Source organism: Enterococcus sp. 1001283B150225_161107_E12, from assembly GCF_015556925.1.
Classification (GTDB): Bacteria; Bacillota; Bacilli; order Lactobacillales; family Enterococcaceae; genus Enterococcus_B; species Enterococcus_B mundtii.
The window spans coordinates 1-57,671 of the sequence record NZ_JADNNI010000008.1 but is presented as its reverse complement, the minus strand read 5'-3'; the positions used below and the strand labels follow the sequence as shown (position 1 = coordinate 57,671).

Here is a 57,671-nt window from a genome sequence, read left to right as displayed (position 1 = left end):
ATTTTTCTATAAAACATGTGAACGTGCGAATGTCCCTGTACTTTCCCCTCATGCTTTGCGGCATAGCCATGCAGTTCATTTACTAGAATCTGGGGCAAACATAAAGTATGTCAGTACTCGACTTGGGCACAGCACTATAAGTGTGACTGCTGACATTTATATGCACATTACAGAAAAAATCGAAGATGATTCTTTAAAACTCTACCAAAACTATATGAACGAAAAAGGAGCACTCAAAGAGCACTCCTAAATTTTTTTATTATTTTTGTGGCAAATTTGTGGCAAATGTCAATCACTCACCCCATGAAAAGCTTGAAATCATTGGTAATTTAACCTTAACCAACGCTGCCTTCCATCTCATAACTTATCAACCGGTTCAACTCTACCGCATATTCCATCGGTAGTTCTTTTGTGAATGGTTCGACGAAGCCCATGACGATCATTTCTGTGGCTTCGGATTCGGTCAAGCCGCGGCTCATGAGGTAGTAGAGTTGTTCTTCTGAGATTTTGGAGACTTTTGCTTCGTGTTCCAACGAGACTTGGCTGTTGTGGATCTCGTTGAATGGGATGGTATCAGATTTGGACCATTCGTCCATGATGATGGTATCACATTCGATATGAGAGATCGAGCCGGCACTGTCTTTTCCAAAGGTGACTTGGCCTCGGTAGTTTACTTCGCCGCCGTCTTTTGAAATTGATTTCGAGACGATCGAGCTTGAAGTGTTTGGTGCATTGTGGATCATTTTTGCGCCTGTGTCTTGGATTTGGTTGGCTCCGGCAAATGCGATGGATAGCATAGTGCCTCGTGCGCCTCGTCCGTCTAAGTAGACACTTGGGTATTTCATGGTTGTTTTGGCTCCTAAGTTGCCGTCGATCCATTCAACGGTTGCGCCTTCGTAGGCTTTTGCTCGTTTGGTTACGAGGTTATAGACGTTGTCGGACCAGTTTTGGATCGTTGTGTAGCGGCAGTAGCCGTCTTTACGGGTAAAGATTTCCACGATGGCTGCGTGTAGGCTGTTGCTTGAATAGGTTGGTGCAGTACAGCCTTCGACATAGTGGATGCTGGCGCCTTCGTCTACGATGATCAACGTACGTTCGAATTGGCCGGTGTTTTCGGCGTTGATTCGGAAGTAGGTTTGTAATGGGACATCGACTTTGACGCCTTTTGGTACATAGATAAACGTACCCCCAGACCAAACGGCTGAGTTTAGTGCGGCTAGTTTATTATCTGTTGGTGGCACGAGTTTTGAAAAGTATTCTTTGAATAGTTCAGGATACTCTTTCAATGCAGAATCTGTGTCGGTAAAGACGATGCCGAGTTTTTCGAATTCATCTTTCATGTTGTGGTATACGACTTCTGATTCGTATTGGGCAGAAGCGCCGGCTAAGTAAGCACGTTCAGCTTCTGGAATACCGATTCGTTCAAAGGTTTCTTTGATTTTTTCTGGTACGTCATCCCAATCGCGAGCAGGTCGGTCACTTGGTTTTTGGTAATATTTGATGGCATTGAAATCAATGTCAGATAAGTCTGGTCCCCAGTCTTGCATGGGCATTTTGTTGAATGCTTCCAGGGATTTCAAACGAAACTCCAACATCCATTCTGGTTCTTCTTTGATCCGTGACATTTCCCGAACGACTTCTTCGGTCAAGCCTTCTCCTGTACTAAAAACGGGTTCCACGTCGTCATGGAAGCCAAATTTATATTCTTCTAATTCTGGTACGCCCATTTGCTCACTCCTTTTCCTTGTGCTCATGATGGACGGTTGCAGTACCGTCTTCTTCCATTGCTTTGCCTAGTGCTTTCCAGGCAAGCGTTGCGCATTTGATGCGAGCGGGGAATTTTGCAACGCCACTTAACATGGCGGCGTCCCCTAGTGGTTCAAGGTCTGCGACTTCTTTTCCTTGGACCAGCAGTAAAAAGTCGTCCGTCAATTGCTCTGCTTCTGCAATTGTTTTGCCGATGACCGCATCGGTCATCATTGAGGCACTGGCTGTACTGATAGAGCAACCACTGCCGTCAAAGGCGATATTATTGATTTTTCCGTCTTTGATTTCGACTTGTAATTCAATGACATCCCCACAGGTGGGATTGTTCATTTCAATCTTATTCGTTGATTCCGTCAACGTGCCACGATGATGTGGATGGGATGAATGGTCCAAGATCACGTGACGGTAAAGATTGTCTAATTTAGATAGTGCCATGTTGGAAAAACTCCTTTGTTGCGAGAATTGCTTGGACGAAACGATCGGCATCTGCTTTTGTGTTATAAATGTAAAAGCTGGCACGAGCTGTCGCAGCAACCCCTAGATACTTCAATAATGGTTGGGCACAATGATGACCGGCACGAACGGCGACGCCTTCCATATCAAGAGCAGTCGCTACATCATGGGGATGTAGGTTCTCTAAGTTGAAGGAAATCACACCTGTACGTTGGGTCGGGTCTTTTGGTCCATAGATCGTCAAGCCTTCGATTGCTTGGAGTTTTGGTAAGACATAACCAACAAGTTCTTCTTCATATTGATGAATGCCTGCTAGACCAATCGATTCAAGATAATCGATGGCAGCGCCGAGGGCGATCACACCGGCAATGTTTGGTGTACCTGCTTCGAATTTCCAGGGAAGTTCTTTCCATGTGCTGTCTTGTAGGCCCACAAAGTCGATCATTTCTCCACCGAATTCAACGGGTTCCATTTGTTCCAACCATTTCCGTTTTCCATATAATACACCTGTTCCGGTCGTTGCGCACATCTTATGTCCGCTAAAGGCAAAGAAATCACAATCTAGTGATTGGACATCGATTTTGATGTGTGGAGCAGATTGTGCACCGTCCACCACTAAAATTCCGCCTTTTTCATGAACGATCGCTGCCAATTCTTGGATCGGATTGATGACACCTAATACATTAGAGGCATGGGCGACCGATACGATCTTGGTTTTTTCTGTAATGATCGAAGTGGCATGTTCTAGATCAAGAAATCCTTCTTCGGTCAATTCGATGTATTTCAAAATGGCGCCAGTTCGTTTTGCCAACTGTTGCCAAGGGATGATGTTCGAATGATGCTCCATATAAGAGATCACGATCTCATCACCGGCTTTGACAAAGGCATCGCCATAGCTTTGCGCTACCCAATTCAAACTTGTGGTCGTTCCACGTGTGAAAATAATCTCAGCGGTCTCTTGGGCATTTAAAAAACGACGAACTTTTTCTCTGGAAGCTTCGTAATCATGGGTTGCTCGTTCGGCTAACGTATGCACGCCTCGATGGACGTTGGCATTGTTTGCGGAATAATAATGCGTCATAGTCGCTAACACTTGTTTGGGTTTTTGCGTAGTCGCTGCATTGTCTAAATACACCAGGGGTTCGTCATTGACTTCCTGAAATAAGATCGGGAAATCTTGACGGATTTTTTCTGGAGAAATCATACATTTAACTTCCCTTCAATAACTGCCACTAGTTCTTTGCGCACCGCTTCTACTGGAATCGCAGTTAAGACAGACCCTAAGAAGCCACGAATGACTAAACGTTCTGCTTCTTCTTTTCGTAAACCTCGACTCATCAAATAATACATTTCTTCCGGATCGACACGTCCAACACTTGCGGCATGTCCTGCTGTAACTTCGTGTTCATCGATCAATAGGATCGGATTGGCATCGCCTCTGGCTTTATCTGAAAGCATCAAGACACGACTTTCTTGTTGGGCATCTGCACCTTTGGCTTTTTTCAAGATGTGCCCAATACCGTTGAATGTCAACGTACCACGTTCGCGGATCACACCATGTTGCAAGATATGTCCGATCGTGTGTGGAGCTTTATTTGTCACCCGGGTATCGATTCCTTGGGTTTGTTTTCCTGAACTGATTGCCACGATCTTGACTTCCGCATGTCCGCCTTCACCGACTAGATCTGAATCAAAATCAGCGACGATATTCCCATCGTTCATCACTCCGATTGCCCAGTCCACAAAAGCATCCCGTAAGATATGTCCACGACGGTTCATATATGCTGTGACATTTTCGCCTAATTGGTCGACTGCTGCATATTTGACTTTGGCACCGGCTTTGGCGATGACTTCCACAATGATATTCCCAGAGACTTTCTGTAATTCTTCTCCCGTTGTTTGGAATCGTTCCAAGTAAGAGAATTCACTGTGTTCATCTGCGACGATCAAGACGTGTTTAAAGAAGTGTTGCGAGAATGCTCCTTCTTGGATAAACAGGGATTCGATCGGTTCTTTGATGACTACGTTTTTTGGTACGTATAAGAACAAGCCACTATTCATGAATGCCGCATGGAGCGCAGTCAATTGGTCTTCGTCCATTTCAACAGCTTTCGTCATGTAATATTCTTGGACTAATTCAGGGTATTCTTGCATTGCAGTAAATAGATCTGTAAAGATCACTCCTTGTTCTGCAAGGTCTGCGGATAATTGCTCAAAGACAGTCAAGGTGCCTTGTTGCACGACTAATGGATTGTCTTTCATCGCATCAAATGCCGCAACATTTCCAGATTCAGGTGTCTGATCAGTCAACTCATTGATTGAAAACAATGGCCAACGGTGGAATTTCACACGTTCGATATGGGGCAATGGTAGTTCATCTGCTTTTTTCAGCGCCTCTTGACGAAGCGTCGTCATCCATTCCGGTTCACCTTTACTGAATGAAAAATCTGTAACAGCGTCAAGACGATCGAGCCATTTAATGTCTTTCATAGATGTGCTCCTCCTTACGCTTCTTCTTCTTTGTAGTCGATTCCTAATTCTTTACTGATGCCTGCATATCCTTCGGCTTCTAGGCGTTTTGCTAGATCTGCACTGCCAGTCATCACGACACGACCTTCCATCATGATGTGGACTACATCAGGTGTGATGTAGTTTAACAAGCGTTGGTAGTGAGTGATGATCAAGGCACCAAAGTTGTCCCCGCGCATTTCGTTCACGCCTTTTGCCACGACTTTCAGTGCATCGATATCTAAACCAGAATCGATTTCATCTAAAATCGCAAAAGTTGGTTCTAACATCAAGAGTTGTAAGATCTCATTACGTTTTTTCTCTCCACCAGAAAAGCCTTCGTTCAAATAACGTTCAGCCATTTCTTCTGGCATATTCAAGAGTCCCATCTTTTCATCTAACTTTTTCAAGAATGACATGACAGAAATCTTGTCGTCTTCCGGACGTGTCGCATTGATAGCTGCACGCATAAATTCGGCATTCGTGATTCCTGGAATCTCACTTGGGTATTGCATGGCTAAAAACAGACCTAAACGCGCACGTTCATCTACTTCTAGCTCTAACACATTTTGCCCATCAAAAAGGATTTCTCCTTCAGTTACTTCGTAATTCGGATTTCCCATAATTGCAGCAGACAAGGTCGATTTACCTGTTCCGTTTGGTCCCATGATGGCATGGATTTCTCCTGTTTTCATTGTTAAATTCACGCCTTTAAGGATTTTCTTATCCTCAATCGACACATGTAGGTTTTTTATTTCTAAGACAGACATGTAGTTCCCCTCCATATTCTGATTCGTTCTCACTCATTTTAGACTAATTGAGAATGAAGCGCAACGCCCCGACCAGTTAAAAATGTCATAATTTCGATTTATTTCAAATAAAACATCATTTTCAATTGATAATCTTTATAAACTAAATAAAATAATTTCTGTTCGTTTTTTCTCAAAAAAAGTCTGGGAATCATTCCCAGACTTTACAGGTTTTATTTTGCATCCGCATCAACAGATTTCACGGAGCCTTCCCATTGTTCTTCGATCCATTGACGAACATCTTCTTGATGCAAGACTTCGATCAATTTTTTGATCTTGTCGCTGTCTTCGTCACCTTTACGTGTGGCAATGATGTTGACATATGGTGAGTTGTCTTTTTCTAGTAATACTGCATCTTCTAATGGATTCAATCCAGCGCCGTAAGCAAAGTTGGCGTTGATAGCCACTAGATCGCCTTCGTCATTTTGGTAAGTAGAAGCCAATAATGCTGGATCGATCGTGTGATTGAATTTCAAGTTTTTCGGATTTTCATCGATATCATCAAATGTGGCTGTTTCTAAATCCACACCGTCTTTGACTGTGACTAATCCAGCGTCTTTCAAGATCGTGATGATCCGTCCCCAGTCAGATTCTGAATTTGAAGTAATGATCGTTGCGCCATCTTCTAATTCAGAGATGTCTTTGATTTTTTGTGAATACAAGCCCATTGGTTCGATGTGGACAGCACCAGCATTGACAAAATCATAGCCTTTTTCGTCGATTTCTTTGTTCAAGTAAGGGATGTGTTGGAAATAGTTCGCATCAATGTCGCCTTCTGATAATGCTTGGTTTGGCAAGACATAATCGTCAAATTTGACGATTTCCAAATCAATGCCTTCGTCTTTCAAAAGAGGCTTCACATGTTCTAAGATTTCCGCATGTGGCGTTGGTGATGCGCCGATTTTCAAGGTTGTATCGTCTGATGCGTTTGATGAGTCACTACTACTTCCGCCGTTTCCACATGCGGCTAATCCAACTGTCAGTAAAAGCGTTGCTGCAAATCCAAAAATTTTCTTTTTCATATCCTATATCCTCCTATTTCCTACTATCTTTTATCTGTTTTCTTCGTTAAGAAATCCCCGATTCCTTGAACAATAAATACAATGACTAAAATAATCAAGGTAGCGACAAAAGTCACTGTTAAATTACCACGTTGATAGCCTTCTTGCCAAGCCAAGCCACCTAGACCGCCGGCACCGATTGCTCCTGCCATGGCAGTAAAACCGATCATTGAGATCGTCGTTACAGTCAAACCTGAGATCAAAGCTGGGACACTTTCAGGGATCAAGACTTTCCAAATGATTTCCCAATAGCTCGCGCCCATCGCATCTGCGGCTTCTAAGACCCCAGGGCTGACTTCGCGAAACGCGATTTCTACAAGTCGAGCGTAAAAAGGAGCTGCGGACAACACGAGAGCTGGAATCGCTGCTTGTGCGCCTAACATCGTTCCCACGATTGCTTTGGTAAAGGGAATGATCAAGACCATCAAGATCATGAATGGTGTCGATCGGAAAATATTACTAATGATCGAAACGATGCCGTAAATGATCCGCGCATACGGTTTGTTTTTGCGACCGATCGAGTAAAGGATCAAACCAAGGATCAAACCGATGATGGTTACTAAGACCATGGAGATCAACGTCATGTATAACGTGTCCATGATGGCTTGTTGCATCGTCTCCATGTTGATTTGGCTAAAATCAAGGTAGGTTTCTGTGAAGCTTTTATCCATGATGGATCACCTCCACTCCAACGCCTTGCTCTTTGATAAAGTTTTCTGCTTGGTCCAATTCGTTTTCCTCTCCGATCATCAAGGTAGTCAGCGAACCAAACGAGCCTTCTTTGGTTTGCTTGATTTTCCCATATACGACATTGATATCCACATTGTAACGACGAATGGCTTGAGAAATCACTGGTTCATTGGCATTCGTTTCGTTGAAGGTCAATGTCACTAAGCGACCGTCAGGATTTTCTTTGATCAACTCTGCCAATAATTCAGTTGACTCAGCTTCTGGTTCGATATCTTGTTGGACGAAGCGTTTCGTGACTTCTTGTTGTGGATTGCGAAAAACGGTCAACGCATCGCCTTCTTCCACGACTTGCCCACGTTCCATCACCGCTACTTTGTTACAGATTTTACGGATAACGTTCATTTCATGAGTGATCAAAACGATCGTCAAGTTCAATTTTTTGTTGATTGCCAATAATAGATCTAAGACCTCTTCCGTCGTTTGTGGGTCCAATGCACTTGTCGCTTCATCGCAAAGGAGGATTTCTGGGTCATTGGCTAACGCACGAGCAATCCCGACTCTTTGCTTTTGTCCACCAGATAATTGGGACGGATAAGCTTGTCCTCGTCCTTCCAAACCGACTAAACGGAGCAATTCTTCTGCTCTTTCTTTCCGTTGTTGTTTCGGTACACCGGCTAATTCCAAAGGTAGTTGGATATTTTCTAGTACGGTACGTGACCATAATAGATTGAAATGTTGAAAAATCATACCGATTTTTTTACGAAAAACGCGTAATTCTTTATTTTTTAATTTAGTAATGTCTTGGTCGTTGACAATTACTTGACCATCTGTAGGTAATTCCAAGCCATTCAACAAACGAACTAACGTACTCTTACCAGCACCGGAATAACCGACGATGCCGTAAATGTCGCCTTGTTCCACTTGTAGTGAAACGTCGTTGATAGCGTGGATCATCCCATGTTTCCCGCCAAATGTTTTCTTGACATTCGTCAATTGGATCAATGACATATCGTTCACATCTTTCTTTACTTATTTTCTCTTAGACAACAAAAAAACTTTCGTCCTTTGCGTTTAGCAAAAGGACGAAAGTTTAGACTTCCGTGTGACCACCTTGATTCGCTGCTATTTCACAATAACAACCTCGTTCAGTACTTGACGCTAGTCGCATACTGCTGTGCTATAACGGGCACGCCCGTAGTCAGTTTGCTTGCGCTCACTCACTCTGCTCTAAGACCATCTTCCATCTCATTTCCGTTACCCTTTCACAGCAAACCGGGCTCTCTTGAAACATCTGTGACATGTACTCTTCTTATCAAAGCTTTCAATATGATTGTTTATGATTATAGCAGTTACAAGAATCAGTGTCAAACGTTTATTTGAACATCGTGTTTCTTAAAGTGCGTCGAATTCTGCTGCATCGACATCTTTAAAACTCAACAACCACGCAGTCATTTCATCTTCATCGTTCAAAACAGCGATATTCTCACTGATTTTTTCATTCACAGATGAGACTGTTCCAGATAATGGACTTGCAAATTCAGTGACTGCTTTTTCTGCTTCTACTTCAACCAGTGCATCGCCTGCTTGATACGCTTTACCGATTTTTGGTAAGTTGGCAAACGTGATCTCACCTAGATCTTCTTGCGCTTCTTTTGTCAAACCTACACAGTATTCTTTTCCATTAAATAAAATCCAAAGGTTATCTTTCTTCTTTAAGTGTTTCCCAGCCATTTTAATTGAATGCTCCTTCGTATATTTTTTCATTAAAACCGATTGTGACCAGTTGATTGTCTTTGACGATCAATGGTCGTTTGATCAACATGCCGTCCGTAGATAACAGCTGACTTGCTTCTGTGAGGGATAATTCATCAATTTGATCTTTTAGACCAAGTTCACGATATTTCATCCCGCTTGTATTAAAGACACGGCGAAGCGGCACATCAGAATGCTTCAACCATGATTCGATTGTTTCTGCCGTAGGCGTATCTTTGACCATATCGACCGCTTGATACGTTACTTGATGATTGTCGAGCCAAGCCTTGGCTTTTCGACAAGTGGAACACTTTGGGTACTCGTAAAAAGTAAACAACTTGCGTTACCTCCTAGAATTTTTTACCGGTGCTTCATTTTGATAACGCATAGATAAGATCAATCCGATCCCAATCATATTCCCTAAGATCGATGAACCCCCTTGACTGATAAACGGCAATGGAATCCCAGTTAATGGAAGTAAGCCGATATTTGCGCCAATGTTTTCAAAGACATGGAATAAGAGCATCATGATCAATCCACTTGCGATATAGGCATAAAACTCATTGTTCGTATCGAAGCAGACACGTATCATACGATAAATCAATACAAAATACAAGAAAATGACAAATGCGCCACCAATAAAGCCAAAATTCTCGCCGATGACAGTGAATATCATATCTGATTCTCGGACTGGCACGTAAATGTTGCTGACGTTAAAGCCTTTTCCGAACATCCCACCTGTTCCGATTGCTAAAATCCCTTGGGCGGGTTGGAAACTAAAGCCCGACGTATCATGAAATGGATCGAGCCAAGAATCGATTCGGGCAAATTGGTAAGATTTGAACCCAACAGTATACAGGAATTCTCTTCCTGATTCTGTGGTCACAAGGAAAATCGTTCCTGCACCCACAATAAATGCTAAAGCAAAGATCGGGCCAATGATTTTCCAAGAAATCCCTGACATCAAAAAGACGCCACCAAAGATCGCCAGAAAGACGAGCATCGTCCCAAAGTCTTTTTGCGCCATGACTAACGCAATCACAGGAATCGAAATGATCAACATCTTTGCAATCAGCCAAAAATCAGATTTGATTGTTCGAACTTTGACTTGCGTATTGTGCTTCGTTACGATCAACGCCAGCATCAAAATATAAGCGATCTTCATCAGCTCGGCTGGTTGAAATGTGACACTTCCAAAACGGAACCAGTTTTTTGAACCGGTACTTGCCGCCAGATTCTGGTCGTAAAATCGTAAGAGCAACCCCATGACAAGCAATCCTAGTCCATAGAGATAAGGTGTCAATTTCCAGATCCATTTTGAATTGATCCGCATGACGATTGCAATCGCTACTGCTCCCACAAGGTACCAAATGATCTGCATCCCGACACCTCTTGTCACAGAAGGACCGTTTGGATCATGTGTCAATGCAACATATAAGGATAAAATCCCAATCAAACATAATAAAAATACTGGTAGAATGACTCCGTAATCGATGCGGTTATCATTCGAAGTTTTTATTTTTTTTTCCATTTTTCATCCCTTTTCCTAAAAACCATACTGCCCTATATTATAGCTGTCTCCTTCTATAAATGAAAGCCAAAGCAAATGAGATTTGCGAAAAATTAATCTTATTCATTTCTCTTTATCCTTTCTTAAGATAAAAACGAAAAAAACGCTTATTCAAGGGAGAAGTTCTATTGATTCCGTCTGATATTTTTTAATTTCTCTTTTCCTTTTTATAGAAATCCAAGATCTCATTTCCTACTTCTAATAACCGTTCAGAGGTCAAATGGGTCCGTTGGATCAAATAGAACTGACGAGATTCAGCTAAAGGTTCAACGTGTATCCCTTTTGGTACTGCTCGTTTGGATAATATGGATCGGCCGATTCCTTCTTTCAACATCGCCACAATGACCTCATTACTTTTTACAAGCATTTTCTTCCCTTGGATATTCTTTTCTTCAAAATAACGTTGCGTGTAATGGAACACACCTGAAGAAGATTCTCTGACTAGCCATAGCTCACTCTTAGGATCACCTGCAACGACCAACGCATCTTCAAGTAAAGAAAAGCGTTGTACGCCGGTTGTTTCTAAAGGTTTTTCGATAAAACCAAAATCAGCTTCATGTTTTGCCACTTGCTCCAAACTCTCATGAGAATTCGCAAAAGCAATCGAAAACTTGATTTTTGGAAAACGCACGATCAACTCTTTCATCAATTGAGGCAATAAATACACAGCAAATGTATGGGAAGCGACGATCCGGCACACTTCTTCTTCATTTTTTTCATCCGCTAATTGTTGTTGTGTTGTTTCCCATTCTTCCAATAAAACCAATGTTCGTTCATAAAGCAAATCCGCTTGTTTTGTCGGTTTCATCTCTTGTCGTCCATTGCGTTGGAAAAGTTCAACTCCAAGATCCCGCTCCAATTGTTTGATTTGATTGGACACCGCAGGTTGAGACAAATAGAGTAATTCAGCGGTTCGCGAAAAATTTCTTGTTTCATAAACGACACGAAAGGTTGTTAATAACTTAAACATCTAACCACTTCCATTATCTTTTTTTATAGTAACTATAATAACTATTTGATTTAAATATATCAAAAAGACTTTATAATGAAAAGTGTAAGGAACAGGTTGTGGACCTTCAGTTACACACACCTCACAACCTTCCAGACAGCTTACTGCAACGATAAGGAGAAGCATCCATGCGATTTGTTTTTTCCCATTGAAAAACTTTACTATTCTTCGTAACAAGCAGTTTTCATCGTTGGCTACTTATCGTTGCAACGAGCCTGTCCTTCATTATCAATAAAAAGGAGAGTAATGTATGAAGCATTTCTTGAAGATTGTTCCGATCCCGATTTGTGGGTTGATCCTTGGATTGACTTCTTTGGGGAATCTTTTAAAAGACTATCATTTGACGCATTTAGGGAATTTTGTAGGCGCGATCGGTATGCTTTTGATGCTGTTGATCATCGGCAAACTGATCCTTTTATTTGAACACACGAAGCAACATCTATATGATCCAATCGTCGCTTCCGTCTCGCCGACCTTTACGATGTCTTTGATGGTCATCTGTACGTATTTTGTTTCTTTCAAATCAATTGCGCCAATCGTCAAATTGATCTGGTTAGCCGCAGTGATTTTCCAAATCATCTTGGTTCTGTACTTTAATTACCATCATGTAGTTAAAGCAGACTTGTCAATAGAAGCAATTTTTCCAAGCTGGTTTATCGTATATGTTGGTTTTGGTGTCATCACAGTAACTGCCGGAAACTTTTCTCCGATCCTTGGAAAAATCTTCTTCTGGCTTTCGTTAGCTTGTTATGTAGTATTACTGCCAATCATCATCCATCGAATTTTCTTCGTCAAAAATATGGCACAGCCAACCTTACCATTGATTGCGATTCTTGCAGCACCTGGTTCTTTGTGTCTGACAGGTTACTTAAAAAACTTTGAAGACCCAAATTTGGCCTTAGTCATGACGTTGTTCCTTGTTTCGCAAGTACTTTACTTTATCGTTTTAGCCATGTTACCACGTCTGTTATTGCTTGATTTTTATCCAAGCTTTGCAGCCTTTACTTTCCCATTGGTGATCTCTGCTACAGCAATCTCTACTGTCACTGCTTATTTCCATCAATTAGGTTTTGCTACAGGGATCTTAGATGGATTGAAAGTCATCGAGTGTTTGATTGCCTGTGGCATGATTGCTTACGTCTTAGGACACTATGCCATCTACTTGATCAAAGAACATAGTCAACATAAACATCACCTTTCAAAGGGATTGATAGAATAGACTCCACCTTCTGTCTTTTTCACTTAGTAAAAAGGCAGAAGGTTTTTTGTATTCACGAGGAAACAATTAAATGATACTATATTTTAGATAAACTTTTTCTTACATGAAAGGAAAGAATCAAATGAATGCTTTATTCACTTATATAAAAACGTTGAAAAAATTTGGTGGCCGAAAAATCTTACCCGGACTACTACTCGCCTTTTCCGTCGCAGTCATTAGTCGGCTACTGGCACCCTTCGTCCCACAACTCGGTGCAGGAACGATTGCGATTTTACTTGGCATCGTCTTAGGAAACACCTTGTTTAAACAACCTGAACTTGCGGTGGGCACCAAATTTGCCGAAAGTAAACTATTAGAATGTTCCGTTTTCTTGCTTGGTGCAACTGTGACGATCCAAACGATTGCACAGATTGGTATCAAAGGTGTAACTTTCGTGTTACTCCAAATGACTGTCACGATTCTTGGTGCCTATTTCATCGGGAAAAAACTATTGTTCAGCGATACATTTTCCTTGATGATGGCAGGTGGGAACGCCATTTGCGGTTCTTCAGCCATTGCTTCGATTGCTCCAGTGATCCATGCAGATGAAGAAGAAAAGGGCCAAGTCATTACCTTGGTCAATCTTTTAGGAACAGTGATGATGTTGACACTTCCCTTTTTAGGTCTCCAACTCTTTGGTGATCAACTGATCGAAAAAAGTGCGCTTATAGGTGGTACTTTACAATCCGTTGGACAAGTTGTTGCTGGAGCAAGTCTATTAGATGCTTCAGTCGTGCAATTTGCGATGCTGTTTAAAATCATGCGGATCATGATGCTTGTGGTCGTGGTATTCCTCTTTGAAAAATTTATGACAAAAAAACAGCCGGCCGTCTCGTCTACGTATACGCCAAAAAACCACAAACGAAAAATGCCACTTCCTTGGTACGTTTTAGGCTTCTTGATCGTGTGTTTAATCAACAGCTTCTTCACCATTCCCCATGTGATCGATCAAAGCGCTAGTTTTATTAGTGGTTGGTTTGAGGTCACTGCATTAGCCGCGATTGGCTTACGTTTGGATTTTGCAAAGTTCATGAAAGAAGGAAAGCGATTCTTGACGTATGGATTGACTGTGGGACTTCTACAAACGATCATGGCTTTATTCTTTATTTGGTTGATCAAACTATAAGTAAAATAAGCACCAACATCTCGGAAAGATCTTCTATTTCGAGGTGTTGGTGCTTATTTATCTGTACTGTCAGCTAGTAGTACAGCCTAATGAGCTAAAATATTTTCAAGCACTAATAGTTGCCGTTTGATCACTAACCCATTTTCAGCTTTCCCCATATACCCAGTCAATTGTCCATTTTGTCCAATCACTCGATGACAAGGAATAACGATTGGCAGAGGATTCAAACGATTGGCTTGACCAATCGCACGAGCTGCCTTTGGTTGTCCGATTGCCTGTGCCACTTGTTTATATGTGCGACTTTGTCCATAAGGGATTCTTGTGAGCACTCGCCAAACCTTTTGTTGAAAGGCTGTTCCTCTTTGGAAAGATAAAGGTACATCAAAAACGTGTCTTTCACCTGAAAAATATTCTTCCAGCTGTTGTTTTGCCAAGGATAAAATCTCAGCATTTGCTTCTTCATTTTCAGAAATTCGTTCAAAAGAGACAGCTGTTAATCCTTTTTGATCGGCATCAAGCCATAAAGGACCGATCGGTGTTTCAATTTTCATTTTTGTCCGCCTTCCTCATCACTTATTTTATTTATCATCTATGATTCTTAGAAAAAAATCAACCTAAAAGTTTATTTAATGACATAGAGATGGTACACTGTATACGGCACTTATAATAAAGATAATTATCTTATATCATTGTTATTTAAACATACTTTTATTTATACTAGTTATAGGAGAAAACATGCTTGAAAGGAACGAAAACATGAAAATATCAATTGTTATCCCTTGTTTTAATGAAGAAAAAACTGTCCCACTTTTTTTTGATGAAGTCGAAAAATTTCGTGGCGATTACGAGTTCGAGTATCTTTTTATCGATGATGGGTCAAGTGATGGTACATTAGCTGCCATCAAAAAATTAGCGAATGTACATGAATCCGTTCGTTTTGTCGCTTTTTCACGAAATTTCGGAAAAGAAGCCGCACTATATGCCGGCCTGCAAGCCTCTACAGGAGACCTTGTCACTGTCATGGACGTCGATTTACAAGATCCACCTGAATTATTACCAGTGATGATCGATAAAGTCATCAACTCCGATATCGATTGTATCGGTACACGCCGTTCTACTCGTGAAGGTGAACCAGCTATCCGTAGTTTCTTTGCGAAGAAATTTTACCAATTGATCAATAAAATCAGTGATACTGAAATGGTTGACGGTGCAAGAGATTATCGCATGATGACTCGCCAAATGGTGGATGCGGTCTTAGAATTAGCGGAATACAATCGCTTTTCAAAAGGACTATTCAGTTGGGTAGGATTCAAAACCGAGTATCTCTCATTTGAAAATCGCGAACGCGTTGCCGGTGAGACGTCTTGGTCATTTTGGAAATTATTCAACTATTCAATCGATGGGATCGTCAATTTTTCTGACACGCCATTGAACATCGCCTCATTTGTGGGCGCATTATCATGTATCGGTTCAGGAATCGCCATCTTATTTATTATTTTACGTGCGTTATTATTTGGTGATCCAACATCCGGCTGGCCTTCACTCGTCTCAATCGTCCTATTCATCGGCGGAATCCAACTCCTTTGTCTTGGCATCATTGGGAAATATATCGGAAAAATTTTCCTAGAAACGAAAAAACGCCCAGTCTATATCGTTCGAGAAACAGAAAAACAAAAAGCCCACCAAATTGGTGAGCAAACAGATAAATAATCAATGAATAAAGCTATCCTTTAAAATTAGAGGGTAGCTTTTTCTTTATGATAGCCAGTTAAAATAACTCTCATTATAAAAAGTTGTTTTAACTGATTGCGTTTTATCTATCCATTCATTGCGTATACTTATAGATGATAATGTTTCTATCTGTTAATTATAGCTGATAGCATTTTTAAGCTACATAAATACTAAAGGGGGCAATACTATGTATCATTACTTAGACATACTTAACTTCGGTCTTCTAGGTCTTATGTTAATCTCACTTGTATCTTTGATATTAATCAGTAATCGAATAGAATTATTTAAACAATACATATATTCAAAAAATATTTTCTCTGCAGCTTCTGATGAAACAGAAATATATATTCGTATGTTAAAAAAAAGTAATCAATACATTTTTTTGACTTCAATTTCATTTATCCTTTCAAATGTGCTAGTTTCAAAGAACATCTTGAATCTTTCTACCTTTTTTTTAATTTTAGGAATCTTCTTCTTGTTGTTGAGTTTAACTACATGTTTCTACTCTAAAGAGAGCATTAGTCAAGGATATCTGGTTATAGCTAAAAATAAATCATATTTGATATACTACTTTAATAATCAAAAACAGCAAAACATCATTTTATCTTGGCAAAATAAAATGATTTCTTCACTTTATCTCACTTTATTCTTTTATATGTTACTCTTGATCTCAACTTTACTGATGAAAACAATATAGTGATATTTCCTTTATTGATGGTTCTACCTTTCTCCATGATAGATATCTTTTTTTCATAGCATATCAAACGTAAACTTAGAATAAAAATTCTACTTGATCCTTACATACCAACTATTTACTTATAGTTACTTTATACTTTAATCTTTATCCACACATTCCCCCCTAAAAAAAAAATAATAAGAAAGGTTCTGTTCCTATGCATAATTTACTTGTAGTTTTTGCTTTCTTTTTTCTATTTTTAACCTACATCTCTTTTATTTCTTTATGTTTCTTTGTTTATAAGATGGAGAAATTCAAAAAAACAATATTCAAAAAAGATTTGCCTTCCCCTGAGTACATAGTCTTAGAACACTATAAACGTATATTAAAATACACCAATGTTTGTATCTTTTTAGGATTAACAATAGGGGTTGTAGCAGTATATTTTTTATATAGCAGACAGCTACTATATTCCTTTTTTTTCGTACTATCTCAATTAACTATATGTCTTCTTGGTCTAAAAAAATGGTACTACCTGAAAGAAATGATACTTAATAACTATCTAATTCTTAATAAAAAGAATAAATTCAAAACATATTCTTTTACTGACTTAAAAGAACAATCCAAAGTTTTAAGTTGGCAGATTAAAATGATTTATTTGGTCTACATAACAATTTGTTTTGCCACTATTGCATTGATTACTGGATATTTGACTAAGTTGATATGATTGAATAAGGCATACTAAGAGTAGTAGATAGGATATTCTGTTGAATACCTTATCTACTACTCTTAGTGTATTCTTATCCCTATACACCTAAAAAGTTAGCATATATTCCCATACTCGTACTTACAATGACGGCTAACGCTTGCATTACAGTAGTTACAGCTGTGGAAATTCCAACAATAATAGAGGCAATACCACCAATTATAGCCGCACCGTAGAAAAATAGCATTGCTCCACACAGCACTGTCACAGTTGCACCTATCAACAACGGAATATCCCACTCAAACGTCCCATTCTCCAACTGTTCTACGACGTCCTGATAAACTGGATCTGGCAAGGGGGAATCAACAAGCGGACGCAAGTAAATCTCAATCTCTAATTGAAACTTGGATGTAATTTCATGGTCTCCGTGCTTCAACTCTTTCTCAAAGGTCATCAAGATACGTGTACCTATTAACCCTTCTTTCGTTGCTAATCCGACTGCAATCGCTCCATTATCTACTTTTGGTCCAAGTTCATTGATGACATCTTCAAAACTTTTTGTGTCTCCTTTAAGATACTCACTGTATTCCACGATCGAATCAGTGATTTCATTGTAATAAGGAGACATGTCCACTTTTTTATCCTTCACCAATACAGAAATCCCATATTCTTCTCCTGAAATAGACCACTCCATATGCGGTTTCAAATAGACCACATAATTTGGTGCTGGCTCTATACGTACTTCTTGTTCAAATTCAAATGCTGTTTCTGCTACACCGAAATTTTTATACAGCTTCAATAACTCTCTTTTCGCAATTGCTTCTGGAGATACAGAAAAAGATGAAATACCTCGATCTCTACCTGACACAGCAACTTTATCGATACCTACTCCCCCTGTGGTCAGTTCAATAAACTGATCAAATGCCCATTCTTTAGGCATAGGAAATCCTAAATTACCACTAAAGCCTGAGGACATATTAGATACAAAAGCTTGGGTTGCATAACTCGCATCAATGATTTTCTGACAAACATTTCTAGTACCATAAACGCCAACATTATACGTCTGGTCTGATGAAAGAATTGACCATACTCCCGCAAAATAAGGTAAGACAGTTCCGGAAATATTACCGTCTTGAATATCCACATCACATGCAAAATAAATGGTTGTTCCTAAGGGAAAACCTAAGTTATATGCTGCTTCAATCGCCAGTTTTCCATCTTTAAACCCTTGTTCTTTCGTGAAATAAGATTCATACCAACCGCCATCTTGGTAGATAGGGAAAATGGCTAAACCGACTTGCGTAATTGCTTCTATCTCTTCGAATGATAAACTTTTATCACGTTCATCCGCCCCTGTACCAACCGTACCTGTCAAGTAGCGTCCAACAATCGAAAAACCTTGTGATTTCAAACCTTGTGCTGTTTCTTTGGTCAAAATTGTCGAGGTGTCAAAGGCCTCTGCTGAACGATTCGTGTTCCCGTTTGATGTTAGTAGACCTTTCATTACAGTTAAATCCGACGTTTGATTATACGGTGGCAATGCCATAAATTGTCGGAAAGCAAGAATTTGCTCCGCAATATATGACGTAAAGTTTCCTGAAAAATCACCTTGTTTGTTATAACCGTTCACATAAAGACCGTATTGCAAAATTCGAACAAATGGACCGATGTCTCCTTGATTTAGTATTGGGGTACCCGCTTCAGTCCCAGGGCCATAATTACCATTTGCTGTATTTGTATCCATGCCAATTTCTGCTTGAAGACCATAAATCAAGGCTGTATTGGTTTGACGCTGATAAACACCATCACAAGGCAAAATCCCCGTATATTGCCAGTACTCTCGATTCAATCCTTGTTGCATCGAGCGAATCGTCGCATCTCCACTTGGTACTAAAACAAAAGCACTCATATCAAACAAGGCTTTGGCCCATGTGGAATCTAATGTACTATTGACTGATTCAAATCCTGCGGCAGTTTTTAACTGCTTTGTTGCATTATCATTGTCCGTTGTGTAAATGGTATTAAACTTTCCAGTTCCCATTCCTTTACAACGAAATGCACCATCAATCAACTTTACAAAGTTACTTTCATATGTGTTGATTAGACTGGGGGTGACTTCTTTATCCCATAAGGCAGAAGTAGTTGCACCGAAGTTATCAACTAATGCCGTAATTCCTAGTTCATGTTGTACCGCTCGAATCAATCCATAAATCGTATTCCATCCAGTATAACCATCTTCCGGTACTGAACCAAAGCCTGCTACATTTCCATATATCTCATTCAACCATTGCTGTACCTCTAACACCCAAGGATCACGTGTTTGTTTTGCTTTCCTATCCATTCTTTTCACTCCTCAACATTTTTTTGATTCGAATCACTTAGATATGTTGAGATTTTTTAGAATTTGTGACAGTATTCAGGAAATATTTTTCTTGAAGCAAATATTTTTTTAAGCGTTTCTTCATTCTCTCCACTCTTTTACGCACTGACGGATGGTAGTCCTTTTCTGAAAACATGATTTTCGCTGCTTCAGAACAAGTAAACCCTCCAACTAGCAATGAAAAGAAGAAACCATCAAGTGGTGCCTGCTTTTGATAATTACAAACCATCTCTTTTAAATCGATAGTTGAATCAATTTCCACCGATGACTGACTCTCTATAAATCCAGGATCTAAAGATTGCCAACGCCCAGCATCATAAGTAATCCTATTTTTGTCATTCTTATTGTTTGAACTTTTTTTGTAAAGACGCCATACATCTTTTTCAGCAATTGCTAAGCGATAGAGAAACAAATTTTTAAACTTCAACTCTTTCTTCTTTCTTTCCAGTCGATAATCTTCAATCGCTTTCCATGTAGCTAACAGATAGGTACTATAAAAATCCTCAAAAGGTATGTATACGCCCAATTTCTCTGCTGAAATTTGGGCATTTTTAGCACTTTTTTTTAAATATGGAAAAAAATCTCTGAGTATTGCTTCCAGTAATTCTCCATTTGGTTCTGTTACATACAAATCCACTCTTTCTGTTATACTTATCCAAAAACTCATCATTAGCCACTCCATTCATTCTTTTGAAAGGATATGTCGATAAGTTGAATAAATCTGTGACATAGAATTTACTCTTTATTTTTCTATTTTTTGGATATTAGCTGCCTTTTTTTAATTTCTGTTCAATCAATTCAATAACCTGACGAAAATATTTTGTTAGATTTGTTTCTGCCACATTCTCTAAAATACTTCCGATTTCCGTCAGTACTAAAAATGTTGTAAATACTTGAACTAACGTGAATTCAAGTTGAACATTATTTTTTGCTAGAACGATATCGACGACGCCAGTCAAAATCAATAAAACAAAATGGCTAAGCTTCTTCCACAGGCCTTGCCAGCTCAAATTAGAATACCAAGTTCTTTGTACTTTCGCTTTTAACCAACCAGTGAATAAATCTAATAAAATCAACAAAAAAAAGATATGAATCAATTCTTTTTCTGTTTCAAATAAATGTATAAAAATCCCCATTTTACTAAACATTATCTCCCTCTTAACTGATAACTTCGCAACATTTTTCGTAATAGAATTTACGTGAAGCCAATCCATTGTATCCACCATTTACTTTAAATGTTACTTGTTCAACAGTAGGTGATAATAAGCAGAAACTATTCATCCCATTGACCTCCCACCAATAACCAGCGCTTGACCATGGGTATCTTTCAGCCACATAAGTTACCCCTTGCTTGACAACTTCTGGATCTGCGATCGATAAAGAAAACTGGGTATAATTATAACGACCAGTTAGTTGAATAAACCCTGCTCCTTTGAATTTTCTGCCATCACCGCTAGAAACATTTCCAAGATCACTACGACCTTCATAAGCATCTCCAGAAGCAAGCTCTATGCGCCATTTTCCACAACTTGACTCGTGGCTACACTGGCTAATAAAATGCTGTAAACTATTAAGTTCAGTGATGTGATACACGTTGATACACTGATTTAAATCGTGGATCAGTTGCTCTGAAAGATTGCTCCATCCAATTGCTTCAAGTTGGCTCCTAGTAATCTTTCGCGTAAGTGTATCATTCGACTCTTTCATGATCATCAGCTCTTGCCCAACTAAAATAAAGTCAGGATTTTTGATTCCATTCCATTGTTGTAATTGACTAACTGATACCCCAAATTTTTCACCAATCCTACTTAACGAATCTCCAGATTTTACAACATACTTCATTTTGATTCTCCTCTCAAAATTTTTGCGTATTTAAATACGTTTAATATGTCGGTAAAATGAAGAAAATTGTGACAAAAAAGCATCGGCAGAATACCGATGCTTTAAATCGCTTATTTATTTAATGACTTATAAATAGATTGAGCACAAAAAATACTGGTTTATGGAATTATTTTTTTCATAGGATACATAATGACTTGATGTTCTTTCACTTCCTCGCTGAATAAAAACAATTTATCTGCTTCGATCCTGTACTTATGATCTTTGATCACATTCGCATAGTTCACACTTGCTGGATCTGGCTCTAAATAGAAGTTATCTTGATTAACAGAATATATTCCAGCATACTCTATCTGCCCAGACAGATTGATTCGCTGTACTTCACCAGATTCATTGAAGATCAAGATACCTCCACCTTCTAGTTTCCAAGAATACTTGATCAAGAGATCGTGTAACTGGTCTTGGGAGATATCACTTTTTATTTTTAATTTTTGATAGGCTTCATCGACTTGTCCAGGACCAGGAAATGCTTTTTTATATTCCTCGAATGTTAAATCGTCTGAATCAGCTATTTCCTGTGATTGAGTGCTTTCTTTTGTTTCCGGAACGCTGTCACTCAATTCAAATTGTCTTGTATTTGTTTCGCCACTACAGCCAGCCATTAATAATAGAAATAGCAGGATGGATATTATTCGCTTCTTCATTCTATTTGATCACTCTCTCTTCATTTCAAAAAATAGAAAGAGGCTTCTTCCCAAACAGTCTATTTTTAGTTTAGCAAATCATTCTTATCAGCAACACTCAGCCATAACCTTCTATACCATTGCCACTTTGTATCAGAAATGTTGAAGTATCTATAGTAATATCCTCCATCCCATACACCAGTTCCATAATCTTGCACATAATCACCTAAAAAATAAAACTGATTATAAGACATTATTGCATGGATACCCGCAATGCCATTGTCCTCTATTGTAAATAAAGGTGCTAATTCGTTGCATCTTATCCCACTAGCTGACGAAGTACTACCTGAACTAGGATTATAAATTTGAACTGAGAACCCTGTTGCGTTAATACTATATAATTTAGCCTTTGGTAACAACTCTTCTGCAATGCTTAAATTATCTTTTGGATTTTTATCTTCTCCTTCGATGATATATGTTCCAGCTTTTGGTTTTTGTATTGTCAACTTGTCTTTTGAAAAAGGTAGATTATCTACATCAATCCCCTGTTCTTCAAGTTGTTGTACTGCTTTTTGGTTATCTTCTTTCGAAATAACAATACTTTCAGGATCAATTGCTCGAATTGCTGCATCTGCAACCTCAGTATGCATTCCACTAACTATCAAACCAAACAGCATTGTAAACCCCATCAATACTTTCTTCATCTTTTATTCTCTCCTTAATCTTCAATTATAATTCATTACCAAGCATGTTTACATTTTCGATTTTAGAAGATATCTTCATCAATATAATAAAGTATTCGAATAAACTATGGCTTCTTAATTATATATATTTATATAATTATAAATATATATAATTAGTTATTTAACATTCAAAGATTTCCTGCTCATTTTTGTTAACTTATTCTACTTTTATGTAAACGAATTAGAAAGTATTAATATAAAATTAAAAATGATTATTACGTTATTTAAATAGGATACTCCTTATAATATTATCTATTTTAAACTTTATGCTCTAGTCTATTAAAAAAAGCTTTTAGCGTATTTAGAATCTCACAGATTTCAATTTATTATTATTTAGTTTAAGAATAGATAGTCTAAAAATATACACAATATTCTTAATATAAAATTAATAAATTTCTATAGTTATTAAATAAATCTTCCACTTAAATCTCCTAATTTTATGTTTTTTTATCTTTTCTGCCATATATAATTTATTTATTTTTTTCACACAATATAAAATTTTATTTTCCGAGCTAAATTATACAAAAAAACAGGTTGATGAAGAGTAAATTATTCATTAAATATTATGCAAATATAATGATTAATAAAAAATATATGTTTTTTTATTTCTTAGATTTATACTTCAAGAGAACAAATAAATAAGTAAAGGAGTCAATCATGAAAAAAAATCTTTTCTTTATTTTGTTTTTTGTCAGTACTATTTTTTCTGGGTACAAGGTTTTTGCTGGTGAGCAATTAGTAGACAACGATGCAGCTGCAGGGCAACCGGGTTTGAGTCATATTATGTCAGGGAATTGGACGTGGATCTCATCAGGTTATTTTGGAGACGCAAGGATTAGTTACGACAAAAGTGGTGCATTTTATGCGTATGGCTTTAACCCTACAAATAGAACAAATGTTGTGAATTTTTACGCATATTTAGCTAATCCAGCATTCGAGTCAACAGCTGCTTATAATGTTGCTTCACCGCCAGGGATAGGTGAAGGAAATACTATTGAACAATACTATGCTGCTGTAGGATGGAATTGGATTGGTGATTTGGGTGCCACTAATTGGAACCTAGCTGCAAATGTTGGGAAACCTAATAATGTGAATATTCAGGGTGGTCTGGGTGCAGATGCATTCAAAGTCACATGGTAAAAGGAGATAACTATGGAAAAACAAATAAGAGGAGTTATTATTGGTTTAACGCTGACAACAATTTTTGCAAGTTCTGCTTATGCCGTCTTAGCTAATCAACAAACGGATGTACAAGTTAAGTCTGAGAGCAAAGTAATCACGACTTCTCCAGAAGAAGAAAAACAAACAACAATTGAAATACCTACTGTACAAATAGAAAATGAAATCACAACAAAACAAGAGGCAGTCTATCGAATGATCAATGCCATTGATTATTATCACAGTATCGAGATTCATTTTTCAGCGACTAAAAAAGCAGGAGAATTAATTGAATCAATTCATCTATCAGCTATTAATCTATCTAATAATCATCTCACGAAAATCGATACTACTTATTCAGCAAATAATCGAAGCACCCTTTTTTACGACAACGGCAATATTGAAACGGAAAATTTTGATTCAAATGATAAAAGCTTAGGCATAGATACTTCCTTTGTTATGTTAGAAGGAGCATCTAGTAATCATTCTATGACATTAGCCGATAGTATAAAAATTGGTGAGGACGGAGAAAAATTGTACAAGGCAAGACCAGATGCAAATTATTATAGCAATGCAAAAATAGTTGCATTACCTTCCGATTTAGCAATTAACTTATTAGAGGATGAATCTATTTATGAACTTACAGGCACTGAAAAAAAAGCTGGACGAAATACAGTAGTTTTAGAAGGTAGTTTATCAGACGCCAATCAAGTCAGATATCAGTCTGATCATTTTAAACTAAATATTGATGCCAAAACTGGTGTTTTACTAGGGATGAGCTTTACTAACAATGGTATTGAAAAAGACTATTTAAACGTTTCGTCTGTTACGTTCGATCAACTTCCTGAAGTCTTTAAGTCTAATTAACAATAAATAGGTGATTCCTGTATCAAATCATTTTGATAAGATTGGTTCTTGAAATAATAAGCGCCGAAGGACAAGATACATTATGTAATTGTCCTTTGGCGCTTGTTTTAAATAAAATGATATATGATTTATTTGTAAATACTTTCCCTATCTACCCCAAACTCTTCGTCAATCGCCGCAATCCTTCTTCCAATTTCTTAAGTGGGCATCCCACGTTCAATCGCAAAAAATTGTGACTAGCTTTCCCATATACTTCGCCTGACATGATTGCAACCTTGCCTCGTTCGATCATTCGTTGCTGAAGTTCTTCCATAGTGAAAGGGAGTCGGGCGCAATCGAGCCACATCAAGTAGGTGGCTTCGCTTTTTGTCACAATAATTTCTGGATGATGTTGTTTGAGGTACGTAGTGACAAAAGCAATATTGTCATCAATGTACTGATTGAGTTCAGTGACCCAGTTGCTTTCTTTTTCATACGCCGAAATCGTAGCAACTAATCCAAAAACACTCGTGGAACCGAGGCCATCAGCTTCTTTCATCTGTTGTAAAAACCGCTGGCGCAAGGACGAATCTGGAATCAATCCGTAAGAAAAAATCAATCCAGGAAAATTAAATGTTTTACTTCCTGATGTGACGACTGCGACATTTTTTTGGATCAATTCCGTCAGTGGTTGATGGTGTTGTCCCTTTCTGAGAATATCCATGTGGATCTCATCCGAAATAATGAACACTTCGTTTTTTTGGGCAAGCTCGATGATGTTTACTAATTCTTTTTTGGTCCACACTCTACCTGTTGGATTGTGGGGACTACACAATAGCAAAATTTTATTCTCGGGTTGCTCAAATTGGCGCCTCAAGTCCTCAAAATCCAATTGATAGGCACCTTCTTGATAAATCAATTCATTGCTTACCAGTTTACGTCCATTCCCAGCAATCAGTTTATAAAAGGCATCATAAGCAGGCGTTTGGATAATCACACCTTCTCCGGGTTTACTTAATAAACAAATCAGTTGCTTGATGCTATAGATGACGGAAGGACTGTAAACCAACCAGTCCTCGTCGATCTGGTGTCCAAAACGTTCTTTGTACCAGTGGGTGACTGCTGATTTGAAATCTGTGTGATTCCAACGAGTATAGCCAAAAATTGGATGTCTTAACCTTTCTTGTAGCGCAGCTTCGACGCCTATTGGTACTTTAAAATCTGTATCAGAAATCGTAAATGGCAAGAGATCATTTTTACCGAAGCGGTCTTCAATATAATCCCATTGCGTACAATACGTCCCTTTACGATCGATTTGTTCATTGAAAGACATCTTTCTACACTCTCCCGATTTCAGAACGACAAGATGTCATCCAGTTGATTTCTAACAGTCGTCACTTTTGTTCCTATAATGACTTGTACATTCGTATCATCCAAATGGACCACGCCTAATGCACCTAATTTTTTCAGTCGGTCATCATCAACGATCGATCCGTCATTCACCACTAACCTTAGACGTGTGATGCAATTATCTAAAGAAGTGATATTTTCAGCACCGCCTAAAGCAGCCAAGATTCCTCGTGCATCAACTGTGCCTTTTCCTTTATATGTTACTTCTTCGTCTGTATATTCTGTCTCAGCAGTCATTTCTTCACGTCCAGGGGTCTTTAAGTTTTTGCGTAAAATCACTGTTTTAAATGTAAAGTAATAGATACCAAACCAACAGGCACCCACAAGTAAAACCAACCACCATTTAGTATAAGTCCCTTGCATGACCCCGAAAATAATAAAATCTAAGATACCGCCATCGGTGTTCCCGATCGTTACGCCCAACAAACTCATGACCATAAATCCGGCACCAGTCATCAACACATGGAATCCCCATAAGAGAGGACTGACAAATAAGAAGAGAAATTCGATTGGTTCAGTGATCCCTGTTACAAAAGTCGCAATCACACCTGAAATCAATAATCCTTTGATTTTTGCACGATTCTCTGGCTTTGCGGTTTGATATATCGCTAAAGCCGCTGCGGGAAGACCAAACATGAATGTCGGCATTTTACCTTGTGAAAGAAAAGCAGTGGCGCTAGGTGAAATCGCCAATCCTTGTTGCAATTCATTATAAAAAATATTTAGTGCGCCAAAGACTTCTTGCCCATTGATGACCTGACTTCCTCCAGCTTCTGTAAACCGGATCATCGATACTAAAATATGATGTAAGCCAAATGGCAATAAGAGCCGTTCTCCAGAACCGAATAAGAACGGGCCAAATGCACCAGAGCGTTGGATCAAATTTCCGATCCCAGTGATCAACATGGCAAAAAGTGGCCAAACCATCGGAATCAACACGCCAACAATTGCTAAAGTTACTGAAGTAATGATGGGTACAAAACGTGTCCCTGAAAAAAAGGCAAAACTATCTGGTAATTGGAATTGATAGAATCGCGTATGGAGCTGATAAACGATCAGCCCGACAATGATCCCTCCCAGAACACCCATAGATAATGTTTGGATACCAAAAACCATTTCTTGACCAGCTTCACGTAATTGTTCACTTGCTGCCAATTGATTCGTTTCTTGCAAATAAAAATTGATCGATAATTGCATCACTACATACCCAACAAACCCAGAAAAAGCAGCCACGCCTTTTTCTTTACGTGCTAAGCCTAAAGGAATCGCCATGGCAAACATCACAGGTAAATAGCTAAAAGCAAAGCCACCAATCGTCGACATAAAGCGAAACATCACCTGTAACCAAGCAGCACCTAAAAATGGAAAAGCAGTAATTGCTGATTCAGCGGAGAACGCACTCCCAATCCCTAAGAACAATCCCATGAAAGCTAACAGTGCGACTGGTAACATGAACGTTTTGCCTAACCCTTGAAAAATCTCCATCCAACTTGCTTTCTTCCCTTTTTGCATCCCTTTTCCCCCTTACTCTATTTCTTACTCTTAAAATGTAAGCGATGACAAAGGTGGTTGCAATACTTCCTGTCCATGTAGAATGGGCATTCATAAATTAGAATCTCCATTCTGAGAAGTAACTTGTTTCGCATAATGGATCATCAAAATATCTAACAAGATATCCATTGAAACTCTTGGACTCAAATCAATATTCTGATGATAGATCGTCAACATTTCTGCAATAAATGCGACCGTCGACAATTCTTCTAAAGAACTTGTCGGTTGACCAATAAAAGACAGCAGAGGAACATTTCGCTCCTTTAGTCGTTTAGCATAATCGAGCATTCCTAATGTTTCCCCACTATGACTAATAAAAATAGCAAGATCTCCTTCTCCTAGTTGTTTACTCACTGCTAGCAATTCGTCCCAATCGGTTGAATGCCCCACATTTTTACCAAGAAAATGCAATTTTCGATTCAGGGAAACAGCGACCGGGATACTTTGCCCTACAGCAAACAGTTCAATACGTTGTGCTTCTTTAATCATATGGACTGCGCGATCGATTTGTTTCGGTTCGATTTTTTCTAACGTCTCCGTAAACTGACGAAGGATTTCATTGATCAATGGTTTGAATTCATCCGAAGCATCAGTAGAATCACTCGTTTCTTCTAATGACCGATAACTTTTAAGGGCAAACTTAAATTCTTGAAATCCTTTAAAGCCAAGCTTTTTTGCCATTCGAGTGATAGTCGATTGGCTGGTAAATGTTTCACTCGCTAATTCTTCGGCTGTCATGGAGGAAACTTTTCTTGATTGATGCAAACAATAATCTAAGATATTTTTTTCCACTTGATTTAATTCAGAAAATTTATATTGGATTCTCTTATAGAATTGATTCATCTCTTTCTCCTATTCTGGCAGTTTTTCGCCAATGAACGATATGGTCTGTTTTCTTATCTATTCTACCGGAGAACGCGATGAAAAACGAGTCTACAGATAAATTCAGACATACAAAAAAATCCACAAAAATCGGTAATATGATTTTCGTGGATTCTGTGTTGTTCCTTGAAATAAATCGCTGGATATGATTCTTTATTTTAGCGCTTGTGCAGCTGCTTCATCTAAAATCACTGTGATATTGGGATGAGTCATCAAGATCGATGCAGGAATCTCCTCTGTTACTGGTCCTTCGATCACTTGTTTGATGATCTCTGCTTTATGCTCCCCGTTAACGATCAATACTAACTGTTTCGCTGCCATGACCGTCTTTGGTCCAAATGTCACAAAGTAATCACCAGGTTCTTCTCCCAGATGTTCTTTTAACGATTCATACATCTGATCTCCTGGAATGACTGGAATGCTATAAGTCTCCTTACTAAAGTCCGTATATCCAGGCATGTTTCCACAAAAATGACCATCTTCCCCAAGCCCCATCAAGACTAGATCCAAGCCACCCGCTTGAGCAATTTTTTTGTCAATCTCCTGATAATTCTCAATCGTCAGTTCGTGAATATTTTCAGTAGCAACTCCGATAGGATCATAAAGGGCTTTTTTCAGTCCTGACATAGTCAAACCATACTGCTTATCCTTCAGCGCCACTTCATCAAAATTATAATAATGGATCATTGATGTATCCATCTGTAGTTTACTAAGCGTCTCCACCAAAATCTCGTAGGCCATCTTAGGCGAATTTCCTGTCGTCAAAGATAAATTCACTCGTTTTTTCTTCAACATTTTTCCCAAGACGATTCCCGCCGTTACATCACTCAGTGTTTCATAATCCTTCGCAATTACTAAATCCATTGCTGTCCACTTCCTTTCACTCATTTAGTTAAAGTGTAACAGTGTCAGGATGTTTTTGATAGCGTTTTCTTTTATGTGAAAAAAATTTCGAAATAGAAATACTAGTTACTTTTCTAACTTCCTTAGTAATTTCAATGATTTCTCTTCCTTATAACACAAAAGAGTCTATCAAATAAATGACAGACTCTTTTGGTTAGCCGCACAGCAACTCTTCTTTATGATTATCTAAATTTTATCACTAAAAAAACTACTGTCAATAAATTGTCGTTTATTAATAATTCTAACCTAATTGCAAAAAAATAAAGAGCGTAAGTGATTATTTTCTATCCTAGTCCAATATCTACTTGTTACTTATTTTTCCATTTTTTAAAATCTCTGCCCACGTTTCTGCCCAAGAAAACGAAAACTATTAAAAAAACACCGTCAATATCTTGGTATAAACCTTGATATGACGGTGTTTATCTAGTATGCCAGCTGCAGGGATCGAACCTGTGACCTACGCGTTACGAGTGCGTTGCTCTACCAACTGAGCTAAGCTGGCGTTTCCAAGAAAAATTATAGTCGTTATGTTAAGAAATGTAAAGGGGTAATGTGGAAGATTTTTCTACTTTCATGATTTTTTTCAAAAAATGTGCTATAATTATAGATGAAAGGCAGGTTTTATGAAAATGGCAACTTTTGGAAAATTTGAAACAAAGGTCGAACCGTCAGAATTTGGAGAAAAATTTACCACTGATACACATGTTACCTTTATGATTCACGGAAAAACGCAAACCGGAACGATTTCCAAGCAATTGAAAAACTCTGCTGTTGTTGCAATTGATGAAACTAATGAGAATGCCGATTTGATGACCCAAAGTAAAGGCGTCGTCATTATCAATTACAAAGATATGAGTAAGATTTAGTTTTTTCAACCATCCATCAAGTGGATGGTTTTTATTTTGGCTGAATGAAATAAAAAAAATCTGGGAAGACCCCAGATTTTTTTGTATAGCTCATTTTTCCTATTTAGTACCAAATAAACGGTCGCCGGCATCGCCTAGACCAGGAACGATATAGCCTTTGTCGTTTAATTTTTCATCTAATGAAGCAGTATAGATATCAATATCTGGATGTGCTTCTTGTAAGGCTTTAACACCTTCTGGAGCTGCAACAAGGCAAACAAATTTAATGTTTGAAGCGCCACGTGCTTTCAGAGCATCGATCGCCATGATCGCTGAGCCACCTGTCGCTAACATTGGATCAACTACGAATAATTGACGTGCGTCGATATCTTCCGGTAATTTAACGAAATACTCGTGCGGTGCCAATGTTTCTTCATCTCTGTATAATCCGATGTGGCCGACTTTAGCTGCTGGGATCAATTCTAAGATTCCGTCAACCATTCCAATACCTGCGCGCAAGATTGGGATAATGGCTACTTTTTTACCAGACAATGTTTTTTGTGTTGTTTCTGTGATCGGTGTTTCGATGACAATGTCTTCAAGTGGCATATCACGTGATACTTCATATGCCATCAGCATAGCGATTTCATCAACAACCTCACGGAAAACTTTTGTACCACAATTTTTGTCGCGAATAATCGTTAATTTGTGTTGGATCAATGGATGGTCGATTACTTGAAATTTGCCCATTTTTTTGTCTCCTTTTTCTCTCGTTTCTTTTTAATTGTAAAACAAAATCACTGACTTGACTAGTCTAACCCGTCATTTTCCTAAAGAAAATCAAAGAAATAAAAAAACAAAGCGGTGTTCTTTTTAAAATCAGCAAAAAATAACAAAAACGCCTGAAAATCAGACGTTTTTTGTTATTTTTCTGATTTATTAATGGATAAAGATGACAAAAAACAACTAGTTTTTTAGCCATTCTGTGGAAAGAGTCATTGCTGCTCGTGTCGCATTGGTTTGGTCCATCGCATTTACCATGACAAAATCATGGATGATCCCTTGGAAACGTACTTGCGTAACTTCCACACCAGCTTCACGAAGTTTTCTAGCATATGCTTCTCCTTCATCTCTTAACACGTCCGCTTCACCAGTCAAAATCATTGCAGGCGGTAAACCTGTCAATTCTTCTTTACTTGCACGTAGAGGTGAAGCAGTGATTTCTGCTCGTTTCTTTTCATCTGTCGTATACTGATCCCAGAACCATTGCATCCCTTCTTTTGTTAAGAAGTAATTCTCTGCAAATTGGTTATAAGAATCTGTATCGAAATTTGCATCAGTTACAGGATAGTATAGTAATTGTTTTTTGATTGGTAATCCTTGACGTTGCTTTGTAAGGATCGTCATCACCGTTGCCATATTCCCACCTACGGAATCCCCAGCGACTGTCAAGTTTTCAAGATCCAAGCCTTTAGACTCAGAAAGCTCCGCAAGTTTTTGCAAAATCGCGTAGTTTTGCTCGATGGCAGTAGGATATTTTGCTTCTGGTGAACGACTATACTCAGGAAAAATCACGATCGAATTTGTACGAACAGCCAATTCCCGAATCAATTTGTCATGTGTTTTGGCACTACCAAATACCCAACCAGCACCATGTATATAAAATATGACAGGTAATTTTTCTACATTTCCTTCAGGACGGATAAAACGCACATTGATTTGTCCCCAATCATTGGTATCCATTTTCAAATCCTCGATATCCACAGGTAATTTTTCCACAGAAGAACTTTGAACTTCTTCTAGAAGATCACGCCCTTCTTCCGGAGGTAATTCATAGATACGCGGGTGCGGTGCATTAGCATCACTAAACTCAATTGCTTCTTTTTCTAATGAAATTCGATCAGTCATACGGATTCCTCCCTAAATTGAATGCAACAAATAAAATTACACCTCATATACTAGAGAGCAACCAGACAAAAGTCAAAAAATCAGATTGAAAGAGGTTGTGAAAGAAGCGCTCAGCACTAAGGAATAAGACAGAAAAATTAAAAATGGCTATTTCATTTTTTATTTTTTTGGCTTATGACCGAAGTGTTGCTTCTTGAACACCGTTTATCTAGGTTGTGAGCAAGCCGTTCAGCTCCAAGTATTAAGGCAGAAATTGAGAAAATATCTTCTCATATTTTTTCAATTTTTTCCTTAATATCGAAGGAGCTGGCTTGCGAACAGCGTTTATCTAGGTTGTGAGAAAGTCGCTCAGCTCCGAATAATAAGACAGAACTTGAGAAAATAGCTTCCCCATATTTTTTCAAGTTTTGGCTTATTATTGAAGGAGTTGACTTTCGAACACCATTAATCTTAGGTTGTGAAAGAAGCTCTTTGACCTGAGCAGTAAGATGGAAAATCAGAAAATAGCTTTTCATATTTTTTGAGTTTCCAGAGAGCCATCTAACACTTCAACAACCAGAAAAAAGGTGAGACAACCAAACAGCTACATGCCTGATTGTCTCACCTTTTTCTATTCTCTTACCTTCTTATTGATAACTCTTAGTTATAAAATTTTTATTTTTTATATAATGGAAATTGCTCTGTTAATTCACGGACGCCTGCACGAACTTCTTCTAATTGTGCTTCGTCATCTTTTGCCTGTAAAGCTTTGACGATCAATTCAGCTACTTTTGCCGCATCTTCTTCGCGGAAGCCACGAGTCGTGATTGCTGGTGTCCCGATACGGATACCGCTTGTTTTGAATGGGCTTAGTGTTTCAAAAGGAATCGAGTTTTTATTGACGGTGATATGAACACTGTCCAAAATCGCTTCTGCTTCTTTTCCGTTCAATTCTAAGTCACGTACATCGATCAAAATCAAATGGTTATCTGTGGCACCTGAAATCACTCGGGTACCAATCGATTGATTGAATACTTTTGCCATGGCTTTTGCATTGGCAATGACTTGTTCGCTATATTCCTTAAATTCAGGAGTCAATGCTTCTTTAAAGGCAGCAGCTTTTCCGGCAATCACATGCTCCAAGGGGCCACCTTGGATGCCTGGGAAGACTGCGCTATTGATTTTTTTCGCCAGTTCTTCATTATTCGTTAAGATCATCCCACCACGAGGTCCTCGTAATGTTTTGTGAGTAGTAGTTGTTGTGATATCGGCATAAGGGATTGGGCTTGGATGAACACCCGCTGCAACTAAACCTGCAATGTGTGCCATATCGACCATCAATTTTGCCCCGACTTCATCCGCGATTTCTCTGAATTTTGCAAAATCGATCGTTCGACCATAGGCACTTGCTCCTGCTACGATCAGTTTTGGTTGATGTTTTCTCGCTAAGATGCGTACGACATTATAATCAATGACTTCTGTTGTCGGATCTACGCCATAAGCAACGAAGTGATACGTTTTTCCACTAAAATTGACTGGAGAGCCATGTGTCAAATGTCCGCCAGCAGAAAGATCCATTCCTAAGATCGTATCCCCCGGTTCAACTAACGCAAGATATGCAGCTGTATTGGCTTGTGATCCAGAGTGTGGTTGAACATTGACAAAATCGGCACCAAATAATTCTTTGGCACGATCGATCGCCAGATTTTCAACGATATCCACAAATTCACACCCACCATAATAGCGACGTCCTGGATACCCTTCTGCGTACTTATTCGTCAAAATACTTCCTTGTGCTGCCATCACAGCTTCAGAGACAAAGTTTTCAGAAGCGATCAGCTCCAGATTGTTTTCTTGTCTTTCCTCTTCTTTTGCGATTGCTGCCCATAAATCAGGGTCAAACGTTTTGTAGTCTACCACAAACAACAACTCCTTATTTATTTATGTGTCAACTTCTCTAAATTTCAAATGATTGTTCAGCTTATTTGTCTTTTTTTGATGTTGACCAAACATTACTAGCTAAGAATACGAACATTATTTCATAAATAGCTATTTTAGTTTGTTTCCTAGATTGTATCACAGAATGATTTTGCAGCAATCACTTCTGGATCATTTTTTATAATAATTTTGTCCTGCGGCTTTTTTCAACCGATTCATATACGCAATACCCAGACCTTCTTCGGGTGCAACTTGTACTAAAATCAAATCAAGAACTAATCGATCATCATCTAAGCCGCGTAACCCCGCAAACAACCCTTTCGTTGCTGCCTCTACTGAATCATCGTAATACATATACACCGCGGCGACATCCTTGCGTACTTGATCAGCAATTGTTGGTCCAGCTAAAACACCGGTACGTAGTTTTTGTTCTTTTGTCCAGATGATCGCCTCTGGCCAATCCGTTTTTTCAACCATCAGTACTCGAGTATCAGGTGAGTAATGTTTGTATTTCATCCCCGGAGATTTCGGTGTTTCAGATTCTTTGACCAAATGGCGGTCTGTCGCCACTGGACTTTCAATGACAACTTCTAGTTGCTCTTTCGTGATTGCTCCTGGTCGTAAGATCATCGGCGGTGCAGATGGGTCACTCAGATCAAGTACCGTTGATTCCACACCGATCCTCGTCGCACCATCGTCAATGATTCCTGTGATTTTCCCCTTTAGATCATGAAAGACATGGTCTGCTGTTGTTGGACTCGGTTTACCTGAAGTGTTGGCACTTGGCCCGACAAGTGGTACACCTGCTAATTGGATTAATTCTAACGTTTTCTTGTTATCTGGCATGCGAAAAGCAGCTGTGGATAAACCACCAGTGACAATCCCTGGTAAACTACCTTTTTTGATGTGAAAAATCAAAGTCAGTGGTCCTGGCCAAAAGTTTTTCACAATTTGTTCTGTTAGTGGGTGAAAGTTGTCCACATACTCTTTTACTTGCTCGAAGGAGGCGACATGGACGATCAATGGGTTGTCTTGTGGTCGACCTTTCACTGTAAAGACCTGTTTGACAGCCTCTGGCAAAAGGGCATTAGCCCCTAATCCATAGACAGTTTCCGTTGGAAAAGCCACTAGATTCCCTCCTGCTAATTCCTTCGCAGCTTCATTCAGTTGTGTTTCATCATATTTAATTGTTTCCACAGTCTATCCACATCCTCTTTTTTCAAAATCCTTGTTTCATTCCATTTCTTTCGGCAGTTATACACAATCTGTTGATAACTAGTTTGTCAATAGTGGATAAGTATGTTGATAACTAAAATATTCGTTTTCATCCTTATCAAATCAGTGTTTTTTTATTATAAAAAAACAGAAAAAAATTTTTTCATCCACAAACTAATTGGTAACAAAAATCATCCGATCATTGCCTGCCATATCTTTTTTGATCCGTACTTTTTTTGTGGGAAAGGCTTGCTCCATGATTGCTTTGACAGCTGCCCCTTGTTGGAAACCGATCTCTAAAAAAAGTTGTCCATCGCTAGCTAGTAGTTGCGAAGCTTCCTTTGCGATTTTCTGATAGATCGCTAAACCATCTTCTTCAGCAAACAATGCCATCTTTGGTTCGTAAGTTCGTACGCTTTGATCCATCACCGACCATTCTGCTCGACTGATATAAGGGGGATTAGAAATAATGACATCAAAAGTTTGATCCATGACAGGTTCCAACGTATCGCCATGATAAAAGTTGATCGTCGTTTGTTCATGTTCTGCATTTTCCTTAGCAACAGCTAGTGCTTCTAAAGATAAATCAATTGCTGAGACCCGCCAATTTTTTCTAGCGGCTTTCAAGCTGATGGCGATTGCCCCTGTTCCTGTACCAATATCCACGACATTTAAGGTTTCTTCGCTTGTTTCTGCCAAACATAGTGCGACTAATTCTTCGGTTTCTGGCCGAGGAATCAAGGTTGCTTCCGTGACTTTCAAGCGGTGATCAAAAAATTCAGCATAACCTAATAAATAATGGGGCGGATAATGTTGTACTAGTCGTTGCATATCTGCATCGATCATGGCTTGATCCTCGGCTGTGATCGGTTCATTCATTCGCATGAGCCAATCCAGTTTCGTCCACTGCTTTCGTTCAAGAAAGACAAACTGGATATTATACCCTTCTACTCCTTGTTCTTCTAAAAAAGAAGAAGCCCGTGTGAGGACTTCTCGATAGGTTTTATCCATTTTGCATCTCTTCCAACTTAGATGTTTGGTCGTACACGATCAATGCGTCGACGATCTCATCTAGTTTTCCAGCTAGAATCTGGTCCAATTTTTGGATCGTCAAGCCAATACGGTGGTCGGTCACGCGATTTTGAGGGAAGTTATATGTGCGGATACGCTCTGAACGATCCCCAGTCCCTACCGCAGATTTACGGTTCGCATCATATTCGCTTTGTGCTTCTTGTTGGATCTTGTCATAGACACGCGCACGTAAGACTTTCATCGCTTTCTCACGGTTTTTCAATTGTGAACGTTCATCTTGCATCGCCACCACGATTCCAGTTGGTAAGTGAGTCAAACGTACCGCAGATGCTGTCTTATTGACATGCTGTCCACCGGCTCCAGAAGCGTGGTAAATATCGACGCGGATATCCTTGTCAGCCAGATCGATCTCTACTTCTTCTGCTTCAGGCATGACAACGACAGTTGCCGTTGATGTATGGATACGTCCTTGAGATTCTGTTGAAGGGACACGTTGGACCCGATGTGCGCCACTTTCATATTTTAATTTCGAATAGACATTTTCGCCTGAGATCATCATGATGACTTCTTTATAGCCACCGATCCCTGTCACACTTGCTTCCAAGACTTCTGTTTTCCAGCCTTGGCTCTCTGCGTATCGTTGATACATCGAGAAAAGATCCCCTGCAAATAGTGCGGCTTCGTCGCCACCAGCGGCTCCGCGAATCTCCATGATAATGTTTTTGTCATCGTTTGGATCTTTGGGAAGTAACAAAATCTTGATTTTTTCTTCTAGTTCTTCTTTTTCTTTTTTCAAATCAGCTAATTCTTCTTTAGCCATCTCTGCCATTTCGTCGTCTAACTTTTCGCCGAGTAATTCTTCTGTATCTTTGATCCCTTGAACAACTTCCTTGTAGCGACGATAAACTTCGACCGTTTCACGTGTATTTGCTTCTTCTTTTGAAAGCTGCATGAAACGTTTCGTATCTGAAATCACTTCTGGGTCACTCAGTAGTTCCCCAAGCTCTTCGTAACGGTCTTCGATTGATTGTAATTGATCGTACATGCTTAATCTCCTTCTGTGATCATCAATGGATGAAAATAGTGTTTTCGACATACGGGATAATAGGCTTCATTGCCACCAATTTGGACTTGATCTCCTTCGTACACCGGTGTTCCGTCTATATAATGTAAATTCATCATTGCTTTTTTATGGCAGAACCAACAGATCGTTTTCATTTCTTCGATTTTGTCTGCATAAAGCAATAAATATTTCGATCCTTCAAATAATTCATTTCTAAAATCATTTTTTAATCCGAACGCCATCACCGGAATATTGAGTTCATCAACGATTCTCGTGAATGCTAAGACATGTTCTTTTGTTAAGAACTGCGCTTCATCGATCAATACACAGAATGGTGGATGTTCCATCTGCTGGATGACTTCAAATACATCGGTCGTTTCAAAAATGGGAATTGCTTCACGTTTCAGCCCGATTCGGCTTGAAACTACGCCAACGCCATCTCTTGTATCGATTCCGCTGGTCATCAAAACAACCGGTTTGTTTTGTTCTTCATAATTATGTGCGACTTTTAAGATCTCGATTGTCTTGCCGCTGTTCATTGCGCCGTACTTAAAAAATAGTTGTGCCATGTCCTCATTCACCTTCCAGTTTGTTCCTATGGTATTATACTTGATTTTCAATCATTTTTACAGTGAGAATTTTCGAAGCGAGATTTCCCTAGTGTAAATGTTGGTATTTTCGTTATAAATCAATCAACTACCCGCACTTCTTTTGGTATAATCGAATGAAAAATAAAGGAGGGCTCTTATGTCCGAAATATTCCACCAAATGGCGAACCATTATGACACCCCCGAACGAATCCAATTAGCTGCTACGATTCGTTCAGCTGTTGAAAAAGAATTTTCTGCACAGACTCATGACCAGAAATTGATCGATTACGGTGGGGGAACTGGTCTTGTCACGTTACCCTTTGCCTCACGTTTTAAAGAAGTGATCATTATAGATTCAGCCGCAGGAATGCTAGCGATGGCTGATAAAAAAATCAAAGAGGCAAAACAAGCAAATGTACGAACACTTGAATTGGATGCTACAAAGGATTTGCCAGCAGAGAAAGCCGACATCATCTTACTATCTTTAGTCTTGTTGCATATTCCAGAAACGAAAGTCATTTTAAAACAACTTTCGCAAATGCTTCATCCAAGCGGAAAACTTTATATCGTTGACTTCGATAAGAACGAAAAGATCCAGCATCCAAAAGTCCATAATGGTTTTGACCACGAGGAGCTAAGAGAACAATTGAAGCTTGCTGGCTTTAAACCACGCTCAATCGAAACATTCCATCACGGAAAAAACTTGTTCATGAAACAAGATGCTTCTTTGTTTTTGGCTATAGCAAATAAAGAATAAGCATTTTCTATTTCTATAAAAAAACCTTTCATAAATACGCAAAACCCGAAAATAAAAAAATTATTCTCGGGTTTTTGATTATTTTAATTGAGTTCATATTTGTTTAGTTCTTCCACTGATCAATTAATTTGAACTATCTGTCGAAGTACTTGTCGAAGCTTCAGTTGACGCATCGGTCGAACTTTCGCTTGTGGATGGTTCCGTCATCAAGCCACTTAATACGTTTTTGAAATCTTCATCTTTGATTTTTACATTTGCTTTTTTCAATTCATTACGCACAGCTTCTTGTTGGAATGTTGGATCTGCTATTTTTGTCTCTGTTGCTATTTTTTCTAATTCATCTTTATATTTCGACATATCATTGCCTTTTTCTTGTTGTTTGACCATTTTCACAAGATAATATTCCGTGGCGTTCGTAGAGGAATTAGTCGCTGTGATAACATCAGATACTTCCTCATTTTTAAGCTTGAACGCTGCTTGTTTGACTTCTGCTGGCACACTTGTAGATTGCGAGTCAAAGGTGATTTCTCCACCCTTTTCTTTTGTCGCTTCATCGGTCGATTTTTCTTTGGCGATTTTAGCAAAGTCGCCCCCTTCATCGAGTGACTTTTTGATTTCCTTGGCTTCATCTTCGCTACTTACTTTGATCAATTGTGCCTCTACTTCTGGATGGAAGTTTTCCCACGCTGTTTTAAGATCTTCATCCGTCAATTCGACATTCGCTCGTAAACCTGCTTTGTAAGCTAACCCTCTTTTTATTTCTTCTTTGTAGGATTCAGTCGTATAGCCCGCTAATTTCAGTTGCGAATCGAAAGAATCACCGAGTGCTTCTTTGCTAGCGTTGTATTCTTTATCTACATCTTCAGCCGTAATTTTGTCGCCGTAATTTTCTTCAAAAATCTGGAAGATGATCAAATCTTGGACAGCGGTCTCCGCGCCCTTGATTTTTTTCAAGTGGTCCACTAGTTCCTGCTCTGAGATGGTACCGCCTTTATACGTCACTGCAGCTTGATCTGACGGATTTGTTGAACATGCAGAAAACAAAACCAGTCCTGATGATACAGCTAATATTGAGATGAATTTTTTCATGCTGTCACTCCTATATATTTTAATAGTTATTTATATCTATGTGTCTTTCACTTTAGCCTTACTTTATGAACAAACTTTGAAAATAACGTGATTTTATAAAAAAATTATACTTGATCACTTGTTGTTGTAGTTTATATAACAAAAAAACCTCGAACATTCCAAACGAATGTTGAGGTTTTTCAGGGTATATCTTTACTGTTTAGAGTTATATCGCTATCGCATTACGTATCATCGATTAAATGATATTGATCTTATTCAACGGCCAATAGCGGAAAACGACTTTGCCTTGGATCAAGTCTTCATCGACTAAACCAAACATGCGGCTGTCTTTTGAGATCAAACGATTGTCGCCCAGTACCAAGTATTGTCCTTCCGGAACAGTGAATTCAAAATCACTGGTGAACGTTTCAGCATTTTCAGCTTGCGATTGGAAGGCTGAATTATAAGAATATTCCTCTTGTAGTTTGTCTTCTGAAAATTCTTTTTTATACTCATCTAAGTAGGGTTCATCTTGCTTTTCCCCATTGATGTATAGTTGATCATCTTCCATTTTCACAGTATCGCCTGGCATCCCAATGATTCGTTTGACGATCATCCGTTCTTCATCCCCAGGTTCTTTTGTTGTAATGATATCCCAGCGATCAAAATCTGAGATTTTAGATGAAATCAAACGTTGCCCATCATGTAACGAAGGGTCCATGGAATGACCACTCACTGTGACTGGTGTGAATACATAGACTCTTGCCAAAATGATGGCGGCTAAAACAACGATCAAGATTCCCCAATTTTTCAAAAAGTTTTTCACTTTATACCTCCTATTAACCAAACATTTTTATGTTATTTTTTATTTATTTGTTAGCTATTCTTTATTTTACATTTTTTATCGATTAAAAGAAAGAATAAGTGTCGGATCGTGTTGGGAATAATCCGTTTTTTTTAGAAATGTTTTTTGAACTTCATGTATCTTTAATATTAGAGCTAAATAAATACTCGATGGAGAAGATTTATCCTACACTTTTGATTTTTTTCTTCGTTGGCTTCGACTATATGTCACTTCACCTTCTTGTTCTTTTGGTTGATTTTTCTTGATGATCAACTTCAAACGATAGGGTTCATGGTATCTAAGACCATCTTTGACAAAATCACCGCCTGCAAGGAATAAGCCTACGGGTTCAATATGATCTTCTGGCGAGTCGACCTTGATCGTTCCTACTTTTTCCATGCTGGAATAATTACGGCCGATACTTAATTGATAAGTTTTGTCGGAGACTTTTTTCACATAATAGTACGGATAAAGTGTATTTCGATCAATCAAGAACCCGTCCATTCGACCAAGTTCATTGACCTTGATCTCCCCTTTTTCAATCAAATAGCGCATATTCTCTGCTAGTTTCAATTGGTAGTCTTCATCGAATAGAACATTGGCTTTTTCTGTATTGACTTTGTCGATATTGCCGTTGTTCCCGCGAACCGTTTCTCCTTCAATATTGAATGCTTCATCAGGTAGATATTTCACGATCACTTGGGTCACATCGGCTTTTGAATTTTTATCAAAAAAGTAATAAAACACATTTAGAACAGTGAAATATAAAAGAACTAAAAAGCCTAATCCGTATAAAAAGAACTGCAAATAGTTTTGATTTTGCCATAATCCATAAACAATCCGTAAAAGGTAAACAGTCGGAATCACACTTAATATAGTATAGCCTCGGTTCAAATATTTAGGACTGATATCTAAATATCCTAAAAACTTGTGTATCCCATTGATGATATCTAATATAAATGTCATTCTTCATCACCTGCCTGTTGATTATACATCTGTGTTTCAGCGGATTGCTCTGTAGGTGCATTATTTTCATTTAGATTGCCTTCACTTGGCGTAGAAGTACTTGGCGTTGTATTAGGCGTCGTACTGCTTGGTGTAGTGGCACTTGGCGTCGTACTTGAACCGCTGTCGTCCCCTTGATTTTGACTAGTCGAATCGGTCGTATATCCTGTATTCCCTTCATCCACGGAACTTTCTGGTATTGAGTTTTGGTTGTATGTAGAATTGGTTGTGTCTTGTTCTACAGTCGTCGGTGTTGTTTCTACCGTGTCATTCGTTTGCCCTGTTCCTTCATTGGTAGAAGTTGTCGTAGTCTCTGTGGAACGACTTGGTGCACGATAGCTAGAACTATTAACAATGCCTGTTGTGGTAGCAACAATCGTCGAAATCGTCAATACAGCGATTGGCTTTAATATAGGTGCTACTTTTCGCATATTCTCTCATCCTTTTCCTTGTTGCCACTTGAAGTCTTGATCCGTTTGGCAAAAATTGGTTTTTCTCACACGTATTCTTTAGTTTTACCATAAATTTCTTATTTTTTTCTTATTTTTTCATGAAACTTTTGTGTAGATTTACTCGAATGTTGCTTTAGTCGTAATCAGACAGTCTATGACTGGTTGATACACTTCATTTTATCATGGATCTCCCTCCAAGTTCTTTCGTAAAGTCATCTTTATTATAAGACACTTTTCCAATAACTAAAATCCTAGTAAATTTTAGTTTTATTATTTCTTTGTGTATTTATTTTATTGTCGGTATACTGGAAGAAACATCTAACAAGGAGGATCGAATTTGTGCAATTGAATCTTTTTTTTCGGAAATGGCGAAGGCGTAGTGCAAGATATGCTTCTAGTCACTTTTCTTCTATTCAAATTATCGTATTTTATTATATTTTAATGACTATGATTTCTTTGGGCTTATTTTACATCCCATTTTTCCGAAATCCGGGTAGTCATGCTTCATTTATTGACATGCTTTTTATGGCTATCAGTACGATCAGTGTCACTGGTCTTTCGACATTTGACATCCACGCGATTTTTAATAACAATGGCATTATTTTACTTGAAGTGTTGTTTCAAGTGGGTGGTTTAGGGATCATGATGATCTCAACGGCATTTATTATCTTTTCTAAGCGACGGATCACCTTACGTCAAAGACAATTGATAATGACAGATATGAACCAACCACGTTTATCTGGTATCGTTCGTTTGATTCGGATCACTTTTGTCATATTGCTCTGGTTCCAATTGCTATTTGGTGCTTTGTTCTCCGTTTATTTTTATATTCGCGGCTATTTCGATCATTGGCACGAAGCCGTTTTTCATGGATTTTATCAAGCTATTTCCGCGGTCACGAATTCAGGATTCGATATTACTGGTGAGTCGATCAAGCCATTTGAACATGACTATCCTTTTTTATTTATGATCATGTTCCTGATTTTCATTGGTGGAATCGGTTTTCCGGTATTGATGGAGTTTCGAGAATGGCGCTTGTATCGAAAAACGAAAGCCAAGATTCCTTTTCGGTTCTCTTTGTTTACAAAACTCGCCGTCCTCGCCTTTGTCATTTTATTTGTAAGCGGAACTGTCTTGATTTTTCTACTTGAAAAAAATCACTTGTTCAAAGATCTCCATCCTAGTGTCCAGTGGATCAATTCAATGTTTTATTCTATGACAACTCGTAATGCGGGTTTACAGATCCATGATCTAGGAGATTTTCAAATCACCACCTTGATCGTCTTTTCCTTATTGATGTTCATTGGTTGTAGTCCCAGTTCTGTCGGCGGGGGTATACGGACCACGACTGTGGCGATCATTGGCCTTTATCTTTATTCGTTTTTGAAAAGTGAAGATAACATTAATATTTTTGGTCGTCGAATTGATGAAGATGATGTCCGAAAATCAGTGGTCGTTTTTATGCTCTCCTTAGGGATGTGCTTCTTCTGTATTCTTTTTTTATCTGCCACGGAGAAACAACCGCTGATCTCAATCATCGTGGAAGTGACTTCTGCTTTTGGTACAACGGGGTTATCGCTAGGAATTACCGGTGATCTATCAACAGTCGGTAAAATCACGATCGGTGCGTTGATGTTTATTGGACGTATCGGGATGTTGTATACATTAATGTTATTTGTGCCAAAAGAAACACGAGATTTAGGTTATGAATATCCTACTGAGAAAATCATTATCGGGTAAGCTAGTCTATCGTTACCATAAAAAACCGATATGTAACAAGCAAGGAAGCGATCGTTTTTCGTTTTCTTGCTTCTTTCATTTTTGTTTTGCGAACAGTATAAACTTTTGTAAAATAAGACAAAGCAATTTAACCTTTTTTTCAACATATGGTATGATTAGTTGAATTTATTTGTAATTATGACGTTTTGGAGGTTACATAATGGGAATACGCAGTCAATTTGCGATTGCAGTTGGTAAAACCGCACAATGGGGACTAAAAACCTTTTTTAAAGGAGGATCAAGTTTACCTGGTAAAATTGCTTTATCGATCGATCCTCATATTTTAGATACATTAGCAAAAGACTATCAAGTCGTCGTCGTAACCGGAACAAATGGAAAAACATTGACGACCGCTTTGACCGTCAATATCTTACGACAACAATTTGATGAAGTCTTGACGAACCCTACTGGCGCAAACATGGTCCAAGGAATCGTTTCGACTTTTTTACAAGCAAAAGCCGGAAAAGGCCAAAAGAAATTTGCGGTATTAGAAATCGATGAAGCCAGTCTAAGCAGAGTGACTGAATACATCAAACCTGAACTATTTTTATTTACAAACATTTTCCGTGACCAAATGGACCGTTACGGTGAAATCTATACCACGTATAAAATGATCGTGGATGGTGCCGCAAAATCACCAAATGCTACGATTATCAGTAATGGCGATTCACCGATCTTCAATTCAGTTGAGACCGTCAACCCTAGAAGATATTATGGATTTGATCACGAAGAAGATCATGAACAGATGGCCCACTACAATACAGATGGCGTGTTGTGTCCGAAATGTCATCACATCTTGCACTACAAAATGATCACTTATGCAAACTTAGGTAAATACTATTGTCCAAATTGTGACTTTAAACGTCCAGAACTGGATTATCGTTTGACAGAAATGAAACGAATGGACAACAAATCAGCTGATTTCGTCATTGATGGCAATGAATATGGCATCGAAGTTGGTGGCATGTACAATGTCTATAATGCTTTAGCAGCTACTGCGGTGGCTGAATATTATGGTGTTGTTCCTGAAAAAATCAGACAAGGCTTAGGGTATGACGAAAAAGTATTTGGTCGTCAAGAAGTCATCGAAATCGATGGCAAGTCCTGTACCTTAGTCCTAGTCAAAAATCCTGTAGGGATCAACCAAGTCATCGACATGATGGGACATGCACCGTATCCATTTTCACTAGTTGCCCTCTTGAATGCGAACTACGCAGATGGCATCGATGTGAGTTGGATCTGGGACGGAGAATTTGAACGCTTTGCAGATATGGATATCCCTGCTGTGATTGCTGGTGGCGATCGCCACACAGATATGGCACTACGTTTGAAAGTAGCGGGTATCGCTGAAGACAAATTGACACAATCAAAAGAATTGACTGATGTCATTGAGAAAATCAAGCAACTACCGACGGATCATGTCTATATTTTAGCGACCTATACAGCTGTCTTACAATTACGAAAAGAATTAGCGAGTCAAGGCTTTATCAAAGGAGGCATGAATCGTGGCTAACTACGAATTACGCATTGCCCATCTCTATGGGAATCTGATGAATACTTATGGTGACAATGGCAATCTCTTGATGCTCCAATATATCGCCAAAAAAATGGGGGTCACTTCTCATACTGAGATCGTTAGCATTCATGAACCCTTTGAGGCAGATAAATACGATTTAGTTTTCTTTGGAGGTGGTCAAGATTTTGAACAAATGATCATTTCAAAAGATATTCAAGAAAAGAAAGAATCATTGACTAATTATATTGAAAATGATGGTGTCGTACTTGCGATTTGTGGCGGTTACCAACTACTTGGTCATTATTATATGGGCGCAAACGGTGAAAAAATCCAAGGAATCGGTGCGTTGGATCATTACACCTTAAGCCAAGAGAATAATCGCTTCATCGGTGACATCGTGATCCACAACGAAGAGTTCAACGAAACCTATTATGGATTTGAAAATCATAATGGTCGCACATTTCTTGGCAAAGGCGAACGCCCGCTGGGAAAAATCGTCAAAGGTCAAGGGAATAATGGGGAAGATCAATCAGAAGGTGTCATTTACCGCAACGTTTACGGCTCCTATTTCCATGGTCCGATCTTAGCACGTAATGAACATTTAGCAGAGCGTCTAGTTCGCTTAGCATTAGAGAAACGTTATGGAAAAGAACTTGATCTACCAACAGTTGCCGCAGCTCCAATCAAGTAAACAGCGAAAAACCTCTAAAAATATCTAAGATATTTTTAGAGGTTTTTTTACAATCCACTTGTTTATTCCATTGATCATATCAAGAATCAAGCCACTTGTTTCGCATAACGCATCACGTTTTGCTTGATGTTACTGATCGTTGTCGGATCATGGATACCTGTGACTTCTTGGATCAACTGATCCATATTTTCTCGCACTTTCATCTCTTGCAGTTCACGACTTTGCTCATCTTCAGGATCATAGTAGTTGAAAATGATCCCCATCGTAGCTGTCAAATGTGGACAAGTCAAATTGTATTCTTGCAATTCCCGAACCGGACGAGTAAAGCGTTCTTGATAACCTAACTTACGTAAAGGCGTTCGAGCTACCCGAGTGATGGCATCTGAGATATATTTATTTTGGAAACGTTGGATGATTTTCTCAATATAGGCTTCATGTTGTTTATTATCAAAGCCCCATTTTGCTTCCAGTAAGCTTCCTGTTTCCTGTAGCACTGATTTTAGTTGGGCAACGACTAACGAATCTTGCATTGCCTCATCGATCGTTGCATATCCTAATAATGCACCGGTGTAAGCTACAGTCGCATGTCCTGTGTTCACACTAAATAGTTTTCGTTCAATATATGGTTCCAAATCTTTGACGTATAGTACGCCATTTAACGAAATCTCTTTATTTTTTCGTTGCGTATCATCAATGACCCATTCTTTAAAAGGTTCCACTTGCACAAACAAAGGATCTTCATGTTGTTGCATCGGCACGATGCGATCCACTGCTGCATTCGGAAATCCGATCGATTGATCTGCAAAGCGAGTATCTGACAGATATTTATAGACTTCCATTTTTAGATGCTCAGAGCCACCAATCATATTTTCACAAGCGATGATGTCTAGTGGTTGCTGATTGCCCTCTTGTTCTCTTTGCTCGATCCCTTTTGCAATCAGTTCAGCAATGAAAGGCAAAATATTGGGACCGATCGCTGTGGTCACAAGATCTGCTTGTGCTATTTCTTTGATCACTTGTTCAGGCTGTTTTTGGTTGTTCAATCCGCGAACGCGTTCAACGATAAGTTGTTTTTTCGATTCGTCAGCTAGTTCGATCGTATAACGTCCTTTTTCATTTAATGAATCGATGATCTGTTCGTTGACATCAACAAAAGTGATGTCAAACCCATTCTCAGCTAAAACTTCTCCAATAAATCCTCTGCCGATATTTCCGGCACCAAAGTGTACTGCTCTCATTCGTCTTCTCTCCTTAGGCAATTGCTAGATTGTGTGTGACTTCTTCTTTACTTAGTGCATCTGCTAACTGGACAACATTGTCCATGTCGCTACAATAAAGAGCGATTTGTTGCACTAATTGCAAATGTTCTTCACCTACGCCAGCGATACCAAACAAGACTGTCGCAATCTTCTCTTCTTGTTCAGTGCCGAAATTGACACCATCTGGCACTTGGATCACACAGATCCCTGATTTTTTTACGAATGCTTTGGCTTCATCTGTTCCATGAGGGATCGCGATAAAATTCCCCATATAAACGGATAACATCGCATCCCGTTCCACCATTGCGTCAATGTAGGGTTCTTCGACACAACCGGCTTCCACTAATTTTCTTCCACAGTATCGGATGGCCTCTTCCTTTGTGGCAAAAGCCTTATTCAACTCGATCATATCAAATGCTAATTCAGACATTTTATTTCCTCCTTACGCTACTTTTTTCAAATAGTGAGCAATCGTTTCATATTTTTGTGGACTGACCATCGTCGCCACTGAAAAATGAAGTGAATGCGGTGCCACTGAACGTGCTTCCTCAGACAAGGATTCTCTTGAAACGATCAGTGTATTCGGTTGCTCCGTCAACTCATCAATATTGATTTTTTTCAGAGGGATCTCCAGTTGGTTTTTCTTCAAAATATCTTTCAATAAGGACAATCCCATTGTCGCTGATCCTGCACGATCGTCATGAACAAGTAAAATCTCTTTGATATCTTTTAATTCAGATAAATCCAAATCATCTGTTGGAGTAGTAGAGACTGGTTGGTTTGGCTGTGTTTCTTCCTTACTTCCTAATGCTTGGATGATCTCATCATACTTTGGTGAATTTAAGAAGTTTTCTACTGCAACAAAATGAGCATGTGGCGCTTTTTGTTTTGCTCGTTCCTGCAACTCAACTTGAGTCACGATCAATACGTCTGCTTCATCAGATAATTGACTGATGGCTTGATTCGTCACGAGTTGAGGTAAGTGATGCTCTTGGACTTTTTTTCTTAACAAGGAAGCACCCATCGCACTTGACCCCATTCCAGCATCACAGGCAAAAATGATTTTTTTGATCGCTGATAAAGCTGGTTGTCCCTGACTAGTTGTTCCAGTTCCTTTCGCTTGTTGTTTCGCTTGACGAGTCGCTTCCACTGATTTTTCAAAATCTTCACTTGTTTCTTTCGCATCAGCTTTTAGAATGACTGCAGAAATCCCGAAAGAAACGGCTGTTGCAGCGACGATCCCTAAAATAACTGGTAAGTAAGCACTCAATGGTGCCATTGCTAAAATGGCAATGATCGAACCCGGTGAAGCTGGCGCACGTAATCCTGCATCCATCAATTGGAAAACGAAACTACCCGTCATCCCACCAAAAATCACTGATAAGAATAATAACGGTTTCATCATTACGTATGGGAAATAGATCTCATGGATTCCACCTAAGAAATGGATGATCATTGCACCCGGTGCAGATGATTTTGCCGCGCCTTTGCCAAATAATGTAAAAGCCAACAATACACCTAGACCTGGTCCAGGATTGGCTTCCAACAAGAACAGGATCGATTGACCGGCTGTAGCCACTTGTTCCGTTCCTAAAGGAGTCAAAATGCCATGGTTGATTGCATTATTCAAAAACAGGATTTTCGCTGGTTCGATAAAAATACTCGTCAATGGAATCAAATTTGCATTTAAAATTGCTTCAACGCCTGTTGCCATCGCTTGCGTCAGTGTATCCACCACTGGACCAATTGCAGAAAAGCCGATCAATGCTAACGCAAAACCGATCAATCCTGCAGAGAAATTATTGACCAACATCTCAAATCCTGATTTGATATGTTTTTGAAACACTTGATCAAATTTCTTGATGGCAAAGCCACCTAATGGACCCATGATCATGGCACCTAACATCATCGGAATATCTGTCCCAACGATCACACCCATCGTCGCAATTGCTCCGACGACTGAACCACGATCACCACCGATGACTTTCCCTCCGGTGTAGCCGATCAATAAAGGAATTAAATACGTCAACATTGGGCCGACCATCGTAGCAAACGCTTCGTTTGGTAAATAGCCATCTGGAATAAATAAGGCAGTCAAAACACCCCAAGCAATCAACGCACCGATATTCGGCATCACCATACTAGATAAGGTACTTCCTAACTTTTGTACTTTTGCTTTGAATGAAATTTTATTTTTTGGTATCGTCTCTTCCACTTCAATCGCTCCTTTATCTCTTTCTTTAATCAAATTGTATCCGCTTACCATTGAGATAAATAGTCGGATTTTGTCACAATCATTTGTGCCAAAACATGGAGTGAGCAAAATGAGTGATTTGATGAAAGGCTTCTGGTACCGATTAGAGACGCTGAAACAATTATTTCCTTCATTTAAGGGAGCTTTTTATTTGTAGATACCTACGAAAAAGCGCATCCTCGTGATCTTTTAGACTCTTTTTTTGCAAAGTGAGTTTTTTATTCCGTTGATTCTCCTAATCGAGCCAGTCGCTCTTCCCAAAGCGCTACATTTTCAGACGTGTTGGACGATGCCTCATAGAATGTAATGAAATCTAAAATAATCGTTCCTTGCTCTATGTATGCCGCCATCACCGCTTTTAATTCTTCCGTTTGGATCTGTTCAAATGCGTCTTTCGCTTTTTCCATTTCTTTTACTTTCAACCAATCAAGGCTTTTTTCAAAATAAAACTGATCCAGTGCTAACGTGACCTCCGGATGTTTTAAGTGGCGATTCAAGACAACGACTTCTTGTACTTGTTCTAGCTTCAAATAAGCAATCGCTAACTTGACTTGGCGCTTTTCCGTCAATTGTTCCACGTGGGTCACAATTACTGTTTCCCAATCGTTTTGATAAAAAGCCAAATCAAAGGTGGCATTTCCTGTTGGCTTTTGCTCATTCAACTTCTCTACCCAAGAAAATTCCTGTTCTTCTACTAAGTGATCGATCAATTGCTGATACCGAGCGGGATATTCTTCCGCTGCTTCTTCATATGCACCTAGTTCTACCAATGACTGCCATGAACTTTTCTGATTTTCTTTGGATGTCGTTTGCTCGTTATTCGTTCTTTGTTCGATCCACATGTTGCCTTGAACCACAGCAAAAACGATTACTCCACTAAGAAGTAATCGCTTGATGATTTTTTTCCAATTGATTTGTAACAACTGATTTTTTTTCAGCGTGTTGCTTGAATGAGGGAACTGACTCTTCTCTTTTGTATTGGCTATTTCTTGCTCCCAGTGTTGACTTAAGATCTCTTCAATCTCCTCTGTCAAAGGAAATTGAAGCACTTTTTCTATCATCATTTCTCCCTTACGATCATAAATACGTATGCGACATTGTCCTTGTGTATTTGCCAGCAAGACTCGTCGATTTTCAGTTTCTAAATCTTCCAAAGCCTGAAACAAATCCAACTGAGTCTCTTTTACTTGTAAGTGATGGATCTGATCGATGATTACAGTTTCTTTCGCCATACGTTGTCACTCCCCTCATTCATTTTTGTTGCGTCCATTTGTAAGGTCTTCCTTACTCAATCATTGTATTTCCATAAAAGAAGACAGCTGTTCGAGATCATCCAAGACATAACGATGATTTTTAGCGTCATAGAGATAAGTCAGTTTGACACCCACATGGTGGCGAATATCTTTTTTTACAACTCCGCCTTCTTCATTCAATAAAGACGTCGTAAAATCAACCAAACAGAGGACTTCAACCATTTCCCCGTTCGTTTGTTTAAAATAATGCTCGCTTTTGAGCCAGCGACTGAAGCCAAATCGCTGCGGACTATGCGTTTTTTCACCTTGTTCTGTTTTTACTTTATCTTTCATCTTGTTAGAAAGAGCATCAACATATGCAGAGTAATTGTCGCCGACTGTTTCAAACGTATAATAAGCTTGTAAAAACTCTCTGACTTGTGTTTCCGAAACTGGGCCAGCTTTCTGTTCAGACTCTTGTGAACGAAAGCCTATAGACCGGCCAACACTAAAAGTCACACTGCTAAACAGTAAGAAAACAATAATAAGATAAAGAAATCTGGATTTCGGGTTCATTTGTTTTCTCCCAACAATCGATAGAAATAAACAGGCGCTAGCTGGAGATCACCCGCATAGCCTTCAAATGGAGTGATGACGATATCGCCTTCTTGACCATACCCTCGTACAGTAGCAGGTGTGCAATGAAGGATCGTTTTACCACCATCATCTAAAAATAGCCCTGTATGACCATAATTACCTAAAGAGTGGCCTTTCTTCCCCCATACAAACAAATCACCGGCTCTGACATCTTCTCGATTGATCGGTATCAGGAAAGTCCCTTCCAAAGAATACAATGTCTCCGTGCTACCTAGTGGCACAGGCAAGCCAACACTTCTCATCGCCCACAGAACAAAAGAAGAGCAATCATGATAAGGAAAGGTACCTCGTTCAAAGCCTTGTGAGTATTGAACGTTTTGACGATACAATGTTCTGGCTTGTGTCAACACCTCTTGCCCCACTGTATGATCCGATTGCCAGAGTAAGCTCATCTCTTTACTGCCACCTAGTTGCACAAATAATTCTTTGATCGCCGGTACCCAGTATTGGTTTAATCCCAGGGGATCATTACTTGCACCTACAGGACAATACACACTTCCGAGTTGCTCGACTGTCAGCAGTCTTTGGTTCACGATCAATTGGTTTAGTGTTCGAGCAGTGGCGGCAATCCCTTCTTCAAGTGTGGCGTAGGAAAGCAACTCGTTTTCTCGCATCAAGCCACCTGGATTGTTCTTTTCTCGAATTCCTTCGCTCGTTCCCCAAGCAGTTTCGTGGATCATGATGGCTGCTAGAACAATGGGGGAGATATTATTCTTTTTAGCTTCTTGGATGATTGTTTCTGCATGATCACTAAATGCGTGACAATGTAGTAGAATCACTTCTCGAAATTTCTGTTCATTGAATGCAGTATCTGTTTCAATGGGATCAAGCTGTGTCTCATTGTTATCGACTACATTGGGGAGATAAAAAGCTGGATTGACGATTTCACCTTTTTTCTGGTAAGACAGATGCAGTTCCTCTTGTTTTACTCGCCCAATCTCTGTCCCCACCGATACCATCTGTCCTTCAGTAGCTGTTAGATATACATCATGATAAGTAATGGTTTGATCGTCCATTGTGATGGTTACGTTCTCTCGGTCTCTTGTAATTTCTCCAGCGATCACAGCGACTATACTTTCTTTCGGTTCTGTCTGGATGAGCAGTCCTTCAAGTAAGCTTTTTTCTTGATTGCTTACGTAATACCCAAAGCGTTGTTTTATGCGTAAAGAGTCTGTTTCTTTCAATGGATTGCTTAATTCAGTCAAACTTGCATAAAGACCAATTTCTGCTAACAGCTGTCTACGTTCTTTCCACTCTGGCGTCCAAGTGATCACTTGCGACAATGGCTGTGATGTTACTTTGATTTGTCTCCCGTCACTGTCTACTTGCCACATCTGCTCATGCAATCCTTGGATCGTTTCTTTGAGAACATCTGGATTTCCTAATTGGTCATCGCCATAAACCATATCTAAATAAATCAGCACCTCTTCAATGTCAGTCCTGATCACGACTTCATTTGCAGCCACTACTCGTTCATTTACTAGAATCGAACTCTTAGTTGAGTTTAATTCTAGTGTCAATTCCGCATCCAATTCGGTCAAATATTTCCAGACCTTCGTCAATTCAAGCTCATTGATTTTGATCGTAGCAGACGAAACGAAGCCGATCATACTGAAAAAGAGAAAAAATATGAGAATGCTAACACCAACAAATAGGTAAAGGCTGACTTTACTACTGATCGAAGTTTTATTTCCAAGTAAAGAGAAATCAACTATTTTTTTCTGATAGTCAAGCATGACTCTGCGAGGATCTTTGGTGTTTCTACGCAGAAAATGTCTGTTACTCCTTCGTTTATTTCGTGATTTCACGATCTCTTCAATGCCTACATCGTTTTTTTTCATGGCGATACATCCTGTCGTAATCTGTGGCGTTCGACAGGATCAGTGGTGATCAACTCATAAAGTTTTGTTGTTGGATCAACAGTATTGGAGAAAGGAACGATGGCGTTGCCTGCGCGTATCAGCCCTGCCCCTTTGATAGGATTGAGCAATTGTTTTTGTTGCTGATACGAAAGATTGAACAAAGAAGACAGCTCATCTAGATCACTTTTCGCTTGTTTCAACATAATGATAAATTCCGTATTACTTAACATTCGGCGTGCTTTATCTGATAATAATAAGGTTTCGACATTTTGGGTAATACCAGTGGCAATCGCGCCCCATTTACGGATTCGGCTCCATAGTTCAAAAAAATAATTTTCACAGTAGGGATCATTTAACAGGAGTTGCATTTCATCAATATAGATCCAAGTAGTGATTCCTCTGTCTCGATTGCGAACGACCCGATTCCACACTTGTTCCAAAACAACCATCATCCCAAAAGTTTTCAATTGGTTCCCTAGTTGTTTCGTATTGTAAATCACAAAACGTTTATTTAAAGAAACATTAGTTGGTTTAGAAAACATCGAAAGTGAACCATCGATGTATAACTCTAAATCTAACGCCAATGTCTGCGCCTCTTTTTCCGGTTGTTCTTTTAAAAGCGGAAACCAATCTTCCGCCAATGTCGGAGCTGATTTTTCTGAGTTTTTTTGAAAATTGAAATACGTCAATCGCGTGACACGGTCAATGATCGATCGTTGTGCTGAAGTTAAACCAGTTGGACCACCGATCAAAGCTTCACAAGCAGTCAACAAAAAGTCAGATTTCAATTTTACTGGATCTGCCTCTCCTTTCAAATCTTCTGAAATATCGAGTAAGTTGATGAAGGTATTGGTATTAGGGGCGATATTGATGATTTGAGCATCAAAATCATTGCCGATGATCGTATCTTCATCTTCCGGATCAATCGAAATGACTTCATCTTCGGGATTTTTAAGTAACGTCGTGATTTCTTCATATTTTTTGGCTACACCTTTGCCTGAACCAGAGCTACCTAAAATCATGCCACTCGGCGTGTTTAGTTGCTTACGATCGATCCTTACACTATTTTTGGTCATTTCATTTTGCCCATAATATTTGCCATCTATATGATCAAGATCTTGCGCTGAAAATGGAATAAAAATCGCTGTACTTTCTGTCGTCAACGTCCGTTGTTGTTCGATCCAATTTTTGCCTAAAGGTAAGACCGAGTTGAATCCTTCATCTTGTAGATAGTCTAATGCATTGAAATGACAACGATTTTTACGTCCAACATGTTGGACTTGTTCCGCAATATCAGCTAGTTTTTCTTTGGTCTGAGATCGGAAATAAACGAGGAAGGTAACAAAATATAATTTTTGGCCGGTTTTGACTAGATCGTCTAATAAAGCTTCGGCTTCCTTGATACTATTGGTCAATTCATACGGAATACTTGAATAAGGATCATAGCCTTTTTGTGTCGCTTTTCTTTCAGCAGTTGTTTTGTCTCCTTCCATATAAGCTTTTTTAATTTGAACCAACTGATTTGCTTTTTCAGAATCCACTGGTTCAATGTGGATCGATAAACACAACTCTTCGCCAATATCCATTAATTCTAAGATCAATTTATCTGAAAGTTTGGTGGGGTAATCTTTCAAATAAAGGACTTGGGCATAGTCTGAGCCAATTTCGATATAGTCTTTTGCTTTAAAGCTAAAACTTGCAGGGGTAACCACTGCTTTTGTCGACAAACGGCTATAAACTAAATCTGTATAATTGAACTGAAACCATTCATTAGGTTTGATCAATTCATGGAGCAGTTGCAACCGTTCTTTGCCAGAAAGTGTTTGACTACTTGATTCGATTTCCGAAAGGCTATGACTAAGTTGTTGTTCGATACGTGTCAAGGAATGCTTGGCTTGGTCATAATCAGTGGCCTGCGTGCTGAAGGTCAATAGATTTTGTTTGCTAAAATTCGTTCCTCCTTCTGTTATGGTTCGTCGAAGCATTTCATTCAATTCTCGACGGTAGATGTCCTGTCTCTCCCCTGTTTCTTTATAGAACAATTGCTTTTCAAGTTCCTTTTGTTCCATTCGCTTTTTTTTCAAGGTAATCGTTAGATGTGTTCGGTCATCACAACTATCTAGTAAGGTACAATACCCTTGAAAAATAGCTTGTTGGTCTTCTACAGGTGCAATTTGGTAATTGACATCTGAAAACTGGATACTTTTTGAATATCGTCCAGAAGTGAGTTCACAAATTCCACTTTCATACATTTTTTCATAACGAATCTTCCTTTGTGCATGTTTGGCTGGTGCTGATTTTCGTTCTTTTTTTCCTCTTTTTTTCTTTTGCTTGTGTAATAGTTTGGTTAAGGAAGACTTTTTAATTCCCTTGTTCACTTCGATATTTCTCTGTTTTACTGATTTTCCTCGTTGAAATCCCTTCATGATCTTCCTCCAAACGAGCATTTTGATATGGATAGTGCTTTGTTGCGATAAGATGGCGCCAACGGATAAGGAGATATTTTTCTAAAGGTAACTGATTTTTTTTGATCCAACCCACCGATAAAATCGGACTAGTAAAAAACATCAATACAATTCCTAGATCATCAATTGAATAGCTCCAAATAAAATGATTAAGTAGGCCGACCGGTAAAATCACGATTAAAGCCAATGCAATAACGATAACCTGTCTTAAAGAGAAGCCAAAAAAGATCTTCTCTTGATACTCTTTGATTTCTTTTCTGATCACGACTTCAATTGCCATTTTTCACACTCCTTTTCCCACTCAGGCCGCAACGATGATCGCTTTCGACCATTTCATGGTGTAAAACAAACACATGGATAGCGCCAAGCAATTACCGACGATCGCACTGATCACTGCAATCATCCCCTGCGTCTCATCAAATGAAAAAATAGTACTCACTAGTAGTGGGTAGATATTCAACACGATAAAAAGCAATACACCTTGTAAAGATGCCGCACCAAATAGTTTTAAAAAATTCTTTCCGACATGCCCGATTTCTGTATTCACTAAAGCGACAATCGGTAAAGGTGAGATACTCAAATAAAGATACATTTCTAAAAAACGTAAAAAGATCAGCACTTGAGCAAGGACGCTAACAATGATCGATAGAATCAAGGGAACGAGTAAAATCATCAACAACACCATTTTTTCAAAAAAACCTAGCTGATCGATCTGCTCCATCACGTTGAAGATATCCATTGTCTGATCTGTCACACCTCGGATCTCCAATTGATTGATTCCTTGACTAACAAAAATACCTACATCCATAATGGCATTGAGGAAAACCATCAAGTGACGTAAAAGCAGTACGGTCAACCCGATTTTGATAAACAATGGCAAGAAAAGATCCAGTCCACCAAACTCTGACTGCTTGCCATATAGTCGATGTGCGAGTTGTTGAAATTCGATCAACAATAGAAAACCTAATAGGGAATAAGCAATAGGTTTGATGACACTTTCCATGATCGTCACACTGTAATGATAGATTTCCGGCAAATAGTGTTCGAGATTTTGTAAAAGACTATTTTTATGATTCGTTGATAAACTTAATTGTTCTGCAATCGTTTGTAGTAAAAATTCGATCGCACCGTCCATCCTTTTTCGCTCCTCACATTGAAATATTCGTGATCCACGCACCAGCAGCTAAAATCACTGCACCCCCAACGATTTGAAAAATGGCATGTTGCATTCCTGGCCCATTATGCTCTTTGATTGCAACGCCTAATTGGATAATGCCCCAAACGGTCAGTAAGCTTCCTGCAGTAATCACCCCGTTGGAAAATAAAGACATTGCTTGATTGAAATAATCCATTTGCATCTGCTACTCAAAATATAGACAAATATATCTATATCGAGATTTCTCTACTACTTCACGTAGTTAGAATTACTGTTTCATCGAATGCCGCCTCGTCACTTCCACACTACTACGGTTTGTCTCATTCTCCACAGTCGTTAATTCCCGACTAAGCCATCGGTACATATGCAAAGTTCCGATCTTATGCAATCACTTTGTATTCCTTCACATCTTTCAAATTCATGCTCGCGTTATAATCTCTATCTGCTACATATCCACACTTCTCACAGTGATAGGTACGCTCAGATAGCTTTAAATCCACTTTCTTATGCCCACATTCATGACATCGTTTCGAGCTAGGATAGAATCGATCGACTAGTCTTAACTCAATATGATAGACTTTACATTTATCTGC

General features: G+C 38.9%; 57 protein-coding genes, 1 tRNA gene and 1 other annotated feature (1 of these 59 running past the window's edge). Of the genes, 11 read left to right on the top strand and 47 right to left on the bottom strand.

The features are described from left to right. On the top strand, positions 1-250 hold the final stretch of the coding sequence (locus I2F89_RS08025; protein ID WP_096081733.1) for a site-specific integrase. Its footprint begins 923 nt before the window's first position; 250 of the gene's 1,173 nt are visible here — the last part of the coding sequence; its start codon lies off the left edge, out of view; the stop codon is at positions 248-250. A gap of 85 nt (positions 251-335) precedes the next feature. Here I2F89_RS08025 and sufB read toward each other — a convergent pair whose 3' ends face one another. The 12 genes from sufB to I2F89_RS07965 form a co-directional block, all read right to left on the bottom strand. After that, a complete protein-coding gene (gene sufB, locus I2F89_RS08020) occupies positions 336-1,727 on the bottom strand; it encodes a Fe-S cluster assembly protein SufB (protein WP_010734640.1) in 1,392 nt (463 codons plus the stop codon). 4 nt (positions 1,728-1,731) lie between these two features. Next, complete coding sequence (gene sufU / locus I2F89_RS08015) at positions 1,732-2,202, bottom strand: Fe-S cluster assembly sulfur transfer protein SufU (RefSeq protein ID WP_071866912.1); 471 nt, start codon at positions 2,200-2,202, stop codon at positions 1,732-1,734. After that, positions 2,189-3,424 (bottom strand): cysteine desulfurase, encoded by a 1,236-nt coding sequence (locus I2F89_RS08010; RefSeq protein ID WP_195475657.1) that lies wholly within the window; start codon positions 3,422-3,424, stop codon positions 2,189-2,191. Before I2F89_RS08010 ends, sufU begins: the two co-directional genes overlap by 14 nt. After that, positions 3,421-4,710 (bottom strand): Fe-S cluster assembly protein SufD, encoded by a 1,290-nt coding sequence (gene sufD / locus I2F89_RS08005; RefSeq protein WP_195514162.1) that lies wholly within the window; start codon positions 4,708-4,710, stop codon positions 3,421-3,423. Before sufD ends, I2F89_RS08010 begins: the two co-directional genes overlap by 4 nt. A gap of 14 nt (positions 4,711-4,724) precedes the next feature. Continuing rightward, positions 4,725-5,498 carry a Fe-S cluster assembly ATPase SufC gene (gene sufC, locus I2F89_RS08000; RefSeq protein ID WP_019724376.1) on the bottom strand — a complete coding sequence of 258 codons (774 nt, stop codon included), beginning with the start codon at positions 5,496-5,498 and terminating at the stop codon, positions 4,725-4,727. A gap of 212 nt (positions 5,499-5,710) precedes the next feature. Continuing rightward, on the bottom strand, positions 5,711-6,559 hold the full coding sequence (locus I2F89_RS07995; RefSeq protein ID WP_065097060.1) for a MetQ/NlpA family ABC transporter substrate-binding protein: 849 nt from the start codon (positions 6,557-6,559) through the stop codon (positions 5,711-5,713). Positions 6,560-6,582: 23 nt separating this feature from the next. Further along, positions 6,583-7,269, bottom strand: coding sequence for a methionine ABC transporter permease (locus tag I2F89_RS07990; protein ID WP_010734634.1), 687 nt, complete (start codon positions 7,267-7,269; stop codon positions 6,583-6,585). Next, on the bottom strand, positions 7,262-8,296 hold the full coding sequence (locus I2F89_RS07985; RefSeq protein ID WP_195514191.1) for a methionine ABC transporter ATP-binding protein: 1,035 nt from the start codon (positions 8,294-8,296) through the stop codon (positions 7,262-7,264). The genes I2F89_RS07990 and I2F89_RS07985 overlap by 8 nt, the downstream gene beginning before the upstream one ends. Positions 8,297-8,363: 67 nt before the next feature. Next, positions 8,364-8,613, bottom strand: a binding site (T-box leader). Positions 8,614-8,680: 67 nt separating this feature from the next. Then, the gene (locus I2F89_RS07980) at positions 8,681-9,019 is read right to left on the bottom strand and encodes a glycine cleavage system protein H (RefSeq protein ID WP_010734632.1); all 339 of its coding nucleotides are present in this window, start codon (positions 9,017-9,019) and stop codon (positions 8,681-8,683) included. Between the two features lies 1 nt (position 9,020). Next, positions 9,021-9,377, bottom strand: coding sequence for an arsenate reductase family protein (locus I2F89_RS07975; protein WP_010734631.1), 357 nt, complete (start codon positions 9,375-9,377; stop codon positions 9,021-9,023). A gap of 6 nt (positions 9,378-9,383) precedes the next feature. Beyond that, on the bottom strand, positions 9,384-10,571 hold the full coding sequence (locus tag I2F89_RS07970) for an FtsW/RodA/SpoVE family cell cycle protein (RefSeq protein ID WP_010734630.1): 1,188 nt from the start codon (positions 10,569-10,571) through the stop codon (positions 9,384-9,386). A 187-nt stretch (positions 10,572-10,758) separates the two neighbouring features. Then, positions 10,759-11,580 (bottom strand): LysR family transcriptional regulator, encoded by an 822-nt coding sequence (locus I2F89_RS07965; RefSeq protein ID WP_019723783.1) that lies wholly within the window; start codon positions 11,578-11,580, stop codon positions 10,759-10,761. Between the two features lie 289 nt (positions 11,581-11,869). Between I2F89_RS07965 and I2F89_RS07960 the strand changes: the two genes are divergently transcribed. Beyond that, positions 11,870-12,838 (top strand): TDT family transporter, encoded by a 969-nt coding sequence (locus tag I2F89_RS07960; RefSeq protein WP_104871659.1) that lies wholly within the window; start codon positions 11,870-11,872, stop codon positions 12,836-12,838. 121 nt (positions 12,839-12,959) lie between these two features. Beyond that, the gene (locus I2F89_RS07955) at positions 12,960-14,003 is read left to right on the top strand and encodes a YeiH family protein (RefSeq protein ID WP_071866907.1); all 1,044 of its coding nucleotides are present in this window, start codon (positions 12,960-12,962) and stop codon (positions 14,001-14,003) included. Positions 14,004-14,089: 86 nt separating this feature from the next. Here the strand turns inward: I2F89_RS07955 and I2F89_RS07950 are convergent, their stop codons facing one another. After that, the gene (locus tag I2F89_RS07950) at positions 14,090-14,554 is read right to left on the bottom strand and encodes a methylated-DNA--[protein]-cysteine S-methyltransferase (RefSeq protein WP_104871661.1); all 465 of its coding nucleotides are present in this window, start codon (positions 14,552-14,554) and stop codon (positions 14,090-14,092) included. Between the two features lie 205 nt (positions 14,555-14,759). Between I2F89_RS07950 and I2F89_RS07945 the strand changes: the two genes are divergently transcribed. After that, on the top strand, positions 14,760-15,713 hold the full coding sequence (locus I2F89_RS07945; protein WP_034686848.1) for a glycosyltransferase family 2 protein: 954 nt from the start codon (positions 14,760-14,762) through the stop codon (positions 15,711-15,713). A gap of 1,503 nt (positions 15,714-17,216) precedes the next feature. Here the strand turns inward: I2F89_RS07945 and I2F89_RS07940 are convergent. The 6 genes from I2F89_RS07940 to I2F89_RS07915 form a co-directional block, all read right to left on the bottom strand. After that, a complete protein-coding gene (locus I2F89_RS07940) occupies positions 17,217-19,457 on the bottom strand; it encodes a glycoside hydrolase domain-containing protein (RefSeq protein WP_195514161.1) in 2,241 nt (746 codons plus the stop codon). 37 nt (positions 19,458-19,494) lie between these two features. After that, on the bottom strand, positions 19,495-20,163 hold the full coding sequence (gene bacL2, locus I2F89_RS07935) for a BacL2 family protein (protein WP_229078076.1): 669 nt from the start codon (positions 20,161-20,163) through the stop codon (positions 19,495-19,497). Positions 20,164-20,260: 97 nt separating this feature from the next. Further along, positions 20,261-20,644, bottom strand: coding sequence for a phage holin family protein (locus tag I2F89_RS07930; protein ID WP_195514159.1), 384 nt, complete (start codon positions 20,642-20,644; stop codon positions 20,261-20,263). Between the two features lie 10 nt (positions 20,645-20,654). After that, positions 20,655-21,338 (bottom strand): LysM peptidoglycan-binding domain-containing protein, encoded by a 684-nt coding sequence (locus tag I2F89_RS07925; protein WP_195514158.1) that lies wholly within the window; start codon positions 21,336-21,338, stop codon positions 20,655-20,657. A 158-nt stretch (positions 21,339-21,496) separates the two neighbouring features. After that, the gene (locus I2F89_RS07920; RefSeq protein WP_195514157.1) at positions 21,497-22,039 is read right to left on the bottom strand and encodes a hypothetical protein; all 543 of its coding nucleotides are present in this window, start codon (positions 22,037-22,039) and stop codon (positions 21,497-21,499) included. A 65-nt stretch (positions 22,040-22,104) separates the two neighbouring features. Further along, positions 22,105-22,722 carry a hypothetical protein gene (locus tag I2F89_RS07915; protein WP_195514156.1) on the bottom strand — a complete coding sequence of 206 codons (618 nt, stop codon included), beginning with the start codon at positions 22,720-22,722 and terminating at the stop codon, positions 22,105-22,107. 696 nt (positions 22,723-23,418) lie between these two features. Between I2F89_RS07915 and I2F89_RS07910 the strand changes: the two genes are divergently transcribed. Together I2F89_RS07910 and I2F89_RS07905 are read left to right on the top strand one after the other, a co-directional pair. After that, a complete protein-coding gene (locus I2F89_RS07910) occupies positions 23,419-23,901 on the top strand; it encodes a hypothetical protein (protein ID WP_195514155.1) in 483 nt (160 codons plus the stop codon). A gap of 12 nt (positions 23,902-23,913) precedes the next feature. Continuing rightward, a complete protein-coding gene (locus tag I2F89_RS07905; RefSeq protein ID WP_195514154.1) occupies positions 23,914-24,786 on the top strand; it encodes a hypothetical protein in 873 nt (290 codons plus the stop codon). A gap of 151 nt (positions 24,787-24,937) precedes the next feature. Here I2F89_RS07905 and I2F89_RS07900 read toward each other — a convergent pair whose 3' ends face one another. The 5 genes from I2F89_RS07900 to I2F89_RS07880 form a co-directional block, all read right to left on the bottom strand. Next, positions 24,938-26,098: a MalY/PatB family protein gene (locus I2F89_RS07900; protein WP_195514153.1), complete on the bottom strand. Its 1,161-nt coding sequence runs from the start codon at positions 26,096-26,098 to the stop codon at positions 24,938-24,940. 20 nt (positions 26,099-26,118) lie between these two features. Beyond that, positions 26,119-27,687, bottom strand: coding sequence for a maltose/glucose-specific PTS transporter subunit IIBC (gene malX, locus I2F89_RS07895; RefSeq protein WP_066025789.1), 1,569 nt, complete (start codon positions 27,685-27,687; stop codon positions 26,119-26,121). Positions 27,688-27,777: 90 nt separating this feature from the next. Further along, complete coding sequence (locus tag I2F89_RS07890) at positions 27,778-28,569, bottom strand: MurR/RpiR family transcriptional regulator (RefSeq protein ID WP_195514152.1); 792 nt, start codon at positions 28,567-28,569, stop codon at positions 27,778-27,780. A 192-nt stretch (positions 28,570-28,761) separates the two neighbouring features. Continuing rightward, positions 28,762-29,472 (bottom strand): glucosamine-6-phosphate deaminase, encoded by a 711-nt coding sequence (locus tag I2F89_RS07885; protein WP_195514151.1) that lies wholly within the window; start codon positions 29,470-29,472, stop codon positions 28,762-28,764. A gap of 468 nt (positions 29,473-29,940) precedes the next feature. Beyond that, positions 29,941-30,013 (bottom strand) — tRNA-Thr (locus I2F89_RS07880). 121 nt (positions 30,014-30,134) lie between these two features. On the opposite strand from I2F89_RS07880, the gene I2F89_RS07875 reads away from it, so the two are divergent. After that, positions 30,135-30,377, top strand: coding sequence for a hypothetical protein (locus I2F89_RS07875; RefSeq protein ID WP_019723878.1), 243 nt, complete (start codon positions 30,135-30,137; stop codon positions 30,375-30,377). A gap of 99 nt (positions 30,378-30,476) precedes the next feature. Here I2F89_RS07875 and upp read toward each other — a convergent pair whose 3' ends face one another. From upp to I2F89_RS07835, 8 genes are all read right to left on the bottom strand, one after another. Then, positions 30,477-31,106: a uracil phosphoribosyltransferase gene (gene upp / locus I2F89_RS07870; protein WP_010736621.1), complete on the bottom strand. Its 630-nt coding sequence runs from the start codon at positions 31,104-31,106 to the stop codon at positions 30,477-30,479. 216 nt (positions 31,107-31,322) lie between these two features. Then, positions 31,323-32,264, bottom strand: a complete 942-nt coding sequence (locus I2F89_RS07865; RefSeq protein WP_066025792.1) for an alpha/beta hydrolase — start codon at positions 32,262-32,264, stop codon at positions 31,323-31,325. Between the two features lie 269 nt (positions 32,265-32,533). Beyond that, entirely contained in the window at positions 32,534-32,779 is a 246-nt protein-coding gene (locus I2F89_RS07860) for a hypothetical protein (RefSeq protein WP_071866892.1), read from the bottom strand. Positions 32,780-32,918: 139 nt separating this feature from the next. Continuing rightward, positions 32,919-34,163: a serine hydroxymethyltransferase gene (gene glyA / locus I2F89_RS07855; protein ID WP_104775824.1), complete on the bottom strand. Its 1,245-nt coding sequence runs from the start codon at positions 34,161-34,163 to the stop codon at positions 32,919-32,921. Between the two features lie 189 nt (positions 34,164-34,352). Further along, positions 34,353-35,378 carry an L-threonylcarbamoyladenylate synthase gene (locus tag I2F89_RS07850; protein WP_086335121.1) on the bottom strand — a complete coding sequence of 342 codons (1,026 nt, stop codon included), beginning with the start codon at positions 35,376-35,378 and terminating at the stop codon, positions 34,353-34,355. A 192-nt stretch (positions 35,379-35,570) separates the two neighbouring features. Next, positions 35,571-36,407, bottom strand: coding sequence for a peptide chain release factor N(5)-glutamine methyltransferase (gene prmC / locus I2F89_RS07845; RefSeq protein WP_195514148.1), 837 nt, complete (start codon positions 36,405-36,407; stop codon positions 35,571-35,573). Then, complete coding sequence (gene prfA / locus I2F89_RS07840) at positions 36,400-37,473, bottom strand: peptide chain release factor 1 (RefSeq protein ID WP_010736626.1); 1,074 nt, start codon at positions 37,471-37,473, stop codon at positions 36,400-36,402. Before prfA ends, prmC begins: the two co-directional genes overlap by 8 nt. Before the next feature lie 2 nt (positions 37,474-37,475). Continuing rightward, positions 37,476-38,060 carry a thymidine kinase gene (locus I2F89_RS07835; protein ID WP_010736627.1) on the bottom strand — a complete coding sequence of 195 codons (585 nt, stop codon included), beginning with the start codon at positions 38,058-38,060 and terminating at the stop codon, positions 37,476-37,478. Positions 38,061-38,238: 178 nt separating this feature from the next. Between I2F89_RS07835 and I2F89_RS07830 the strand changes: the two genes are divergently transcribed. Beyond that, positions 38,239-38,838 (top strand): class I SAM-dependent methyltransferase, encoded by a 600-nt coding sequence (locus tag I2F89_RS07830; RefSeq protein WP_195514146.1) that lies wholly within the window; start codon positions 38,239-38,241, stop codon positions 38,836-38,838. 123 nt (positions 38,839-38,961) lie between these two features. Here the strand turns inward: I2F89_RS07830 and I2F89_RS07825 are convergent, their stop codons facing one another. The 4 genes from I2F89_RS07825 to I2F89_RS07810 form a co-directional block, all read right to left on the bottom strand. Next, entirely contained in the window at positions 38,962-39,927 is a 966-nt protein-coding gene (locus I2F89_RS07825) for a peptidylprolyl isomerase (protein ID WP_065097033.1), read from the bottom strand. 235 nt (positions 39,928-40,162) lie between these two features. Next, a complete protein-coding gene (gene lepB, locus I2F89_RS07820) occupies positions 40,163-40,732 on the bottom strand; it encodes a signal peptidase I (protein ID WP_010736630.1) in 570 nt (189 codons plus the stop codon). A gap of 204 nt (positions 40,733-40,936) precedes the next feature. Then, positions 40,937-41,716 carry a DUF6681 family protein gene (locus I2F89_RS07815; RefSeq protein WP_010736631.1) on the bottom strand — a complete coding sequence of 260 codons (780 nt, stop codon included), beginning with the start codon at positions 41,714-41,716 and terminating at the stop codon, positions 40,937-40,939. Beyond that, positions 41,713-42,186, bottom strand: coding sequence for a hypothetical protein (locus tag I2F89_RS07810; RefSeq protein ID WP_023520277.1), 474 nt, complete (start codon positions 42,184-42,186; stop codon positions 41,713-41,715). The genes I2F89_RS07815 and I2F89_RS07810 overlap by 4 nt, the downstream gene beginning before the upstream one ends. 360 nt (positions 42,187-42,546) lie before the next feature. Here I2F89_RS07810 and I2F89_RS07805 point away from each other — a divergent pair, with 360 nt between their 5' ends. The 3 genes from I2F89_RS07805 to I2F89_RS07795 all read left to right on the top strand — a co-directional run bounded on the left by I2F89_RS07805 (position 42,547) and on the right by I2F89_RS07795 (position 46,193). Continuing rightward, positions 42,547-43,947: a TrkH family potassium uptake protein gene (locus I2F89_RS07805; RefSeq protein ID WP_066025797.1), complete on the top strand. Its 1,401-nt coding sequence runs from the start codon at positions 42,547-42,549 to the stop codon at positions 43,945-43,947. Positions 43,948-44,146: 199 nt separating this feature from the next. After that, positions 44,147-45,499 carry a Mur ligase family protein gene (locus tag I2F89_RS07800; RefSeq protein ID WP_195514145.1) on the top strand — a complete coding sequence of 451 codons (1,353 nt, stop codon included), beginning with the start codon at positions 44,147-44,149 and terminating at the stop codon, positions 45,497-45,499. Beyond that, positions 45,492-46,193, top strand: a complete 702-nt coding sequence (locus I2F89_RS07795; RefSeq protein ID WP_195514143.1) for a type 1 glutamine amidotransferase — start codon at positions 45,492-45,494, stop codon at positions 46,191-46,193. Before I2F89_RS07800 ends, I2F89_RS07795 begins: the two co-directional genes overlap by 8 nt. An 86-nt stretch (positions 46,194-46,279) precedes the next feature. On the opposite strand, the gene I2F89_RS07790 is transcribed toward I2F89_RS07795, so the two are convergent. From I2F89_RS07790 to I2F89_RS07740, 11 genes are all read right to left on the bottom strand, one after another. Next, complete coding sequence (locus tag I2F89_RS07790) at positions 46,280-47,431, bottom strand: mannitol-1-phosphate 5-dehydrogenase (RefSeq protein WP_071866882.1); 1,152 nt, start codon at positions 47,429-47,431, stop codon at positions 46,280-46,282. A gap of 13 nt (positions 47,432-47,444) precedes the next feature. Then, positions 47,445-47,882 carry a PTS sugar transporter subunit IIA gene (locus tag I2F89_RS07785; protein ID WP_019723779.1) on the bottom strand — a complete coding sequence of 146 codons (438 nt, stop codon included), beginning with the start codon at positions 47,880-47,882 and terminating at the stop codon, positions 47,445-47,447. 12 nt (positions 47,883-47,894) lie between these two features. Beyond that, positions 47,895-49,667 (bottom strand): PTS mannitol-specific transporter subunit IIBC, encoded by a 1,773-nt coding sequence (locus I2F89_RS07780; protein WP_108173556.1) that lies wholly within the window; start codon positions 49,665-49,667, stop codon positions 47,895-47,897. 257 nt (positions 49,668-49,924) lie between these two features. Continuing rightward, entirely contained in the window at positions 49,925-50,938 is a 1,014-nt protein-coding gene (locus I2F89_RS07775) for a hypothetical protein (protein WP_195514141.1), read from the bottom strand. Between the two features lie 60 nt (positions 50,939-50,998). Further along, positions 50,999-51,514, bottom strand: coding sequence for a hypothetical protein (locus tag I2F89_RS07770; RefSeq protein WP_195514139.1), 516 nt, complete (start codon positions 51,512-51,514; stop codon positions 50,999-51,001). Beyond that, a complete protein-coding gene (locus I2F89_RS07765) occupies positions 51,511-53,436 on the bottom strand; it encodes a peptidoglycan amidohydrolase family protein (RefSeq protein WP_195514138.1) in 1,926 nt (641 codons plus the stop codon). Before I2F89_RS07765 ends, I2F89_RS07770 begins: the two co-directional genes overlap by 4 nt. Next, entirely contained in the window at positions 53,433-55,835 is a 2,403-nt protein-coding gene (locus tag I2F89_RS07760) for a VirB4-like conjugal transfer ATPase, CD1110 family (protein WP_416379326.1), read from the bottom strand. Before I2F89_RS07760 ends, I2F89_RS07765 begins: the two co-directional genes overlap by 4 nt. Beyond that, positions 55,819-56,202: a PrgI family protein gene (locus tag I2F89_RS07755; RefSeq protein WP_195514134.1), complete on the bottom strand. Its 384-nt coding sequence runs from the start codon at positions 56,200-56,202 to the stop codon at positions 55,819-55,821. Before I2F89_RS07755 ends, I2F89_RS07760 begins: the two co-directional genes overlap by 17 nt. A gap of 21 nt (positions 56,203-56,223) precedes the next feature. Next, a complete protein-coding gene (locus I2F89_RS07750; RefSeq protein ID WP_195514132.1) occupies positions 56,224-57,057 on the bottom strand; it encodes a hypothetical protein in 834 nt (277 codons plus the stop codon). Positions 57,058-57,070: 13 nt separating this feature from the next. Next, complete coding sequence (locus I2F89_RS07745; RefSeq protein ID WP_010736645.1) at positions 57,071-57,274, bottom strand: hypothetical protein; 204 nt, start codon at positions 57,272-57,274, stop codon at positions 57,071-57,073. A gap of 184 nt (positions 57,275-57,458) precedes the next feature. Continuing rightward, positions 57,459-57,671: zinc ribbon domain-containing protein (locus tag I2F89_RS07740; protein WP_153188055.1), on the bottom strand; the 213-nt coding region annotated here is incomplete at its 5' end.

Excerpts from the sequence above, each read along its gene's own strand:
- sufB (WP_010734640.1), bottom strand. The coding sequence starts at position 1,727 with ATGGGCGTACCAGAATTAGAAGAATATAAATTTGGCTTCCATGACGAC.
- sufU (WP_071866912.1), bottom strand. The coding sequence starts at position 2,202 with ATGGCACTATCTAAATTAGACAATCTTTACCGTCACGTGATCTTGGAC.
- I2F89_RS08010 (WP_195475657.1), bottom strand. The coding sequence starts at position 3,424 with ATGATTTCTCCAGAAAAAATCCGTCAAGATTTCCCGATCTTATTTCAG.
- sufD (WP_195514162.1), bottom strand. The coding sequence starts at position 4,710 with ATGAAAGACATTAAATGGCTCGATCGTCTTGACGCTGTTACAGATTTT.
- sufC (WP_019724376.1), bottom strand. The coding sequence starts at position 5,498 with ATGTCTGTCTTAGAAATAAAAAACCTACATGTGTCGATTGAGGATAAG.
- I2F89_RS07995 (WP_065097060.1), bottom strand. The coding sequence starts at position 6,559 with ATGAAAAAGAAAATTTTTGGATTTGCAGCAACGCTTTTACTGACAGTT.
- I2F89_RS07990 (WP_010734634.1), bottom strand. The coding sequence starts at position 7,269 with ATGGATAAAAGCTTCACAGAAACCTACCTTGATTTTAGCCAAATCAAC.
- I2F89_RS07985 (WP_195514191.1), bottom strand. The coding sequence starts at position 8,296 with ATGTCATTGATCCAATTGACGAATGTCAAGAAAACATTTGGCGGGAAA.
- I2F89_RS07980 (WP_010734632.1), bottom strand. The coding sequence starts at position 9,019 with ATGGCTGGGAAACACTTAAAGAAGAAAGATAACCTTTGGATTTTATTT.
- I2F89_RS07970 (WP_010734630.1), bottom strand. The coding sequence starts at position 10,571 with ATGGAAAAAAAAATAAAAACTTCGAATGATAACCGCATCGATTACGGA.
- I2F89_RS07965 (WP_019723783.1), bottom strand. The coding sequence starts at position 11,580 with ATGTTTAAGTTATTAACAACCTTTCGTGTCGTTTATGAAACAAGAAAT.
- I2F89_RS07960 (WP_104871659.1), top strand. The coding sequence starts at position 11,870 with ATGAAGCATTTCTTGAAGATTGTTCCGATCCCGATTTGTGGGTTGATC.
- I2F89_RS07955 (WP_071866907.1), top strand. The coding sequence starts at position 12,960 with ATGAATGCTTTATTCACTTATATAAAAACGTTGAAAAAATTTGGTGGC.
- I2F89_RS07950 (WP_104871661.1), bottom strand. The coding sequence starts at position 14,554 with ATGAAAATTGAAACACCGATCGGTCCTTTATGGCTTGATGCCGATCAA.
- I2F89_RS07945 (WP_034686848.1), top strand. The coding sequence starts at position 14,760 with ATGAAAATATCAATTGTTATCCCTTGTTTTAATGAAGAAAAAACTGTC.
- I2F89_RS07940 (WP_195514161.1), bottom strand. The coding sequence starts at position 19,457 with ATGGATAGGAAAGCAAAACAAACACGTGATCCTTGGGTGTTAGAGGTA.
- bacL2 (WP_229078076.1), bottom strand. The coding sequence starts at position 20,163 with ATGAGTTTTTGGATAAGTATAACAGAAAGAGTGGATTTGTATGTAACA.
- I2F89_RS07930 (WP_195514159.1), bottom strand. The coding sequence starts at position 20,644 with ATGTTTAGTAAAATGGGGATTTTTATACATTTATTTGAAACAGAAAAA.
- I2F89_RS07925 (WP_195514158.1), bottom strand. The coding sequence starts at position 21,338 with ATGAAGTATGTTGTAAAATCTGGAGATTCGTTAAGTAGGATTGGTGAA.
- I2F89_RS07920 (WP_195514157.1), bottom strand. The coding sequence starts at position 22,039 with ATGAAGAAGCGAATAATATCCATCCTGCTATTTCTATTATTAATGGCT.
- I2F89_RS07915 (WP_195514156.1), bottom strand. The coding sequence starts at position 22,722 with ATGAAGAAAGTATTGATGGGGTTTACAATGCTGTTTGGTTTGATAGTT.
- I2F89_RS07910 (WP_195514155.1), top strand. The coding sequence starts at position 23,419 with ATGAAAAAAAATCTTTTCTTTATTTTGTTTTTTGTCAGTACTATTTTT.
- I2F89_RS07905 (WP_195514154.1), top strand. The coding sequence starts at position 23,914 with ATGGAAAAACAAATAAGAGGAGTTATTATTGGTTTAACGCTGACAACA.
- I2F89_RS07900 (WP_195514153.1), bottom strand. The coding sequence starts at position 26,098 with ATGTCTTTCAATGAACAAATCGATCGTAAAGGGACGTATTGTACGCAA.
- malX (WP_066025789.1), bottom strand. The coding sequence starts at position 27,687 with ATGCAAAAAGGGAAGAAAGCAAGTTGGATGGAGATTTTTCAAGGGTTA.
- I2F89_RS07890 (WP_195514152.1), bottom strand. The coding sequence starts at position 28,569 with ATGAATCAATTCTATAAGAGAATCCAATATAAATTTTCTGAATTAAAT.
- I2F89_RS07885 (WP_195514151.1), bottom strand. The coding sequence starts at position 29,472 with ATGGATTTAGTAATTGCGAAGGATTATGAAACACTGAGTGATGTAACG.
- I2F89_RS07875 (WP_019723878.1), top strand. The coding sequence starts at position 30,135 with ATGAAAATGGCAACTTTTGGAAAATTTGAAACAAAGGTCGAACCGTCA.
- upp (WP_010736621.1), bottom strand. The coding sequence starts at position 31,106 with ATGGGCAAATTTCAAGTAATCGACCATCCATTGATCCAACACAAATTA.
- I2F89_RS07865 (WP_066025792.1), bottom strand. The coding sequence starts at position 32,264 with ATGACTGATCGAATTTCATTAGAAAAAGAAGCAATTGAGTTTAGTGAT.
- I2F89_RS07860 (WP_071866892.1), bottom strand. The coding sequence starts at position 32,779 with ATGAAAAGCTATTTTCTGATTTTCCATCTTACTGCTCAGGTCAAAGAG.
- prmC (WP_195514148.1), bottom strand. The coding sequence starts at position 36,407 with ATGGATAAAACCTATCGAGAAGTCCTCACACGGGCTTCTTCTTTTTTA.
- prfA (WP_010736626.1), bottom strand. The coding sequence starts at position 37,473 with ATGTACGATCAATTACAATCAATCGAAGACCGTTACGAAGAGCTTGGG.
- I2F89_RS07835 (WP_010736627.1), bottom strand. The coding sequence starts at position 38,060 with ATGGCACAACTATTTTTTAAGTACGGCGCAATGAACAGCGGCAAGACA.
- I2F89_RS07830 (WP_195514146.1), top strand. The coding sequence starts at position 38,239 with ATGTCCGAAATATTCCACCAAATGGCGAACCATTATGACACCCCCGAA.
- I2F89_RS07825 (WP_065097033.1), bottom strand. The coding sequence starts at position 39,927 with ATGAAAAAATTCATCTCAATATTAGCTGTATCATCAGGACTGGTTTTG.
- I2F89_RS07815 (WP_010736631.1), bottom strand. The coding sequence starts at position 41,716 with ATGACATTTATATTAGATATCATCAATGGGATACACAAGTTTTTAGGA.
- I2F89_RS07810 (WP_023520277.1), bottom strand. The coding sequence starts at position 42,186 with ATGCGAAAAGTAGCACCTATATTAAAGCCAATCGCTGTATTGACGATT.
- I2F89_RS07800 (WP_195514145.1), top strand. The coding sequence starts at position 44,147 with ATGGGAATACGCAGTCAATTTGCGATTGCAGTTGGTAAAACCGCACAA.
- I2F89_RS07790 (WP_071866882.1), bottom strand. The coding sequence starts at position 47,431 with ATGAGAGCAGTACACTTTGGTGCCGGAAATATCGGCAGAGGATTTATT.
- I2F89_RS07785 (WP_019723779.1), bottom strand. The coding sequence starts at position 47,882 with ATGTCTGAATTAGCATTTGATATGATCGAGTTGAATAAGGCTTTTGCC.
- I2F89_RS07775 (WP_195514141.1), bottom strand. The coding sequence starts at position 50,938 with ATGGCGAAAGAAACTGTAATCATCGATCAGATCCATCACTTACAAGTA.
- I2F89_RS07770 (WP_195514139.1), bottom strand. The coding sequence starts at position 51,514 with ATGAACCCGAAATCCAGATTTCTTTATCTTATTATTGTTTTCTTACTG.
- I2F89_RS07765 (WP_195514138.1), bottom strand. The coding sequence starts at position 53,436 with ATGAAAAAAAACGATGTAGGCATTGAAGAGATCGTGAAATCACGAAAT.
- I2F89_RS07755 (WP_195514134.1), bottom strand. The coding sequence starts at position 56,202 with ATGGCAATTGAAGTCGTGATCAGAAAAGAAATCAAAGAGTATCAAGAG.
- I2F89_RS07750 (WP_195514132.1), bottom strand. The coding sequence starts at position 57,057 with ATGGACGGTGCGATCGAATTTTTACTACAAACGATTGCAGAACAATTA.
- I2F89_RS07745 (WP_010736645.1), bottom strand. The coding sequence starts at position 57,274 with ATGGATTATTTCAATCAAGCAATGTCTTTATTTTCCAACGGGGTGATT.